Origin of the sequence: Shewanella sp. MSW, from assembly GCF_007636515.1 — a bacterium.
GTDB lineage: Bacteria > Pseudomonadota > Gammaproteobacteria > Enterobacterales > Shewanellaceae > Shewanella > Shewanella indica.
Map to the genome: position 1 here is coordinate 1 of NZ_LVDR01000023.1, position 57,671 is coordinate 57,671.

A 57,671-nucleotide genomic window follows, 5' to 3' on the forward strand; every position below is an offset into this window, starting at 1 on the left:
GCTGTATTCACGTTTACAGTGAGCAACTTGGGTGCAAAGTAGTAGAGTTAAATGTTCAGGTAGACCATGTTCATTTAGTTATAAAAGTTCCGCCAAAGTTATCGATATCAAGACTGATGGGAGCGCTCAAAGGCAAAATAGCACTAAAACTATTTAGTAAATATCCATACTTGAGGAAGAACAAAATGTGGGGTAACCATTTTTGGCAGCGAGGATACTTTGTCGATACGGTTGGAATAAATGAAGAGATAATAAGGCGTTATGTCCGGCATCAAGAGAAAGAAGAAAAGCAGGAGCAAACTCAGTTAACGCTGGAGTAAACAACGCCCCCTTTGAGGGGGCATATACAAAGCCACCTTCTTCAGAAGGTGGATTCTTTACACCTGTGTCCGGATAATGCGCTATATTAGCCAGGGTGAATTTAAAGCTGGAGCGAGAGAGAAAACTATGTTGCAACTGACAAAGTGGAGTGTTGTGTGTGCATTGACCTTGGCAAGTGCCACGACTATGGCGGCAGAAGGGAAAGTGGCCGCCGAGGTCAGAATGGGGGGCCAGAGTGTCACTCTGATGGGCAAATTGCCCGAGCTTAACCAGCTTGCTCCAGGGTTTAAGGTGGTGGATGACAAGTTTTCCCCGGTGACTTTAAGTGACTTCAAGGGTAAGACAGTACTTATCAGTGCAGTTCCCAGTCTGGATACCGGCGTCTGTGCCCTGCAGACCAAGAGGTTCAATAAAGAGTTCAGCAAGTTTGATGATTCAGTGGTCATGTTGACCGTCAGTGAAGACTTACCCTTTGCCCAAAAACGTTTCTGCAAGGTGGAGAATGTTGATAAAATCAAGGTATTGTCAGACTCAGTCTGGCGCGACTTTGGTAATAAATATGGTCTGCTGATCCCTAGCCGAGGCTTGCTGGCCAGAGCGATATTTATCATAGATGCCAATGGCCAGCTCAAGTACCGTGAGTTGGTGAAGGATGTGTCTCACCATCCAGATTACGATGCGGCGCTCAAGGCCTTGAAAGAAATCAGCCAGGGGCAAACATAAGGCTAAGCACGCCATGTGTCGCTGCCCTTTGGCGCTGGCTTGGGGTCAGCGGCTAAGGCTTTTCAGCCAGGCTATTTCTTCGGGCCAGATCTCCGGGCGTATGGTTTCCAATATTAAGGGTATCCCCTTGGTGGCGGGGTGGCCGAGAATATACTCGAAAGCGGTTTTGCCTATTTCGCCCATGCCCAAGGAGTCGTGGCGGTCGACCCGGCTGCCGAGTCCCGTCTTGCTGTCGTTGAGGTGCATGCCCTTGAGGTATTGAAAGCCCACGATACGGCCAAATGCGTCAAAGCTTTCCCGGCAGCTTTCCTGAGTACGAATGTCGTAACCTGCGGCAAACATATGGGCGGTATCCAGGCAAACGCCGACTCGGGATTTATCCTCAACCCCGTCTATGATCTGCGCCAGTTGTTCAAAGCTGTGTCCCAGGTTGGAGCCTTGTCCTGCGGTATTTTCGATGACGGCACAAACACCATCACAAGCTGCCAATGCGAGGTTGATTGAATCGCTGATGTTACGCAGACAGTGGTTCTCACTTATCTGTCGCAAGTGGCTGCCGGGATGAAAGTTCAGCAAGGTTAATCCCAATTGTTTGCAGCGAAGCATCTCATCGACAAAGGCGTCGCGGGATTTTTCCAGCAGCAAGGGATCCGGATGTCCCAGGTTAATCAGATAGCTGTCGTGGGGCAGAATCGCCTCGGGTCTGAAGCCCAACTGTTGGCAGTTTTCCTGAAAGGCGGCGATGGAATGCTCGGTTAAAGCTGCTGCCTGCCAGCGTCGTTGATTCTTGGTAAATAGTGCAAAGGCACTGGCCCCTATCTTGTGGGCATTGAGCGGAGCATTTTCCACACCACCTTGGGCGCTGACATGGGCTCCAACCCATCTTTCCTGACTCGTCACCCAGGCCTCTCTATATATTTGGCAAGCTGGATAAGTCGCTAATATTGCAAACTTGTCTATGCTTGAATGACTGAAAAACAACGGAAAGGGACTTTAACGTGTTTTCCTCTGCGGCTCAAACCGAATTCCCTGGCGATTGGTCTCGACTGTTGATTGAACTGGCTAAATTGCAATTGGGTTTGACCCGGGGACAGGATGTATTGCCAGCCCTGTGTCAGACCCTGGTACATGCCTCAGGGGCAGAGGCTTTGTTGATGGTGGAACGCTCAGAATTGGGTGCCAATGATATGTCGGAATCAGTCACCTGCTGGTGTCGGGATCCGGTTATCTATCTGACACTTTGGAGCAGTGTTAATCAATGGGCCAAAGGAGCGAGCCAACAAGAGCTTCATCAATGGCAGAAGTTTACTGTCTGGCCCATCAAAAATTCAGAACTATTGTTGTTTTTCCATTCATCGGCTCCCGGTTGGTTTGAGTCTTTGGCTGCATGTCAGGCCAATATCGGCCCCTTGGTGGGGGCCATCTATCAATGTCAGCTCAGCCGTAGTTCATCACAGTCGGCAGAGGATGAACTCTGCTTCAAGGCCGTTATAGACGGTGCCGACAGTTTATTACTGCTATTTAGTCTCGAACCTGAGCGAGAACTTATCCTTTACGCCAACCCGGCGGCCACCGCTGTGACCTTATATGCCAACCGGGAGTTGGTTGGCGCCAATTTAACCGGCCTGTTGTTTGAAGGCGAAGAAAGTGACTCCTTCAAAGAGCAGTTGCGCCGCAAGGGCTGTTATAGCGGGGAACTTTGGTGTCATAAAGGCGATGGCGGCAGGGAGTTATTGCATCTCAACTGTTATTGTATTTCCCGAAGTCGGCGTATATACGCCGTTATAGGTCGCGATTACAGCGAGCAGCATCAGTTGCAACAGGCCGTGGCCAGAACCCAGAAGATGCAGGCCATAGGGGAGTTGGTCGGCGGCATAGCCCACGACTTCAACAATATTCTAGGGGTATTGAAGGGCAACCTGGAGTTAATGCAGCTTAAAGTCTCTGATCCTAAAGCTGAAAAATACCTCAATACCGCCTTTAAGGCCTGCCAGCGAGGCACAGATTTGACCCGCAGACTGTTGTCGTTTTCGCGCCAGGAACAGTTCAATGCCGAGCCTTGCCAGGTCAATGAGGTGATTGAAGGTTTGCAGGAGTTGTTTGCCAAGTCCTTGACCAGTCAAATAACCCTGAGTATTGAGCTGGCACCGGATAACAAGCCTGTGATGCTCGAAAAAGGTGATCTGGAAGACGCCTTATTGAATCTGCTGCTCAATGGCCGCGATGCCATGGAGGGCAAGGGAGAGCTCAAGATCCGTACCGGCAGTTGCTACTTGAGTGGTTATCTGCCCGGGATCGCCATAGGCAAGACCCAGGTGGAGCCTGGGCATTATGTATGGATCAGTGTGATTGATGGTGGCAGTGGTATTCCAAAAGCCTTTCAGGACAAGGTATTCGACCCATTTTTTACCACCAAGGACAAGAGTAAGGGCACAGGTCTTGGACTGGCTATGGTGTACGGTTTTGTTAAACGTTCCAAGGGTTATATCGCCATCTTGAATACGGGGTCGAGTGGCACTGAGTTCAGATTATGGTTTCCGCAGAGTCGAAAACTGACCCTTGAACCTCAGTTTGGCTCTTACACAAGTGAAGTGCCCAGGGTGCGGCGGCCTTTGAAGGCAATCGTAGTGGATGATGAGCCGGAGATGTTGGCGGTGATGGCTGACTATTGCGATTTACTGGGGATTGAAGTGGAGTTGTTCCACGACCCCCTCACTGTGCTGCAACGTTACGAGCAGCAGCGTTGTGATGCCGAGCTTCTTATCACAGATGTGTTGATGCCTGGTGGTATCAACGGCTACGAACTGGCACAAAAACTCAATGTTAAACACTCTCTGCTGGTGTTGCTGATCTCCGGCTTTATCCAGAACATAGGTATTTCCAGCGCCGATGAGATGCCGTTTCCGGTACTGCATAAACCCTTTGATCTGACAGGACTGACTCTGGCACTCAAGCAGGTGGGAATTAGGTTTGCTGATGACAGTAAGGGAGATTTATGGACAATTTAACTGTCTGGGTGGTGGATGATGATCTTGATTATCTGGCTTTGATAGAGGAAGTCTTGCAGGATGATTACTCAGTCCAAGTTTTCGACTCGGCAGCTGCTTATTTGGCAGCGTTGGAGTCGGCGACACCGGAAATCATCCTGATGGATATCAATCTACCGGATTCCAGCGGTGTGGACCTCTGTGCTCACTTGCAATCACAGGGGCGGGAGGCGTCAGTGGTATTTGTTTCCGGTATGAATACTCTTAATGAGCGTCTTAAAGCTTATGAGGCCGGGGCGGTGGATTTCATCGCCAAACCCTTTGAGCTGAAAGAGCTGTTGGCCAAGGTTCGCAGCGTGGCGCAATATCAGCAGCGCAAACAGTCTCTGATGCAGGCTGAGTCCATGTCGAGAAACATGGCGTTTCAGTCCATGAGTGAATCGTCCCAATATGGCTGTGTGTTGCAGTTCTTCCGCCAGTGTTTTCTTTGCAGCAACTACCGTGCTCTTGCCGATGCTTTTTTTGAACTGATGACTCAGCTCAACCTCAATACCTGTCTGAAAATACGCACAGACAGCGCCGAGTATTTTGTGCCGGACAACACCCAGATAAGCCCGATAGAAGCCAATATTTTTGAGCTTTTGGACAAACAGGGACGCCTATATGACTTTGGTAATCGAACCATGTGCAACGACAAGCATGTGTCATTCTTGATCAAGAATATGCCGGTCGAGGATGAGGTGTTGTACGGCCGACTCAGGGACGTGATAGCCGTTGTGGTCGAAGGATTGGAGGCCAGGGTATTGGATATAGAGCGCCAGCAGATGCTGCGTCGGGTGATGGATAGGTTGCACCTGTTGATGAAACAACTGGGTGATTCCATGCAGCAACAGGATCAACGCTTTTGCGATACCTTATCTGGGATCACTACTGAAATTCGCAGCAGCTTTCATGTGCTGGACATGACAGAAGAGCAGGAGAGTTACTTTACCTCAATGGTCGAGCGGCACCTGCGTGAAGCCAGCTCTGCCGGTGAGGCATTTAATCGTATCCGCAGTTCTCTCAAAGGAATGTTGGCGATGATGGAGGAAAGTCTGCGGGGCTGATATGCTTGCTAAAGCTTGGATAAGAGCCAATAACAGTATGGCCGGATAGCCTCACTGGACAAACATTGGTTAGAGAATAGGTGTTGTATTTATCACTAATTTATGAATTGTTGATTTAGAAGGTTATTTTCCTTGATCTTTATCATGTCCCTGGAAAACATCTATGGTTAGTATTGAGTAATCTTTGGCCTGTTTACTACTATTACCTAGAAAGGCCCGACTTAAGATGGAGTGCCCTATGCTGCAAAGATTGATGAATGACCACAAGCATATTGCCATATTGCTGAAGTTGCTAAAGGGGAAATACCAGAAGCTGGCCGAAGGTGAGCATGTCAATTTTAATCTGGTACGGGATGTTGTTGAGTACATGCAGGGCTATGCTGAACATAGCCATCATCCGCTAGAAGATATCATTTACGACTACTTTCTTATCAAGGAAAGTCGTACCGAGCCGACCAGGCGCCTTGAACAGGAACATCAAAAGCTGATTGATGCCTCATCAACCTTGATGGCGACCCTTAACCTTATTCTCAACGATGTCGTCGTGGCCAAGGAAAAATTGGTTACTGAATTAAAAGAGTATGTGGATTTGCAAGAGAAGCACATGCTATACGAGGAGCGGGAAATTTTTCCTCTGCTTGCCAAGAGCTTGCAGGATGAGGACTGGCAGAAGATCCAAAGTATGTGTGAATTGAAGTTGATAGAGGATCCATTGTTCAGCAGCGATGATAACCAGTTGTTTGATGAGTTGAGAAACTACATTCATACTGCCGATAGATAATTTTGGTAGTGTTTAGAAATCCGTGTCACACTCGTCAGCGATTAACAAAAAAGAGCGCCAAGCGCTCTTTTTTAATGTCTCTCATATTCAGAGGAGGTTGTCGATATCATAATTAAAACTGCTGTCTATCTCCTGTAACTCCTTCAGCAGGCGATGTTTGTCTTTCAGTGCTTCAATCTCTCGCCATTTGCGCTTCTTGCTGGAGCTTCGAGAGCGGCTTGGTCTTTCAACGACTTCATCTAGCGCACTACCATAATCCAAACGATCCATGGCAACCTCCTTTGTTGTATGTTTTATCAACACTTAAATATCATACTTGGCAAACAGGGTGCAAGAATAATGTTTCTATTTTGTTAAAGTTGGATGATGCTTTGATGAAGGTGTATAGACAAGATGGCAGGCAAAAAAAATACCAGCCAGTGGAGTTGGCTGGTATTTATTGATTTTTAAGCTGAAAAGGCTATATTTTAGCTTTTCTAAAGAGGTTGATCAGAGCATTGCTGGAAGCATCCAGATCCTGACTATCTTGTTCTGCACCGATACGCGACAGCACTTCATTTCCCAGCGTTTTACCCAGCTCAACTCCCCATTGATCGAATGAGTTGATATCCCAGATAGCACCCTGAACCAAGGTTCTGTGCTCGTAGAGAGCAATCAAGGCGCCCAGGGTAAGTGGGGTCAACTTGTCCATCAACAGGGTATTGCTCGGCTTGTTACCTTCCATAACCTTATGTTTGGCAATAAGCTGTTTCTCAGCTTCTGAGAGTGGGCTGTCGGCCAGTTCGGCCAAGGCTTCATCAAAGGTTCGTCCCTGCATCAGCGCCTGGGTCTGACCAAAACAGTTGGATGCCAGCTGAGCGTGATGCTCACCGATAGGATTATGGCTTTGCAGCGGCAGAATAAAGTCAGCCGGGATCAAGGCCGTACCTTGGTGCAACAGCTGGTGGTAGGCGTGTTGGCCATTGGTGCCTTCTCCGCCCCAAATAACCGGCCCTGTGCTGTAATCCACCGAATCGCCGTCCAGAGTGACGGACTTGCCGTTACTCTCCATATCCAGCTGTTGGAAATAGGCCGGAAGCCCTCTGAGGTAGTGATCATAGGTCAACACCACGTGGGACTGGGCATTGAAGAAATTGTTGTACCATACAGAGAGCAGACCCATGATCACCGGCATATTCTGCTCAAGAGGTCTGGATGCGAAATGTACATCCATTGCTCTGGCGCCGGCCAACAGTGCCTTGAAGTTATCCATGCCTATCAAGGCGGCTATGGGCAAACCTATGGCCGACCAGAGAGAATAGCGCCCGCCAACCCAATCCCACATTGGGAAGATGTTGTCTTCATCTATGCCAAACGCCGTTGCCTTGGCAACATTGGAGGTAATGGCCGCAAAGTGCTTGCTTATATCCTGCTGTGAACCGCCTTTGGCCAGGAACCATTCTTTGGCGCTGAGGGTGTTGGTCAGGGTTTCCTGGGTGCCAAAAGACTTTGACGACATCAGGAACAGGGTGGTTTCAGGATCCAGCTCCTTCAGTTTTTCAGTGATGGCTGTGCCATCGACATTGGCGACGAAGTGGCATTGGAGTTTACCGTTCCAATAGGGACGCAGAGCCTCGGAGATAATCTTGGGGCCGAGGAAGGAACCGCCAATTCCGATGGAGATAAGATCTGTGATTTTCTTGCCGGTATAGCCGCGCCACTGACCTGAATAGAGCGATTCGACAAAAGTCTCCATTTGAGCCAGGGTTTGCTGAATTTCAGGGACCACATTGACGCCATCGACACGAATATCCGCATCGGTCGGAGCTCTCAGGGCTGTGTGCAACACAGCACGTCGCTCTGTGGTATTGATTGCTTCACCGGCAAACATAGCTGCTATTTTTTGTTCAAGTCCGGCTTCTTGGGCGAGCTTGAGTAACTCCTGCATAACGGCCTCAGTGAGGCGGTTCTTGGAGTAATCCAACAGCAGTCCACAATCTTTAATCGACAGTTGATCAAAGCGCTGCGGGTTTTCGGCAAAGAGTTCACGCATGTGAGGCAGATCTGCACTCATCGCCTTGAGAGTCTGCCAGGTAGCAGATTGAGTCAAATGTGTCATGAGTAGTCCCTGATCTTCAGTTTCAAAACAATCCTTGATTAGCTCAGTTTAGCCTTGAGCATGGTCTCTAGTTTGCCCTGATCTATAGCAAAGTTACGGATACCTTCGGCCAGTTTTTCCACTGCCATGGGGTCTTCGTTGAACTCCCAGCGGAACTCTGCCTCGGTCAATGGCTTGGGTGGCTCTTGGGTTTCAGTAGCCGGTTGCAGCTTGGTTACTATCTGGATGTCTGAGTTGGCCAGCTCTTCGAGCAAAGATGGGCCTATAGTCAGACGATCACAGCCGGCTAGCTCAATGATTTCACCTGTGTTACGGAAACTGGCGCCCATAACCACTGTCTTATAACCATGCTGTTTGTAATAGTTGTAAATCTGGGTTACTGAGATTACGCCAGGATCTTCACTGGCGCTATAATCCTTGCCGGTATTTTTCTTATACCAGTCGAGAATGCGGCCGACAAAAGGTGAGATCAGGTAAACTCCTGCTTCTGCGCAGGCTCGGGCCTGGGAGAAGCTAAACAAGAGTGTCAGGTTGCAGTTGATACCCTTTTGCTCCAGTTCCTTGGCGGCGCTGATACCTTCCCAAGTGGAAGCCAGTTTGATCAGAATGCGAGACTTGTCGATACCGGCCGCTTCATAGAGTTTTACCAGCTTGTTGGCCTTGGCGATTGAGCCGGCTTTATCGAATGACAGGCGAGCATCTACTTCGGTTGAAATCCGTCCCGGTACCAGCTTGAGAATTTCCACCCCTATGTTGACCGCCAACTTATCTGCGGCGTCTTCCAGTTGTTGCTGTGGATCCTGGCTCTGAGCTTTAGCCCAGGAAATTGCATCATCGATCAGCGGTGCATATTCCGGGATTTGCGAGGCTTTGAGGATCAGCGATGGGTTGGTGGTGGCATCCTGTGGATGATAGAGTTTGATCGCCTCAATGTCACCGGTATCAGCAACTATGGTTGTAACGGATTTGAGTTGCGTGAGTGTGTTTGCCATGAAAAACATCCTTCTCAGATTGCGGCCGTTTACGCGGAAATTGCATGACGCTATTAAAAGCGATTTTGCCTCTGTTTCCAACCAGGATTGAAAAAAAATTACAAAAATGGTGAGAAATTGTCAATGAAGGCCGTTGTCGGTTAAAGGAAGTGTACTCCCATAGCCGAGGGAATTCTAATGACAAAAAAGAGTGAAAAATAAAAAAGTCGCTGCAGGGCAGCGACTTTTTCAGAAGAAGTTCAGTTTTACTTCAGCAGAGCTTCTTTTTCTTTAAAGCTCAGGAGAGCTTCGATACGGCGGTTAACCTTGTTGGCTTCAGCAGAAGAACCCTGCATCAGCGGCTGGCTTTCACCGTAGCCCTTGGCGTTGATACGGCTGGCATCGATGCCATACTGCTCAACCAGTACTTTGGCAACGGCGTCGGCGCGCTTCTGAGACAGCCACTGGTTGTAATCGGCTTTACCAGGCAGAGAGGCGTGGCCGGCGATTTCCAGATCAGCTTTAGGATACTTGCTCATAAAGTCAGCAACTTTCTGGATTTCAGCCATAGAGTCGGCTTTCAGTACAGATGAGTTGTTATCGAACTGAGCTTTAACTTCCAATGTTTCCAGTTTTTCAACATAGATAGAGCAACCGTTGGCATCTACCTTGTGGTTGGCTGGTGTGTTTGGACACTGGTCCATATCGTCGTTGACACCGTCGTTATCGCTGTCAACTGGTTCTACGACCACTGGAGCGACTACAGGAGCTGGTTTTGAAGTGCTGCCGAAACGGTAGCTCAGTTCAAGACCCCAGTAGTTGCTTTCCATCGCCAGAGTGTTCCACTTTTCTTCGTCGAGGTTTTCATAACGACGATACTTGGCGGCCAGTTTCAGGTTCTCTGTGATGTTGTAACCGATACCAGCACCGAAGTAAGGCGCAACACCGCTATCGCTGTAGTACTCGCTACCCCATTGTCTGTTATTGGAAATGTGGTAGTTCATGGCACCAGCTTCAGCAGACAGGCTCCACTTATCAGCGAAAGGCCAGAAAGCCACTAGGCCCAGAGTGGCGCCCTTGACACCTACGTCGTTGAGTTTATTGCTGTAGTCGGTCCATTCGGCACGACCTAAATCGCGGTAACCCAGTTCTACACCGAAGTAATCGTTGAACAGGTAACCTGCAAATACGTCCCAAGCATATGGATCGTCTTCACCACAGGTTTTCATGGTTTTCTGATCACAGTTAGGTTCGTAGTTGTTTACACCGAGGCCAGCACCGACATACCATGGGCTGAGCTCGTCTGCTGCAGATGCTGCAAAAGGCATCATAGATGCAAGCAACAATACTTTAAATGTCTTATTCATCATGTTCTCCAAGTCCATTGCTATTTAATTACCCATATGTCCCGTATAGGAAACACGACTAGCACTTAATGTGGGGTTCCGTTTAGTGTTTTAGCTAGCTGGCTCAATTATCCATTGAAATACAGCAATTTTCCACTTTTCAAGCGATAATTTTATTGTTCATTATTTGTGCTGTCTGGTTTTTTAACAATTGAAACTAAAGAAAAAGCGCCTGTTAGAAGGCGCTTTTTTATTTTTGCAAAACAATTTCTTAACTAAAATTTTTGCTTTTTGTTTAGCTAAGGTTCAGCTTAGCGGGTCCAAATCCAGTTTTCGATATACTCAGGATCTACACCATTGGCTTTGATATAGTTTCTATGGTCAACCAAACGTTGCAGCATATCTGTGGTAATCGCAACGTGACGGGTTTCATCAATAACACCTTGCTGGAATAATTTGTAAGCCATATCTATTACCAGGTGATAACGAGAAGTACCGTTACGTACACCCATATCAAATGGGGTGGTGGTTGAGCCTTCTTCTTCATAACCTTTAATTCTGAATCTATGACTACCTTTGTAATCGAAGATCAGTTTTTTGATGGTGTTTGGATAACCGTGATAGTTAAATACCACACCTTTGTCTTCGGTAAATATCTCATCCATCAACCAAGGTTTTTCCTGGAATTTAAGGCTACCCAGGCCACTGCTGTGTAATTCTGTGACGCTTACAAAGCGGATACGCACTCTTGGCAGTAATTCGCGGATTAATACCAATGCCGCCATACATTCCTGAGTCACATAGTCACCACAACCTGCCAGGACGACATCCGGGTTTTCATCAGAGGCAAAATCCCACACCATTACACCTTCTTTGGCTTGTTTACGGGCCTCATCAAGGCTCAGCCATTGCGGCAGCTCTTTCTTACCGGCGACAAGAATATTCAATTTGTCACGGTCGGCGAAAGCTCGCTCTGTGTAAACCAAAGTGGTGTTGGCATCGGCTGGCAGGTAAGCCGAGATTATCTTGGGGTGTTTCTCAAGCATGGCCCCCAGGAAAGAAGGATTCTGGTGAGAATAACCGTTGTGGTCCTGACGCTCCAGCAAAGAGGAGAGAACTACGTTACAGGCCGGCAGCGGCTTGCGGAAGTGAACCCCTTGGCTGGCATAGACATACTTACAGTATTGGTCGGCCATGGAAGACACTACCTGAGAGAAGGATTCATAGGTAGGGAACATGGCGTGACGGCCGGTGACAGTGTAGCCGTGCATCATACCGAACAGCAGGTTTTCGGACAGTAGTTCCATAACCCGACCATCGCGGCTCATATCTTCATCCCAGCTTTCAATCGGCCATTGCCAGGCACGATCTGTGGCTTCAAATACCGCTTGCAACTGGTTGGAGTAAGTTTCATCCGGGCTGAAGATCCGCAGGTTGCGCTGGTCTTTATTAAGACGGAAGGCTTCGCGCATCCATTGGCCCATTTTCAGCATGGAATAGCCACGATGGCCTCTTGGGACTTCAGGGCCGTAGGCCAGTTTGGATAGGTCAGGATTGCTGAGGGCGCGTACCACTTCACCGCCATAGCTCATCTTTTGACGGCCACAGCAGAGTTCTGCAGGTGGCAACAGCGACTGGATGTCTTTGTCGAAGATTATCTGGTTCTGCTCGTTGATTGAGTAGAGTTCAGAGAATTTATAGCTGTCTAGCCAGCCATCCAATGCGGCCAGATGACCTTTGTCGGTGGCGCATTTGTTGACAATTACCTGGTGAGACTCGCAGTTGCCTTCGAGTTTTTTGCCATCGTATTCGGGAACACCTGTCCAGCCTTTGGCGGTGCGCATCAGGATCACCGGCCAGCGTGGCTTAACCACATCTTCACCATTGCGGGCACGCTTCTGGATGTCGTTGATCATCTCGTAAGCTGTATCCATCGCCTTGGTCATCTGCAGGTAGACATCTTCTTCCTGCTCGCTGTCCACTATGATGGGATGGTAACCCAGGCCTCTGAATTCAAGTTCCAGCTCTTCGTGGCTCATGCGTCCCATACGGGTAGGGCCGGAAATCTTGTAACCATTAATATGAACAATCGGCAGTATGGCACCGTTGGTGGCGGGAGAAACCAGGCGGTTGGCATACCAGGATGCAGCCAGTGGGCCGGTTTCAGATTCGCCGTCACCGACAAGCACTGCGGCAATCAAGTCTGGATTATCCAGCACGGCACCCCAGGCAACAGACAAGGAGTAGCCCAGCTCGCCCCCTTCAAGGATTTGTCCCGGAGCTTCGGGGTTGGCATGTGAAGGGTAACCGTAAGCGGCGGAGAATTTACGACAGATATCTTCAATACCGGTTTCGTTGTAGGGGATGGTTTCTGGATAGAAGTGGCTTAGAGAGCCTTCGAGGAAGAGGTTGGCCTGTACAGCGGGGAAACCGTGACCTGGGCCGACCAGATAGAGGAACGGGCGCTTGTGCTTGGTAATCAATCTGTTCACGTTAGCGTATACAAAGTTGATCCCCGGGCAGGTTCCCCAATGGCCCAAGAGCCTTGGCTTTATATCACTGTGTTGTAACGGGCGTTTGTACAATACATTGTGCTTCAGGTAAATCTGTGAGGTTGCCAGGAAGTTAGTGGCCCGGACAAATTTCTTCAGTGCACCTATCTCTTGCTTTTGGGTCATATCGTGCCTCGCTTGAGCTAGCTAAAAGTGAATCAGATTATCTTGTGGCTACTATATTTGTAGTTTTATTACAAAAACGTGCCCAACATCCAAGTTTTGAAAGTTTGTTTAGCTGGTGGTTTTTTTAGAAAATTCGTGTGACACCATTGTTGTTCAAGTTAAAACTCTAGTTTGTTCTGGTATTTTTATGGTGAATTTACTGTCGGTCGAGTGATTAAGTGTGATCTTGATCACGCGGTATTTTCAAGTTCCTATGCTATTTTCTTCGCCCTCAAGCCCGGTCGGCATACCTTGGGGTATGTAGGATAATTCGAAAAGAAACTGGCCGACGCTTATCCTTTTTCATTCAGGAAGGAATCTTAACCACAAACTTGGCGATATACCGTCAGAGATGGGCCAGGTTTGTCACGGGAAAGCTTACAATTATGATAATAGAAACCATAGTCGATTTTTTGAACTCTCTGCTTTGGGGAAAACTATTGGTCTATGCCTTGGTGGGCGCTGGCTTGTACTTCACTCTAAGGCTTTTGTTCATTCAGCTTACTCACCTGGGGCATTCTGCCAAGGTGATGGCTACCAGTAGGCAGGGCTGTGACAGCGGCTTGTCTTCATTTCAGGTATTTTGTACCAGTATGGCCGCCAGGGTCGGTGCCGGTAATATGGCCGGGGTGGCCGTTGCCATAGGTGCCGGTGGCCCTGGTGCTGTTTTTTGGATGTGGCTTATCGCTCTGTTGGGTATGGCTACGGCCATGATTGAGTCGACTTTGGCTCAGATCTATAAGGTAAAAGATAAAGATGACCAGTTTCGTGGCGGCCCCTCCTATTATATGGAAAGGGGGCTTGGCCAGCGCTGGATGGGGATTCTCTTCTCCGTATTCTTGATCATTGCCTTTGGTTTGGTTTTCAATGCCGTTCAGGCCAATACCATTACGGGAGCATTGGAAATTGTGTTTGATGTCAAAGAGGCTTACTGGTTTGACATTAAAGCAACTTATTGGATAGGTATTCTGCTGGTGATCACCAGTGGCTTGGTCATCATGGGTGGGCTGCGTAAAGTTGCGCGGGTATCCGAGGTAGTTGTACCTATTATGGCTTTTGCTTATATCCTGATCGCCTTGGTCGTTGTCGGGATGAATATTGAGCAATTGCCGACCATTCTCAAACTGATAGTCAACAGCGCCTTCGGTTGGCAAGAGGCCGCTGCCGGTGGGGTGGCTTATACTGTGGCTCAGGCGATGCAGTCAGGGATAGCCCGCGGTTTATTCTCCAACGAGGCGGGTATGGGGAGTGCTGCCAACGTCGCTGCCAGCGCCTCACCGACACCAAACCATCCTGCTTCCCAAGGGTTTGTACAGATGATAGGAGTGTTTATGGACACTATTGTTATCTGTAGTGCAACAGCCGCAATAATCTTGCTGGCTGGCGATCTCAGCAGTGTTAATATCGGCGAGGGGGACAAAGGGATCCAACTGACCATAGCGGCTTTGACCACTCATGTTGGAGATTGGGGTGGCTTTTTTGTTGCCTTTGCCATCTTACTGTTTTGCTTCACCTCAATAATCGCCAACTACTCTTATGCCGAAACCAATGTGCTGTTCCTTTCCAATAATAGCCGTAAAGTGTTGCCCCTGTTCCGCTTGTGCGTACTAGGCATGGTGATGTTTGGAGCTGTGGCGAAAATAACCTTAGTATGGAATTTGGCCGATCTTTCCATGGGCTTGATGGCGACAGTCAACATCATTGCCTTGGTACTGCTTTCCGGTATTGCCATGCGGGTGATTAATGATTACCGCGATCAGTTGAGTGAAGGCAAAGAACCTGTGTTTGATAAGAGCAAGTTTCCTGAGCTTGAAGAACATATTGAAGAGGGTATCTGGACCGGTGAACCTGTGGTTCGCAGTGGCAAAGGCTGGTAACTGAAACCGGCCCCAGATTGGGGCCATCGGAAAAACCACGCTATCAATGCGTGGTTTTTTTATTTACTGCCAGTATCATGGGCAGTTCTATACCAAATAAGACGGAGTGAATATGCTGATTTTGGTTTCACCGGCCAAGACGCTGGATTATGACAACCCGGCGGCGGTATCTGAATACAGCCTGCCACAGTTTCTCGAGCACAGCAGCGAGCTTATTCAGGTTTGCCGGGAGCTGACCCCAGCCAATATTGCTTCTTTGATGAAAGTCAGTGACAAAATTGCCGGCTTAAATGCCGCCAGATTCGCCGAGTGGCAGCCTGATTTCACCCCGGAGAATGCCAAGCAAGCACTCTATGCTTTCCGTGGTGATGTATATACAGGTCTGGATGCAGACAGCCTTGCCCCGGAAACGGTTGCTCGGGCTCAGCAGCATCTGCGTATTTTATCCGGGCTCTATGGTCTCTTGAGGCCCCTGGACTTGATGCAAGCCTATCGGCTGGAAATGGGTACCTCTTTGGTGAATCCCAGGGGCAGTAACCTGTACGCCTTTTGGGGCGATATCATCACAGATGCCATCAATCAGGCATTGGCTCAGCAAGGGGATGATATTGTGGTGAATTTGGCGTCCAACGAGTACTTCAAAGCGGTTAAACCCAAGCAGGTTGCCGGACGTATTATCACGCCTGTATTCAAAGACTGTAAAAATGGTCAGTATAAGGTAATAAGCTTTTACGCCAAGAAGGCCAGAGGCATGATGGCTCGTTACCTGTTGGAGCAAGAGGAACAGAGTCTGGAGCGATTAAAGGCATTTAACAGCGCCGGCTATTATTACAGTGAAGCCGAGTCCAGCCCTGGCTCCCCTGTGTTCCTGCGGGAAGAACAGAGCTGATACCCTTTCCCGCTATATAAAGATAAGAAAGCCGTTCATTATTGAACGGCTTTTGGCTTCTAAAGCGTGTGATTTACTGCTTGGCAGGCAGCGGTCGCAGTTCCAGTTCAGACTGTGCCATCAAATAGGCGAACTGGGCATAGGCCGCAACGTTTTGTGCCAGCGCCTTGGGATCTATCTTGTCCAGGGTATCGTTGGGGGTGTGGTGGTAGTCAAAGTAATCGGTACCATCCTGGCGCAGGGAGGCCACAGGAACGCCACTGGCCGGCAACATGGAAACATCCGGACCACCATAGGCACTGTTGTCACCGGCGGCAACGCCGTTTTGTTGCATCACCTGGGTCAGTTGCTGTAGTTTGGGCAGCACTTGCTCATTGACCTGAAAGTCGATGCGGTAGATAGGGCCAGCCCCGAAATCCGATTCGGCGGCGATATAGTGTTTATCCAGTTCTGCAGCGTGGGCCTTGGCATAAGCCTTGCCACCAACCAAGCCTATCTCTTCGGCGGCATAGAGCACGACACGTATCGTCCGAGCCGGCTTTTCCGGCAAATCTTGAATAAGCTTAGCGGCCGCGGTGACAATCGCGACCCCGGCACCGTCATCTATAGCGCCCGTGCCTTCATCCCAGGAGTCCAGATGAGCCCCTATCAGTACGATTTCATCTGGCTTGCTGCTACCGGTGACTTCGGCGATGACGTTATAGGAAATGGCGCTGCCCTTGTTCTTGGGAGACATCTTCAAAGAGAGGGTTATATCGGCAGAACGCTTGAGCATGGCATTGACCAGATCGGCATCCGGCGCTGACATGGCCGCCGCCGGGATCCGCTTTAAGCCTTCTTCATAACGCATGGTGCCGGTATGGGCCATACGGTCATGATCTGTACCTATTGAACGGATAACTATTGCCAGGGCACCTTTTCGCGCAGCCTCTATAGCGCCTCGTGAGCGGCCCCCTACGCTCTTGCCATAACCTTTACCTGTCTTGTGTCGCTCGGTTTTCTGATCGATAAAGACAATTTTGCCGGCAACATCATCAGGGTTGGCTTCTTTAAGTGTAGCGAGGCTGTCAAAACGCACTATCTTGGCCGTGATACCTTCAGTAGGAGTGGCCACACTACCTCCCAATGCCGTGATAACCAGAGGCTGTTGGAAGGGGGTCACTATGCTGGCACTGGCTTCACCGCGTTCCCACACCGGAACTTCCACAGCTTCTTTATAAACACGGTCAAAACCCAGTGACTGTAGCTTTTTCTCCGCCCAGGCAACCGCCACGGCGTCTTTTGGGCTACCAGCCAGGCGAGGGCCGACTTCCACAGTTAAAGATTCCACAATTTGAAAGCCGAGGTCAGAACTGAGGGCTTTTTGCTGCAATGACTCAGCAAGCAGTTGATTTGTATTGGAAGGTGAGGGGGATTGACAGCCAATAAGTGATGAAATCAACAGTGGAAGTAACAGGGCGGTTCGATAGCTTTTCATGTGTTTCCTTTGTTTTTATTAGGTATGTCCCATTTTTGAAAACAATCTAACAAAAAGTGTGCTTTATGTCCCGACTATCTCCGTAAGGCAAGGCTATATTAGGGACGGAGTTTGTATTAGGAGAATAGGCTCGTCATGAATATTGAGTTGATGCAGCAGCGAGCGGACCATGCCGTCGTGTTATTGAAGGCGCTGGCCAATGAGAGGCGTTTATTTATTCTGTGCTATCTCCTGAGTGAGGGAGAGATGTGCGTTGGGGAAATGAACAAGAAACTGGGATTGAGTCAGTCGGCTTTGTCTCAGCATCTGGCTTGGTTGCGTAAAGACAATCTGGTGGCCACCCGCAAAGAAGCCCAGACAGTGTACTATTCGCTCAAGAGTGAAGAAGTGCGCGAAATCATCAAGCTGTTGAATAACATCTATTGTCATTGATGTTATTGAATTTTAGATATAAAAAAACCGGCAATGCCGGTTTTTTTTATACAGGTATCGAATTAAGCAGCCAGTGCTTTGATACGAGTGTTCAGACGAGCCTTATGACGGGCAGCCTTATTCTTGTGGATCAGGCCTTTGGTTGCCATACGGTCAAGAATGGGTTGTGCAACAGCGAAAGCTTCAGTAGCCGCTTTGTGATCGCCAGCTTTGATAGCAGCGATAACTTTTTTCACGTAGGTACGCAACATAGAGCGACGGCTAGCGTTGTGTTGACGACGCTTTTCTGATTGAAGCGCGCGCTTCTTTGCAGTCTTGCTATTAGCCAAGGTGCAACTCCTAAAAACTGGATTTGATACTTTTAAAGGCCGAGGAGAATGCCCGGTTTTCGTCACTTTGTCAATGACAATGATTGAATATCCATCATAAAGATAAATTAATCCAACCTGATTTGGCTATCCTCAACCCAACTCGTGTAAGATGTGGCGCAATTCTACCAGCAATTGCTGGCATGTGACAGAGCTTAAGTGGAATTTTTGAGACTTGCCGCCGTTTATGGCGGCTTGAGTCTTCTGGGGGAATATTTGAGCAAAAAATTGGTACGGTCCGGCGCTATCGTCAGCGTCATGACCTTGATTTCCCGTGTATTGGGATTAATACGGGATGTGGTAGTCGCCAACTTGATGGGCGCGGGCAGCAGTGCCGATGTGTTCTTTTTTGCCAACAAGATCCCTAACTTTTTGCGGCGATTGTTTGCTGAAGGTGCTTTTGCTCAGGCCTTTGTACCTGTATTGACTCAGTATCAGGAGAAAGAGTCCAGCGAAGAGGTCAAACTCTTATTATCAAAGGTAGCCGGTACCTTGGGGTTATTGGTAACAGTCGTGACCTTGATTGGGGTTTTGGCTTCGCCAATATTGACCGCTTTGTTTGGTGCAGGCTGGTTTATGGCCTGGGTTAATGATGAGCCTGACGGCGCCAAGTTTGAACTGGCTTCGTTAATGTTGAAGATCACTTTTCCCTATCTTTGGTTTATCACTTTTACCGCCTTGGCCGGCTCGATTCTCAATACCCGTGGCCGTTTTGCCGTTTCGGCCTTTACTCCGGTATTTCTCAACGTCGCCATTATCGCTGCAGCTCTGTGGTTGAGTCCTACCCTGGATAAGCCTGAAATCGGTTTGGCCTGGGGGGTGTTCTTCGGTGGTGTGATTCAGTTTTTGTTTCAAATTCCTTTTCTGCTGCAGGAAAAAGCGCTGGTCAAGCCCTCTTGGGGCTGGAATCATCCCGGGGTGGTTAAAATCCGCACTTTGATGATCCCGGCGTTATTTGGGGTTTCTGTGTCACAAATTAACCTGCTGCTGGATACTTTTATCGCCAGTTTTCTGGTTACAGGCTCCATCAGTTGGCTCTATTATTCGGATCGCTTGTTGGAGTTCCCGCTGGGGTTATTTGGTATTGCCATTGCTACCGTTATTTTGCCTGCTCTTTCCAAAAAACACGTTAATGCAGAGGGGGAGGGGTTTGATCGCACTATGGATTGGGGGGTTCGCGCCATTCTGCTGCTGGGTTTACCGGCCATGATGGGGCTGATTGTATTGGCTCAGCCCATGTTGATGGTGCTTTTTATGCGTGGTGCCTTTAGCGTCAATGACGTGGAAATGGCTTCCTATTCTCTGGTGGCCTACGGCTCAGGTTTGTTGAGTTTTATGCTGATCAAGGTGCTGGCGCCCGGATATTATGCTCGTCAGGACACCAAGACACCTGTGCGTTATGGCATCATTGCTATGGTTAGCAACATGGGTTTCAATATTATTTTTGCCGTGCCATTTGGGTATGTAGGACTGGCCATTGCTACTTCTCTGTCTGCTTTACTCAACGCGTCTCTTCTATATCGCGGTTTGCATCTGGCTGGTGTATATAGAGTTAGTAAGCAAACTATTATCTTTTTTATCAAGGTCTTATTGGCAACGGCGGCAATGGTTTGCCTGTTAATTTACTTTTCACCAGAGCAGGCGCAATGGCTTGAGTGGTCGTTTGTTGAGCGATTCGCTCATCTGTTTTCCCTGATACTCGGCGGTGCTTTAGGGTACTTTATGGCATTGGTACTGTTTGGGATCCGTCCGTGGCGGCTCAAAGCCCGGAACTGAGGGCTGATTCTGCTGCCGAGCTGTTATATAATCCGCCAATTTACGTTTGAGCAGTCATTGATTTCATGGAACTGATTCGCGGAATACACAATATATTGCCGGCCCATCGCGGTTGTGTGCTGACCATAGGTAACTTTGATGGTGTACACAGGGGCCATGCCGAAGTGATAGCCAATCTGGTCAAAAAGGCGCGTCACTTTGGTTTGCCGGCCACCCTGATGACATTTGAGCCGCAACCGCAGGAACTGTTTCGCGGCCAGGATGCCCCTGCGCGCTTGAGCCTGCTTCGTGATAAGGTCAGGTTGCTTGCTGAACTGGGAATAGACAGACTTGTGTGTGTCAATTTCAATCAAAAGTTTGCCCAGATGCCGGCCAAGGAGTTTGTCGAAGAGTTGCTGGTGCGTAAACTTGGGGTCAAGTATCTGGTGGTCGGTGACGATTTCTGTTTTGGACGGGCGCGTCAGGGCAACTTTGAGCTGCTTCGCACTGCCGGTGAACAACACGGTTTTGCGGTAGTCAGTACCCAAAGCTTTTTGGTTGGCGATCACAGGGTCAGTTCCACCATGGTCAGAGAAGCACTGGCCAAGGGCAATCTTGATCAGGCCAGACGTTTATTGGGACATCCCTATACTCTCAGTGGTAAGGTGGCACATGGCAAAAAGCTGGGCCGGACGCTAGGATTCCCCACAGCCAATATTGCCATGAAGCGTAAAGTGGTTCCCGTGAGGGGCGTTTTTGCGGTCAGGCTCTGGTGGGATGGTAGCGAACAATACGATGGCGTTGCCAATGTGGGTTTTCGCCCCACGGTTCAGGGACAAAACTGCCAGTTGGAAGTGCACCTGTTTGACTTTGAAGGTGACCTCTACGGGCGTAAAGTAGAAGTGGAATTAGTGGCCAAGATCCGTGACGAGAAACCGTTCGAGTCCCTTGAGGCACTTAAGAAACAAATAATGAATGACGCTGATGAGGCTCGCGCCTTACTCAGCAATGAAGCAGGCTGAGCTCTCTTAGCTAAATTAATGGTATTAGGATCAATGAGCGACTATAAATCAACTTTGAATTTGCCGGAAACCGAGTTTCCGATGCGTGGTAATTTGGCAAATCGCGAGCCAGAGATGTTGAAACGCTGGACCGAGGAGAATCTGTACCAACAGATCCGTGATAGCCGTATTGGCCGCAAGCTTTTCATTCTGCACGATGGCCCTCCATATGCGAATGGCGATATTCATATTGGTCACTCAGTTAACAAGATCCTCAAAGATATTATTATCAAATCCAAGACCTTGTCGGGGTTTGATGCGCCTTATGTGCCAGGTTGGGACTGCCATGGTCTGCCGATTGAACTCAAGGTAGAACAGAAAGTTGGTAAGCCTGGACAGAAAATTTCTGCCGCCGAGTTTCGTGACGAGTGCCGTAAGTATGCCGCCAAACAGGTGGATGGTCAGCGCAATGACTTTATCCGTCTCGGCGTACTCGGTGACTGGTTCAAACCTTACCTGACCATGGATTTCAGCACTGAGGCCAACATCATTCGCTCATTGGCTAAAGTGATCGACAACGGCCACCTGCACAAAGGGGTTAAGCCGGTGCATTGGTGTACCGACTGTGGTTCTGCCCTGGCCGAAGCCGAAGTGGAATATGAAGACAAGACTTCACCGGCCATAGACGTGGCCTTTGCCGCCGTGGATAAGGCTAAAGTGCTAGCTGCTTTCGGGGTTACTGAGTATCAAGCGCCAGTCTCCATGGTTATCTGGACTACTACTCCCTGGACCTTGCCTGCCAACCGCGCTTTGTCACTGAGTCCTGATTTGGACTATGTGCTGGTAGAGATTGAGTCTGAAGAAGGTGCCAAGCAAGCGGTTATTCTGGCGGAAGCCCTGCTGGAAAGCTGTATCACCCGTTATGGTGTCAAGAGCCATCAGCTCCTGGGTCGCGCCAAAGGTGCCGAGCTTGAGTTGATGCAGTTCCAACATCCTTTCTATGATTTCAGTGTGCCGGCGATCCTTGGCGATCACGTGACCACAGAGTCCGGTACCGGTGTGGTACACACTGCCCCTGGACACGGTCAGGACGACTTTGTGGTTGGCCAGAAGTATGGTTTGGAAGTGGCTAACCCTGTAGGTGATAACGGCGTTTACAAGGCAGATACCCCGCTGTTTGCCGGCAAGCACGTGTTCAAGGCCAATGATGAAATTGTAGCGCTGCTGCAGGAAAAAGATGCCTTGCTGCACCGCGAAGCTTATCGTCACAGCTACCCTCACTGCTGGCGCCACAAGACTCCTATTATCTTCCGCGCCACACCGCAGTGGTTTATCTCCATGGATAACAAAGGGCTGCGTACTCAAGCTATGGGTGAAATTGAGCAAACCCAGTGGATCCCGGATTGGGGACAGAGCCGGATTGAGAAGATGGTCGAGAACCGTCCTGACTGGTGTATCTCGCGCCAACGTACCTGGGGCGTGCCTATCACTCTGTTTGTTCACAAGGAAACCGAAGAGCTGCATCCAGACAGCGTGGCTTTGATGGAGCGTGTTGCTCATCGCATTGAGCAGCAGGGCATTCAAGCCTGGTGGGATCTGGATGAGTCTGAACTCCTGGGTGAAGATGCAGCACAGTACCGCAAGGTGACCGACACTCTGGATGTTTGGTATGACTCAGGTTCTACCTTCTCATCAGTGGTTGCCGCCCGCCCTGAATTCCAGGGGCAGGGAATTGACCTCTACCTGGAAGGCTCGGATCAGCACCGTGGTTGGTTCATGTCATCACTGATGATTTCAACCGCCATGAACGGCAAGGCACCTTACAAGCAGGTACTGACCCACGGCTTTACCGTGGATGGCAAGGGCCGCAAGATGTCCAAGTCTATCGGCAACGTGATTGCACCACAGCAGGTAACCAACAAACTGGGCGCCGATATTCTGCGTCTGTGGGTGGCTTCTACCGACTACAGCGGTGAAATGACGGTATCCGATGAGATCCTTAATCGTAGCGCCGATGCTTATCGCCGTATCCGTAACACCGCCCGCTTCCTGCTGGCTAACCTGAGCGGTTTTGAACCAGAGACAGACATGATTGCCATCGAAGACATGGTGGCACTGGATCGCTGGGTGGTGCGCCGCGCCGCCAAACTGCAGGAAGAGTTGCTGGAAGCCTATGATGCCTACAACTTCCATATAGTGACCCAGAAGCTGATGCAGTTCTGCTCGGTTGAATTGGGCAGCTTCTATCTGGATATCATCAAGGACAGACAGTATACCGCCAAGCGTGATGGTCACGCCCGTCGCAGCTGTCAGTCGGCTCTGTATCTGATTGCCGAAGCCATGGTGCGTTGGGTGGCCCCGATTCTTAGCTTCACTGCCGATGAAATCTGGCAGTTGCTGCCCGGTAAGCGTGACGCCTATGTGTTTACTCAGGAATGGTACCAGGGCCTCAAGGCTGTCCAGCTGGACTCAGATTTGAGTGATGAATACTGGGCACAGTTGCTGCAGGTTCGTGATGAAGTCAACAAGGCACTGGAGCAAGGCCGCCGCGATAAGCTGATCGGCGGCGCGCTGGAAGCCGAGGTGACTCTGTTTGCCGATGCGGCGCTGACTGAAGCTTTGGCCAAACTGGGTGACGAGCTGCGCTTTGTGCTGCTGACCTCCAAAGCCGTGGTTAAGCCGCTTGCCGATGCGCCTGCCGCTGCCCGTGAAACTGAGCTGGCATCACTTAAGCTAAGCGTTGCCAAGTCAGAAGCGGCCAAGTGTGATCGCTGCTGGCACCACAGAGAAGACGTTGGCCAGATCGCCGAGCATCCGTTGCTGTGTGGCCGCTGTGTGACCAATATCGAAGGAGAAGGTGAACAGCGCCTGTTCGCCTGAGGATAATAAACATGCCCGCAGACTGGAAACAAAGTGGCCTGCGCTGGTATTGGGTGGCTGTGTTGGCCTTTTTGGCTGACCAGCTGTCCAAACAGTGGGTATTGGGGAACTTCAAGCTGTATGAGTCGGTGCAGCTGTTGCCTTTCTTTAATCTGACCTATGTGCGTAACTATGGTGCCGCCTTTAGCTTTCTCAGTGATGCCGGTGGCTGGCAGCGTTGGTTGTTCACTGCCGTCGCTGTCGGCTTCAGTGTGTTGCTGACCGTTTGGCTCAGACGGCAATCGGCTGGATTGTGGCGCCTTAACCTGGCTTACACTCTGGTGATTGGCGGCGCACTGGGAAATCTTGTTGATCGCCTGATGCATGGCTTTGTGGTGGACTTCCTCGATTTTTACTGGAAAACCAGTCATTACCCGGCATTCAATATCGCTGACTCGGCTATCTGTGTTGGCGCAGTCCTGATCATCTGGGATTCATTTTTCGGCGGTGACAAGGCCGCAGCCAAGCAGAATGAAGCCAAGGAGTAACGCAGATGTCTGATGTAAAATCCCTCTTGTGCCACCTTAATATATTGCTGGAAGACGGCTCGACTGCTGACAGTACCAAAGCCTCCGGTAAACCTGCCAGGCTCAATATTGGCGACGGCAGTCTGAGCCCGGCGTTTGAAGCTGAGCTTCTTGAGCTGAAAGCCGGCGATAATCACAGCTTTACCTTGGCCCCAGCCGATGCTTTCGGCGAGTCCAATCCCGACGCCATTCATCACTTGGATCGCACTCGCTTCCCGGCAGATATGACGCTGGAACCCGGTGTTATAGTCAGCTTTGCTGGCCCTGGCGGCAGTGAAATACCCGGAATAGTGAGGGAGATAGCCGGTGATTCTGTCACTGTGGATTTGAACCATCCGCTGGCGGGCCACCAGGTGACCTTTGAACTGGAAGTATTGCAGGAGCTTTGATATGTCAGTAGCAAAATCTACCGGTCTTAACATATTACTGGCCAATCCCAGAGGCTTCTGTGCCGGTGTTGACCGGGCTATCAGCATAGTGGAACGGGCGCTGGAACTCTTTTCCCCGCCTATCTATGTGCGCCATGAAGTAGTGCATAACCGTTATGTGGTTGAAGATCTCAAGCAGCGGGGGGCGATTTTTGTCGATGAACTGGATCAGGTGCCCGACAACAGCATAGTGATTTTCAGTGCTCATGGGGTGTCGCAGGCGGTGCGCAATGAAGCCAAGCGTCGTGGTCTTAAGGTGTTTGATGCCACTTGTCCTCTGGTGACCAAGGTGCATCTGCAGGTGACCCGCGCCAGTCGCAAGGGTATTGAGTGCATTCTTATCGGTCATGCCGGCCATCCCGAAGTGGAAGGCACCATGGGGCAGTACGATAACCCTGAAGGGGGAGTCTATCTCATTGAGTCTCCGGCCGACGTGGATGCATTGCAGGTGAAAGAGCCGGACAACCTTTGCTTTGTTACCCAAACCACGCTGTCGGTGGATGATACCCTGGATATTATTGCCGCGCTGCAGAAGCGGTTCCCTTCGATTGAAGGGCCCAGGAAAGACGATATCTGCTACGCGACCCAAAACCGTCAGGATGCGGTACGTAAAATGGCCCAGGATGTGGACTTGCTGATTGTGGTTGGCTCCAAAAACAGCTCCAATTCCAACAGACTGCGGGAATTGGCGCTCAAGTCTGGCACTCAGGCCTATCTGGTCGATAACGCCGATGATGTAGAACGTGAGTGGTTTGATGGTGTCAGCAAGGTTGCGGTTACTGCCGGGGCTTCTGCTCCTGAGGTGTTGGTGCAGCAGGTTGTTGAGGCTATAGCTAAATTGGCGCCGAGCGTGGTGACCGAAGTGGAAGGGCGCAAGGAAGATACCGTATTTGCCGTACCGGTTGAGCTAAGGTAAGAAACCGCGAGTTTATCGCGCTTATTTAAGCGAACAGCATTTTAAAAAGAGGCTATCTAAGCCTCTTTTTTTTATGGAAAAAATACTTCTTATCAGGCTTGAATTTATTAGCGATACTTGTTACTGGCGATTTACATTCGACTCAACTATCATTAACAGGTATTATTGTTGCGTTTAGCTAACTATAAGATATTAAAGAACTAATAGGCTGAATTTATTGTCAAAAACATGGCGCTGTCTGGAGATTTGACACCTATGAAAAAACGCAGGGAGGGGTTCTCTCTGATTGAGGTTATGGTAGCGCTCGTCATTTTGGTGATAGGGCTTATCGGGATATTTAACTTACATATAGTAGCCAAGCGCGCCAGCTTTGAATCATTTCAACAGACTCAGGCTGCCTACTTTGCCAACGATATCCTCAATCGAATGAAGCTCAATAACAAGGTTTTGAGTAGTTATGAGGGCTCCTATGATGGAAGCGGAAGTGCCCCTGCAAAATCCTGTGATGTGGGCCTTAGCGCCACTGTGACCTGCACTACTGCCGAGACTTTGGCTTGGGATCTTTACCAATGGCAGGAGCTCTTTACCGGCGCTGCTGAAAAGGCAGATAGCCGGAATGTCGGCGGCCTCGATAGCGCCACTGCTTGTCTGACTGTCAAAGGCAGTGATGTCACTATCGTGATGGCATGGCGAGGCATTCAGGAAACCGCCGGCACCGCCTATGAAGCGACTGACTGCGGCGATAGCCTGGGGAAGCGTCGGCGGGTTTTTATCCTCAAGACTGTGATTAACCAAGGTTAAGGCGATGAGTGTGACAAATTCAAAGCAGTCGGGTTTTTCTCTGGTTGAGCTCATGGTGGCCATGGTTATCAGCCTGTTTCTGACACTAGGCTTGTTCGCCATGTTCAGTATGTCTGCCACCAATGTTACTACCACAGGGCAGTTCAATCAGTTGCAGGAAAATGGCCGTATCGCGCTGGCTATCATGGTACCGGATCTGAGTCAGGTAGGTTTCTTCGGAGATATGACGGGTACAGACTTTGTGCTGGGTACCAATACTCGGGTCGATAATACAGTTGGGACAGATTGCACCGGCGAGGGGCTCAACAACGCCACTCTGCCTAATGATAAACCTGCCCACTTCAGACGTCTTTGGGGCTATGAGGCCGGGGTGAGTACCGGCTCACTGAGCTGTGTCAGTTCAGTGATTGATAGGACAGATGTGATTCAGATTAAACGTCTGGTGGGGCCTCCCGGTACCGGCGGTGGTTTTCGGGTAGCGACAACGGCCAGCCAGGCGGTGTTTTTTAACGATACAGATCCCGCCCTTGAAAACCAAAGGGTGTGGGAATATCAACACCATGTCTACTTTATCAAAGACAATAACGGCGTGCCGGTTCTGACCCGCAAATCACTTTCTAAAAATGGAATGGATGTGGACGAACCCTTGGTCGAAGGCATAGAGAATATGCGCATTCTCTATGGGTTTGATGAGGATGGTGATGACACAGCCGATAGCTTTATGCCGGTGCAGAGTGTGACGGATCTAATGTGGGATAACCAGCTGTTTCAGCGAATTGTGGCCTTGAGAGTCTTTTTACTGGTACGTTCAGTTGCAGAGGACAAGGCATATATAAATGAGAATACCTATCAAATAGGCGATAAAACAATTACATACCCAAGGCCTGACAAGAATGACAATGTAAAACCTGATCACTTCCGCCGTAAGGTGGTTTCGACCACTGTGGTGCTTGAAAACCCGGTGTTGATAAGGAATTAAGTAGATGAAGATAAGGCAGCAGCGGGGAGTTGTACTTTTTTTTGCACTTATCCTCCTGATTATTTTGACCTTAATTGGTGTGGCACTGGCGGTTAACTCCAGTCAGTCGCTGCGCATGGCCGGCGCCGGTGCCGAGCGGGTGGAAGCCAAAGCCTTGGCCGATGGTGGGTTGCAGGCGGTTATTACAGAGTATGCCGGGGCGCCATTTGCGAATGTTAAAGATGAAGTGGGTTTGGACAGATTTTATGGTAAGCAGGTTATTTCGCCTTTACCGGAAACAGGGGTGAAGGATGTTAGTTGTCAAAGAACCTCCAATGCTACCGGAGCCAATTTAGTGAGTTGTCGCCGATTTCAGATAACAAGTACAGTCAGTTATGGCCGCGATAGCCTAGGTTCGTTAACGGTTGCATCCGGAGTTGAACAGCAAATACTTACAGGAAACTAAAATTATGTTTAATAAACTATTACTAAGTGTTCTGATGGCCATGGTTGTAGTTTCTGGAGTTACTATTGCTGATGATACAGAACTTTACCTAATTGATTCTACAGTCAGAAGTGGTAAACGTCCGCAAGTGCTATTTATCTTCGATAATTCGGGGAGTATGTCCACCGAAGATGAAAATGCTATAAGTTCATACTGCTCTGAAGAAGATTATAATAATAAACGTTGCACGTACGCTGATGGTTTTTCTGATTACCTTACTGGATATGCAGGCTATATTAATGAAAAAGGTATATATTGGAACGCTGGAGGTATAGATAATACGAGTACTATGCCTGTGCCTGATGACCCAACAGAGTCCCGTAGATTTTATAGTGATAATAATAATTGTCAGCTTGCCGCTGATGCATTAACTTCTAGAGGGCGATATACTGGCTATTTGCGGGAGTTTAAACTGAAAGGGAATTCCGGTAAATGGTATTCTCTGGCAGATAATGAAGGGTTTAATCAAGGGCAGATTGTTGATTGTTACGAGGATGTATTAAATGAAAATCCTGGCAATCCTGGGAAAAATAAGAAGGGTGGAGATTTTCGTTTAGGGTATCCTATAGATTCAAAAGATATGTATACAGTAGATACGGACGATGTCGCTAGTCAGTACAGCTTAGACCATACTGATTTCGGAAAGGGGTCTCCTGTCACCCTGTATACTGCTCATTATCTAGTTTGGTATGAGTGGGTAACAACAACTGAAGATGGTAAAAATAGTGGTGGAACTGGAACAAGGCTTGAGGTCGCAAAGGAGGCTTTAGTTTCAGCTCTTACAGATTTGGCTATTCCAATCGATGCGGGTTTAGCCGTATTTAATCTTAACTACCCTGAAGAGGGTGATGCGAATGGTGGTAGAATCGTATTCGATATAGCGGAAATGACCGATGGTAATCTAACCAGTCTTACATCATTAATTAATGGTATGCCGGCGCAGACCAATACCCCCTTATGTGAAACATTGTATGAAGCATATCAATACTTTAGTGGTGGGCCTGTAACATATGGCAATAAAGATGCTAATGGGAAAGGTCTTTTCAATATTGATGACTACATTCCTAATAACCCGCCAAGTATTATATCTTCAGGTAATTACTCATCACCGTTTAAAAAATGCCCTGATACCGCATATGTTATCTATATTACAGATGGAGCACCAACTTTAGATAATAGCGCTAATGCGAATATTTTATCTTTGACTTCATCTTCAGATAGTGCTGCTGATTATTCTGGGTTTGAGTTTGTGAATGATGATGGTGAGGAAGAGGTTAGTTATTTTCCAGCATTAGCTGCTTACATGTATAACAATGACTTGGTTAAAGGTATTAAAGACTCAACCGGGATAGATAATAAACAGAATGTGCGAGTTTTTACAATAGGTTTCTCCGAAGGCGCGGAGACGGCCGCAGCTCTTTTAGAGGAGGCGGCTTTTAGAGGAGGTAATCCAAGAAATGACAATGGTATATCTAAAGGTTATTATGTTGCTAAAACTGGGTTAGATTTAGTTGGAGCTATGGATGATGCTCTGAAGTCAATTTTATCAATAGACTCTTCTTTTACCTCACCAAGTATTGCCAGCAATAACTTTGATAAAACTCAAACTTATAATTCTGCTTATTTCGCGATGTTTTTACCCGGTGAGGGGCCCAGGTGGAGCGGTAATCTTAAGAAGCTTAAAGTTAACTCATCTGGAGAAATTGTTGCTCCTGGCGGCACTACTAACGCAATTGATCCTAGCGGAAATATTGCACCGACCGTGTGTACTTATTGGAACGCTTGTTCTGGGAATAAGATTGATGGTAATAAGGTTAACTCAGGCGGAGTGCTTCCAACTTTACAGGATAGTTTAAAAGGTAGAGCGATAAAGACTAATGTAGGCAATGGTTTGGTAGACTTAAAAAGCTCAAGCTTTAGCTCTGCTTACTCTCAAGATGATCTAGATTGGTTATATGGCGTTGATGTGGATGATGATGATGGTGATAGCATTACATCAGAAGCTAGAGAAGATATAATGGGTGATCCTCTCCACTCCAAACCCTTGGCAATTAACTTTGGTGGAACTCCAGATGATAAAGGAGAAAATCTTGATGTTAGAATACTAATTGGTACTAATCAGGGTTTAGTACACATGTTTAAAGACTCAGATTCAGGAAGCGGTGATTATTCTATTGGTAATGTTCAAGAGTCATGGGCATTCATACCCAATGAATTATGGGGAAATGTCCCTGAGTTGCGTAGAAACTATGAAACTGGAGTACATAGTGTTTATGGAATGGATTTGTCTCCTATCGCTTATACTGAAACAGACTCAGCCGGAAAAGTGTCTAAGGCTTGGGTCTATTTAGGTATGCGAAGAGGGGGGAGTTCATATTATTCATTAGATATAACAAACCCAGATAGCCCAGTTTTTAAATGGATGATTAATTCTGACAGTGCTGGGTTTGAGGAGCTAGGTGAGTCATGGTCTGAACCTGTCATTACTCATATCCCAGGTGTTAGTGGCCCAGTGTTGATAATTGGCGGGGGGATGGCTTTTTCTGGAGGAGCTGGTAATGCTATATATATAATCAATGCTGCTACTGGTGAACTGATAAAGAAATGGTCTGAAGTTGGGATGAGTAGCATTCCCAATAGAGTCGCAGTACTTGATAGTAATAATGACGGTTTAAGTGACCGAATTTACGCTTCAGATGTGAGTGGGCAAATATGGCGAGTCGATATGCCTAGTAATGAGATGTCTAAATGGCCTATCTTTATGTTTGCCTCTATTGCTACCTCAGGTTCTCCTAATGATAGAATGTTTTTTGTTGAGCCAGTTGTGGCTCAGACTCAATTCAGCAATATACATAGTGATAATGGGGCTTTAAGTTATCAAAATATCCCTTATGATGCAGTAGCTATTGGTAGCGGGAATCGAACTCATCCTCTAGGTACAGCAACAGACGATATGTTTTATGTATTTCAAGATAGAAATGTTGTGACTCAATATTTTTCAGACGGTACTCCACAGCCACTGGGTCTTGAAGATTTGTATGATGTTACGTCGTCGGCTCCTGCATCTCAATCTGAGGATGTTGCCTTTGGAACAAAAAGAGGATGGTTTTATAATTTTGGATCTTCAGGGGAAAAATCCCTATCAGCATCATTAATTTTTGACGGCAAGGTGTATTTTACATCTTTTGTTCCGCCAGTTAATTCAGATATAGATTTAGATGCAGGGATATGTGGATTTGCCGGTCAAGGCCGTTTATATGTATTTGACTTGCATAAGGGAACACGCAGTTTTAGTGAAGTTTTTTATGATGTTGGGGAGAGAGTGCCAGATACTCCTCAAATAGTTATCCCTAAACCAGAGACTGATGAGGATCCTACTGCATATATTATCGGCGTAGGAAAGGGTGAGTGTGAAAATGGTGATTGTAAAGGAACAATTTCTCTGGGAAGTGGTTTAACGACCAATCGAATTTATTACCATGTAAATGAGTAGGATAAGAGATGAAAAGACCAGCGGGTTTTACCCTGATAGAAGTCATGATCACTGTGGTCATTATCGGCATACTGGCGTCTATCGCTTATCCATCTTATGTGCAGTACATTGCCAAGAGTACTCGCTCCGAGGCTCATGCGGCCTTGATGCGACTGGCCAATCTGCAGGAGCAATACTATTTGGATAATCGCACTTATGCCACGGATATGACCAAACTGGGGCTCAATGCCAGTCCCTTTATTACTGAGAATGGTCATTACAGTATCGCGTCAACCGGCACAGCGGATTTCACCCTGACCGCAACGGCACAAGGAGCGCAGGCCAGCCGCGACAGTAAGTGTAAAACGCTGACCTTGACCGATGCCGGGATTAAAAGTGGTGCTTCAACGGAGTGTTGGAAATGATTAGATCAATTAAATATGGTTTGTTGCTCCTACTGCCCGGTATGCTATTTACAGCCCAAGCCGCCGAGCGGCAGGATGTTAAATGTCACTTGATTACCAGCAAGGGAGAGCAGATTGCCTTTTATCGCTGGGACTTGGACAAGCAGCAGCTATTTATGGCGCGTTTGAGCGGTAAGTCGTTAAAGGATGCCCGCGGTAAGCGTTACTTTATCAGGGAAGCCAGAGAGTGTGTGTTGCTCAAGGAAGCATTCAGCTCTGAGAAGGCTCGTAAGTTGGATGAGATGACTCTAAGATAATTTTCCCTAAGTCATGACACTTGAGCCAGTTCGGGTTAACAGCAATAGGCTCGCAATAGATCCTTCCAGGTCACTATACCGACAATTTCGCCGTCTTCCAGTACCGGCAGTGAACCTATATCTTTCTCCAATAAGAGCCTGGAAGCCTGCGCCAGGCCTACGTGTGGCGCAACGGTTACAGGGTTACGGCTCATTACTTGGTGTGCCCGCTTATTGAGGGTTTCCAGATCTCTGCTGCTGGCGGTATCGCTGCCAAGGTTGGGGCTTAAGGCCCGCAGCAGATCACGTTCGGACAGGACGCCTTCCAGCTTGCCTTCATCATTCACTACCAGTAAGTGATGAAAGCCTGCATGATGAAATATCTCTTTGGCCACACTCAGGCGATCGTCCATTTCCACTGTGACAACCCGAGTGATCATGATATCGGCGATGCAGAGCTGCATAGGGATCCTCCATAACCTTTCCTTTGTTATATCAGAGCCCTGTCAATAATGCTAACTCAGAGCATTTTCATCTTGCTGATTGAGCTCCTGCAGATGGCAATCGATATAGCGGCTGCGTTTTTTGAACTTGAGTTTGTCCAAGTCCACCAGCACCAAGCCATCGATACAGTCGGCAAAGTCGGCATCCACTCCAAAGGCGAGGAAGCGCACCCCATCAGGCTGACAAAGTTCGCCGTATTGCTTGTAGAGAGTTGGCACAGCGGCTCCCATACTGGCAAGGGTCTGCTTGAGCTGTTTAAACGCGTCTTGATAATCCGAATCGATATAGAGTTTGTCCAGCTCAGTCTGGCGCTCAGGTGACAGACCAAAAGGCGCGAAAGACTGTGCCAGTTGTGTCTTACAGGGAAACTGCTGCAGGTAGAAGTGCACCAACATCTCCTTGGCTGGTGCCGGCAGTTGGTTGCTTATGGTCACCGGGCCGAATAGATAGCGGTAGCCGGGATGACGAGCCAGAAAGGCACCTATGCCGTACCAGAGGTAATCGAGACTGCGCTTCCCCCAATATTTAGGCTGTACAAAGCTGCGGCCGAGTTCCAGGCCCTTGGTGAAATAGGGCGAAAATTCAGCTTGATAGTGAAACAGTGACTCACTGTAGAGGCTTTCTCCGGCACTGTGCAAGTTCGCAACTTCGGCAAAGCGGTAGGCGCCGACTATTTCCAGCTCCTTGGGATCCCAGAGCACCAGGTGCAGATAACTGGAGTCGTACCTGTCTATGTCTCTGCGTTTTCCCGTACCTTCACCTACGGCGCGGAAAGCCAGTTCCCGCAGCCTACCTATCTCCCGCATCACAGGGCTGCTGCCCTGATGGCGGTAGAGGAAAATCTGCTTGTCATCCTGAGTTTGACCAAGCTGCTCGCACTGCAGTAAAGCCTGTTGCAACTCACGACGTTTTTCCGGATGGGCGATGGCGCTCTGGGTGTTGAAAAGTGGGCTACGATTCTTGCCGATGCGATAGAGATGGTTCTTCAGCAGACTGACCCGGGTTTTGAGCGGGAAGTTACTGCCGCTGACCGCTTCTGCCGGGATAAGCTCGCCGATACGCACCGGCAAAGTGTTACTGGCTTGTTTAAACATCTCCTTGACCAACAGCAGGGTAGCCAAAGGTTTATATAACATGGAAGCGCCGTAAAAGGTCGCCGAGTTCTTGGCATCGACATACATGGGCAGCAGCGGCGCATTGCAGCTGATAGCCATCTTCAGGAAGCCGGTTTGCCACTGGGTATCGCGAATGCCGTTTGGTCTGAGCCGGGAAACCTCACCCGATGGAAAGATGAGCACAGCGCCTTCACTACGCAGATGTTGATGGATCTTCTCCAGGTGTTGTCTGGGGGTGCCGCCTGTCATATTGCGAACCGGCAGCAGGATGTTGTGCAGTGGCGTCAGTGTCATCAGCAGCTCGTTGGCAACTACTTTAATGTCAGGCCTGACTTCGCTGATAAGTTTTATCAGCACCAGAGCATCCAGCGAACCTATTGGATGATTGGCGAAGATAACGACCCGGCCCTGATGGGGAATGTTTTCCACCTCACTGTCCGGCACAGTATAGCTGACGGCAAAGCTTTCCAGCACTTGTTCAACAAAATCCACGCCCTTGAGAAAACTGAATTGGCCGGCGATATCATTGCACTCCCGCTCATTGAGCAGATAACGCAGTAAGGCCTTGGTTGGCTTGGCGAGCCAAGGCTTGCTGTTGATATTGGGCAGATTGGATTCCACAACTTTATCGACGGTAAACATCATAATGGGGTACCTGATTTAAGCAGCTTGTTGTTCTTGTCTCTGCCAGGCGAAGCGTTTCAGTACTTCGGTCCGGCCCAGTTGTTCATTCCAGCGCTCGAGTTGCAGCTCGCCCTCGAGGGTTTCGGTCAATAGGGTGCAGTTCTCTACCCAGTCACCATCATTGGCATAGATAAAGCCGCTCATTTCCGTGAGCTCGGGCTGGTGAATATGGCCACAGATGATGCCGTCCACCTTCTGCTTGCGGCCATAGCGCACCACGGCTTCGCGAAAACTGTTGATGGCTTGCTGGGCCTTGCCGACTCTTTGCTTGATAAAACCGGCCAAAGACCAATAGGGGTACCCGAGACGGCGGCGAACCTTGTGCAGTTGGCGGTTGAGAAACATCAAGACATCGTAGAGGTGATCGCCGAGGCGGGCGGTGATGCGGCCGATACAGACTTCGGAGTCAAACTGATCGCCATGCAGCATCAGCAAGGTTTTGCCGCTCAGGGTTTGATGTCGGTACTCTTTGCTGATAATGACGTCGGCGAGTTGCAGCTGATGGTAGTCCTTAAACAGCTCGTCATGGTTGCCGGGCAGATACACCAGCTTGATGCCGCTCTGTGCCATCTGCAGCAGTTTTTGCAGCAGTTGGTTGTGACTCTCGGGCCAGAATACCCGGCGTTTGAGGGCCCAGATATCGACTATGTCCCCCACCAGATACAGCACCTTGGGCTGAACGCTGTTTAGGAAGTGCAGCAGGTATTCGGCCTTGCAGTCAATGCTGCCCAGGTGAATATCCGAGAGCCAGAGGGCGTTGAGCTTGATGACAGGCTCGGCTGCGCGGCGGGAGTATGGGCGAAATGTCGATGGTTTGTTGACCAATGACTTGCTGTCTTTCATCGCGGCTCCTGGATAAAACCAGTGAAACGGGTTTGACTGTGAAAGACTCTAAGTCAGTTATTTGACCTTGAAGTGACGTCTCGATGACCTTATTGTGACGCCCCGAACTCATCTCGATATCATTTGGCAATATGATGCGGAATTCGCTGCCATGCCCCGGTGCACTGATCAGGCGGATCTCGCCGCCAAGCACTTGAGTCACCAGTTTAAATTCCCGCAGTTGTTCATGGGACTCTCTCGACGGAGAGCTGTTTGAAGCTGCGGCTCCGCTTGGCGGCGCGCTCCAGGTTAGTCAGCATCAGTCGGCTGTAATCGGCCATTTCACTTTGGTACTGTTCGCAAATCTTGCTGATCGACATCCTTGGCGTACAAGCACTTGTTGAAGGCTTTAACATTCTCTGCCAGATGCGAAGCCGCGGTGACACAGATACTTACGGGGGGGGATTTCATAGTTGATGCTGCAAAAACGGCCGCATGTAGCGGCCGTTGTCGGGAGGTTAGGTTACATTGCCCCTAGAACAGCAGATGTGCCATTCCGGCAATTACCGGCAGGGTGACCAGAGTACGTAGCAGGAAGACGGCGAACAGCTCCCAAATTTTCACCGGTATCTTGCTGCCGATAAGCAAAGCGCCTACTTCACTCATGTAGATCAATTGGGTGACCGACAGCGCCGCAATCACAAAACGTGTTATGTCGGCTTCTATGCTGGTGGCCAGAATCGAGGGGATAAACATATCGGCAAACCCAACGACTATAGTCTTGGAGGCCTGTGTTGCTTCGGGGATTTGCATCAATTCCAGCAGCGGAATAAAAGGCATGCCAAGATAGTCAAATACCGGGGTGTATTCGGCGATGACCAAAGCTATGGTGCCTATTGCCATCACGACAGGGAGTACCCCGAAGATCATATCGATGACATTCTTTACCCCTTCGGAGAGCACCTTGAATATACCGCCGGTATTGGCTGCCTTGGTGAGCGCCAGTTCCAGCCCCCAGGACAGGGAGTTATGGCCTTGCGGCAGTGACTCATCATCTTTCTGCCTGGGACTGCCATCAATATAGAGATCTTTTTTGCGTGACAGCGGCGGCAACTTGGGCACAACTATGGCGGCAACAATACCGGCCAGACAGACCGTCAGGTAGAAGGGCACAAACATCGCCTGCAGTTTTACTTGAGTGAGCACCACAAGGGTAAAGGTGATAGAGACTGCCGAGAAGGTGGTGCCGATAACCGCCGCTTCACGTTGGGTATAGAAGCGGTTTTCATACTGCTTGCTGGTGAGCAGAATACCAACGCTACCATCCCCGAGCCAAGAGGCCATACAGTCGATGGCGCTGCGTCCCGGCAGGTTAAATACCGGTCGCATCAATTTGGTCAGTAAGGTACCGAAGAGTTCCAGCAGGCCAAAATTGAGCAATAAAGGCAGGAACATACCGGCAAAAAAGAACACACAGAAGAGTAGCGGCAGCAGGTCATTCATTACCAAGGCGCCGGTGGAATCGGCTCTGAGTATCTCAGGGCCAACCTGGAAGAAGGTCAGGCAGATAAATATTGCTCCCAATACTCTAACCAAGAGCCAGGCAGGGCTGATATTCAACAGAGAGTTAAGAAACTTGCTGTGGCGGACGAAGCCGGGACGAAGGAGCTTTACCAATACACTGGCAGTGGCCATAAATACTACTATGGCGCAAATTATGCCGGTCAGATAATCATTGAGCAAACCTTTGAGTTCACCGGCCAACACAGCTACAGGGATCGTCAGTTCGTTGTTATAACTGATAGGTGTCATAAAGAGTAAGACACCGAGCAGGGATGGCACCAGGAAGGTGAGTATGGTTGCTATGTTGCGGGGTTGTTTTTCGTTTGCCACGTTTGTTACACCCTGAATTTACACTAATGAATGAGTAAAAAGTTACTCGCCAGGGGCAATATTGGCTTTGGATGCATTTTCATTCAGCCAGCCCCAGAATTTAAGGGGGCAAGATTACCCCCTTAATGCGGCTATGTAAATTCATTCGCTGTCAGTTCTGTCTCTTTGATCACAACAGCATAGTTATTAGCAGTATTTGCGTAATTATTGTTTGAGCAGTTCCTAATAAAAAAGTCTTCAAAAATAAATAGTTAAATAATTGTTGCTCGAGTCAAGTCCAGGATTGAGCCTTAACCGAAGGTTTGTCTCAGATTCAATGACCTGTCGGCACTGGCCTTTAATTGCAATACGGCGTGCTCTACTTGACCTAGGGCAGAAACGTTGTCACGGGTGGCGCCATGAATCATCTGGATGCCACTTGCTATTTCCTGTACCACTTGCCCCTGCTGAGTGGCTGCCACGGCATTTTGTCTGGCGAGATCGTGTATTTCACTCATTCCCTGGTTAACTGTGTTGATGGACTCTACTGCCGATAATGCTTCGGTTGCACATTTCTGTGCTTGGTGTCTACTGGCTTCCATCTCAGTGGCCCACTTGGTCAGCATGCTGAACATAGTCTCTATGCTGGCTGAAATGCTTTTGGTGGACTCTTGGGTTCGAGCCGACAAGGCTCTGACCTCGTCGGCGACTACGGCAAAGCCGCGTCCCTGTTCACCGGCTCTGGCTGCTTCTATGGCTGCATTGAGGGCCAGCAAGTTGGTTTGATCGGCAATGGCATCGATTTCCGACATGGCATTGGCAACTTGCTGAGCTTCATCGTTCAGATGCTTGGCATTGGAAGCCGCCCTGGCAACATCATCGGCTAGGTGGAGAATATGTTTGCTGTTCTGATGCATCACATCCCGGCTTTGACGACAGAGGCCATAAGCCTCATCTATACGGCCAGAAGTAGCCTGAGTATTGTCGGCTACCTCACTGATTGTGGCGTGCAACTCTTCGATAGCGCTGGCAATTTGATGCATCTGTTGCTGCTCCAGATCCATGCCGACTCTGGCCTGCTCGGTGGCCACCACCAACTGAGCGGCAATATCATTGGTTTTCAGAGCTTGATCCTGAGTCCTGCCCAATACGCCTTGAAGCATGGCAGCTTTACGTTGTAACTGGAATTCGAGCACAGATGAGGTGTCTTGCCCGGCATAGATGAAGCGACTGATAGAGTCGTACTCTTGCTTGAGTGTCATCAGTCGGGCGGGAATACGAAAGGCTTCGTCATAGAAGATTGCCAGATTGAGCGCCATCAATATGGCCCCGGCCAACATCACTCCCCATCCCCAAATATAACCACAGAGCAGCAGACCAGCCCCAGCCATCAGTGCTGAAAGCAAGCGTTTTTGTGTCAGCGTCAGTGGATCTTTGACTTCTTTCCCTTGGTTCAGACGGTGGTAAACTTTGATGGCCCGCTTAACAGTCTCTTGGCTGGGCTTAACCCTGACGGATTGATAACCAATGATTTTTCCCTGTTCAAAGATGGGGGAAACGAAAGCATCGACCCAGTAAAAACCACCATCCTTACAACGGTTTTTGACCAATCCCCGCCAGGATTGGCCCGCCTTGAGGCATTGCCACATTTCGGCAAAGGCTGCCTTGGGCATGTCGGGATGGCGAACCATGTTGTGGCTGTGGCCCAATAGCTCGACTTCAGAGAAACCCGAGATCTTGGCAAAGGCAGGGTTGACGTAAGTGATAACGCCGCGAAGATCTGTGGTGGAAATGAGTTCGTCGGTGGATTGCAGACAGACTTCCCTGTCCGTAGTGGTGGAATTCCTTGTGGACATCTTTATTCCGGCTCAGAGTTAGTGGCCCTATGTTGATTCAGGCCTTATTATCGTTTTAAGTGTGATAAGCATAACATTTTTGTGGTTATTGGGGGGAGGGCTTTTTTGACAAATCTTTTAGGAACCAGTATTTGCATATCATTGATATGAATACTAATTGTAAAATTCTGTGGTCAGTGTTTTGGCCGGGATAAAACGCTATAAATAAACTGGCTATCGGCTGACTACAGTGGAATCTGCTGGTGCATTTTTGCCCTTGGACAAGCCATGTCAATTTCCGTGGCTGTCATCATCTTGACGATTAGAATCAATATCATCAATTAGTTGCTGAATAAGCCAGGGGCCAACGAACCGGAATCTATACTCTGGTGCCAAAATGCAATAATTCGACCGGGAGCGACTTTTGTTGTTTAAACTCGGGTAAATAAGCGATCAGTAACGCAAAAAGACCTTGCCCGGACTTTAAAAAAAATCTGGAGCATGTAAGTTAGACTGCAGAAACCTAATCCGGGGCAAACACTGGCATGTTAAGAAGACAGAGACTGGCAAGAATGGCGTTGAGCTTTGGTTTGCTGGGACTCTTTGGACTGCTGCTGGGCCTGGGGTTGGTTATCTTGGGCTATCAGAGTGGCGATGGCCGGGGCTTCAGTTTACTCAATCACAGTTTGAGTGAATTGGGCAGTTATGGTCATTCATCTTTGGCAGTGGTTCTTAATGGTGGTCTGTTCTTTGGCAGCCTGAGTTTGGTACTCTGCTGGTTGTTTATCCTGCAGCTATCTCGCCAATTGAGTGGTCATCTTCTTTATCTCAGTTTGACTCTGACCTGTATGGCGCTCGCCGGGGTGGGCTTATTTCCGGTCAATGTCTATCATCTCCACACTATGATGTTGAAGTGGTTTTTCATCTTTGGCTGTATCAGCGTAGGCTGCTATCTAATTTATCTAGTACAACGCCCCTTTGTCGCGGCCACCTTATGGACCTTAATCCCGGCGCTTATCAGCGGCATCAGTTTGGGCGCTTTTCTGTTTTTGCCATATCTGGAACTTGGTATTACCGAGGGGGACAATCCTTTTTACTATGAGTTGGTGCTGCAATTACCGCGCCCCGACTTTTGGTTGCCGGCGGTGCTGGTATGGCTGGGACTCGGCAGTTTTATGCTCTGGGTCCTGTGTTTGCTACTGTGTACAAAAGAGGCTCCCGATGAACAGGAGCCTGTTGAACATCCATATTAAAAGCCCAAACACGAGCTTGCTTAAGATTTTGATTTAACGTCTATAGACCATGCCTGGCGCGCCGTGCCAGTATCCATTACAGGCTTCATTGCTCGTTTCGGCGTCGACTTCACTCCCTGCATCTTGCCGTAAAGATTCCGCCAGAGCGATAGAATCATGGCCATCGGGTGATACCCTGAACCAGTCAACGCCCAAACGTTTCATTTCTGGAATATCCCGTCTGAGATCGCAGCGGCCTGCCGATTGAGTCTGGATACCGTTGAGTCGCAATAGCGGCTGTTGCTCCTGGGTTTGTGCGACCAGGCCTTTGGGGTGCTGGATGCATATTGTCTGACAGTCATCTTTCGCCAGTCCCCGATGGCGGGCAGTGAAACAGCGGGCCGAGTGGGCCAAGGGCAAATAACCATAGCCCAATAACTCGACTTCAAAGCTTGGTGCGGGAGTAGTGACTTTCTGTAGCCAAGTCTTTGACAGCTCAATGGGCATCACAAAGCGCTGCATGCCCCATTGGTGCAGTTTGTCCAGGCTGGCTCTGTTGTAGTTATTGATACTGGCGCCACAGACAAAGGGCAGTCCCTGTTCTCGCGCCATACCTACGGCGGCCATATCGTTGGCTTCAACCATAAATTCGCCATTATCAAGTTGTTTCTTAAGCTCTTTAAGCTCGGATTGTGCTTCTATCAAGGCCAAGGTTGACAGTACGATCTGTTTACCGGCGTCTTTGAGTTCATGGGCCAGGGCCAGATAATCGGCAAACTTCATCTGCCTGCGGCGGCTACAAACGGCTTCTCCCAGATAAATTAGTGGAATAGTGCTGTCTGCTACTTCACGGTAAAAGGCTTGTACCTGTGCTTTAGGCCAGCAATAAAGCAGCGGGCCAAGAGAAATATTCATAGAAAACTTCCTATTGCCAGCTGCGCTCGTAGGCACCCAGCGTAGTGGTTTGTCCCTCGGATACTTTGGCCAGTGCGGCATGCCATTCTGGTTTGGATTGGAACCGCTCAGGCGCATTCTGATAGGTGTCCAGTGCCTGGCGCCAAACCCGGGTAACTTGTTCCACATAGGCGGGGCTGCGTTGGCGACCTTCAATTTTGAGCGACACTATGCCAGCCTGAGCCAGTTCCGGCAGTAAGTCCAAAGTATTGAGGCTGGTGGGGGATTCCAGCAAAAAGCCTGGCTGGCTGTCTTCTTCGGTCAGATATCGTCCCTTACATACCACAGGGTAGCCCATCTGTTCATTCAACCCCGAGCTGTCAATCAAGACTTCGTTGAGACGGGTCTGGCGACAGCCTTGATTTTCCTGCCAGCGCACATGTTTTGCCGGTGAGCAGGAACCTCCTGAGTTGGGAGATTCCCCGGTCACATAAGAAGATAATTGACAGCGTCCTTCGGCCATAATGCATAGACTGCCGAAGGCGAACACTTCCAGGTCAACCGGGCTGGCTTTGGCGAGATCCTTGACCTGCTTGATGGAAAGCACTCTGGGAAGTACGGCGCGCTCAATGTTGAATTCTCGCTTATAGAGCGACAAGGCGCCGATATTGGTGGCGCTGGCTTGTACCGACAAATGCAACGGCAGGTGAGGGTAGTGATTATGGGCATAATCCAGCAGCGACAGATCGGCCATGATCAGCCCATCAATATCTGTGTTGGCGGCCAGATCGACGGCTTGATACCAGCGTTTCTCTTCACCCGGTTGCGGAAAGGTATTAATAGTCAGATACAGTTTGCGCCCTTGTGACTTTACCTCTTTGGCTGCCTGTTGCAGCTTGGTCGGTGTGAAGTTCAACCCGGCAAATGAGCGGGCGTTGGTATCGTCTTTCAACCCCAGATAGAGGGCATCGGCGCCGGCGTTGAGAGCGGCCTTGAGTGAAGCCAAGTTCCCGGCCGGACACAGGAGTTCCATGTTAACTTTCTCCCTAATTGCAAACAAAGCAGCAGTTTATCGACCTTTGGATCTCATAGAGTTGATATAAAACAGGTTTATAACCATAAAACTTAGTTAGACTGCCAGAGTTTGGGCTTTTTTATCAGGAGTAACTCAAGATGCGCACGGCTTTAGCCGCCAAGGCGGCGCGCGATATTCTCACCCTGGCTCCCAAGTTGGCCGGGAAACCGCTGAATTTGGTTCCTTTCACTATCAAGGCGGGTGTACTGCAACAGTTGTTGGCGGTATTGCTTAGCGAGCAGGTTCAGGATGGCGAGTTGGATTTTCTTGAAGACCAATGGGTTGGCGTCCGGGTCGAGGATATGGAATTGGCATTTGAAGTCAGCTTCAAACAGGGCTTCAAGGTGCGACCTTTTACGGCTCCGGAAGTCACTTTCAGTGCCAATAGCGCCGAACTCTTGCTGGTGGCAGCCGCCAAAGAGGATCCGGACACTCTATTCTTCCAGCGCCGACTGAGTATAGAAGGCGATACCGAATTGGGACTCGAGGTTAAAAACTTGCTGCTTGGCATAGATGTTCAAAGTATGCCAAAGGGGTTAAAACTAGCGCTGGATAAATTGGCTAATATGCTGACCACGCTTCTGCAAAGTTCACAAGCATCGCCTCAATGGGCCTGACAAGCAGTAAAATAGAGACATAAAAAAAGCGACCCATTTGGGTCGCTGTCAGAGTTCAATCTAAACTCTGGATGGTGCGCTAGAAACCATCTTGAAGGGAGGATAATGATGAAACACTCGGTTCACTAATTCTGACTACCGATTTTTCCGCGAGTTCCCGCACCAAGCAAAATAATTCATTTTATTTGTTTCACTCCGAACAGTAGATTCCAGAAAAGTCTGCCATATTATGATGTTGCAGTGAGTTTGACTCAGTCTTTTCATTTTCTTGAATGGCAATATTGGCATCAACTATTTATTTACCTGGGTGAGTTGAGCAGCAGGATAAAAAAATGGCAACCCAAGGGGCTGCCATATAAGGTCGTACAAAACTAATTCGTACAAAAAGTCGTGCAAAGAATGAAAACCCGCTGCGCTAGCGCCGGGCTCCCATCCAAGGGAGGTGATGATGAAACACTTGAAAAAGGTTCTGTTATTCAGAGTCGGCTTTGCCGAAAAAGTTTCCTGGAAAGAGAAATTTTTTTGCTGACCTTGGTTTGCGGCTGAAAAGCGGGGATAAAAAAATGGCAACCCAAGGGGTTGCCATATAAGGTCGTACAAAACTGATTCGTACAAAAAGTCGTGCAAAGAATGAAAACCCGCTGCGCTAGCGCCGGGCTCCCATCCAAGGGAGGTGATGATGAAACACTTGAAAAAGGTTCTGTTATTCAGAGTCGGCTTTGCCGAAAAAGTTTCCTGGAAAGAGAAATTTTTTTGCTGACCTTGGTTTGCGGCTGAAAAGCGGGGATAAAAAAATGGCAACCCAAGGGGTTGCCATATAAGGTCGTACAAAACTGATTCGTACAAAAAGTCGTGCAAAGAATGAAAACCCGCTGCGCTAGCGCCGGGCTCCCATCCAAGGGAGGTGATGATGAAACACTTGAAAAAGGTTCAGCAATTCAGAGTCGGCTTTGCCGAAAAAGTTTCCCTGGTGGATAAATTTTTATCTGCGACATGCCAAGCATGATTAAAGGCAAGTCTCCAAACAGCATGAAAATAGAGAATAAAAATGGCAGTCCAAAGGACTGCCTAAAAAATGCAGGGGACGAAGATCTTGGGCGCTAGCTCCAGTAGCTCAGTCCAAAAGGGAGATGATGATGAAACCGTTAAAATCGCTTCACTTATTCAGAGCTATTCGGAGAGAAAAAGTTCAGCCATAAAGAGATTTTTCATGTGGAGCTGGCAGGCATAAAAAAAGGCAGCCATTAAGGACTGCCTTATGATCTATCGAAGATCAATGGGGCCGCGCTAGAAGCCCCTTAGGGAGAATGATGAACATGAAAAAGTAAATTCACTGCTCACTATGTTGGAGTCTGCAGTGATGTTTTGGTTCCCCCTGAATGGCGAAAAATAATCATGTTTTTTTAATTAGTTTATTTTTCAATTGATTATTTATCCTGTAATAGCTGGATAATCTGATTACGCAGAGCCTCGGGTTTGGTTGTGGGAGCATAGCGCTTGCTGACTTTGCCATGGCGATCGACCAGAAACTTGGTGAAATTCCATTTAATGCTTTCCGAGCCCAACACGCCAGGGGCCTGCTGCTTGAGCAGTTTAAACAAGGGATGAGCATGGGGGCCATTGACTTCCAGCTTGGCAAACAGTGGGAAGCTAACACCAAAATTCAATTCGCAGAAGGACTGGATCTCCTGCTCATTGCCCTTTTCCTGAGCACCAAACTGGTTACAGGGAAAGCCGAGTACCACCAGGCCTTGGTCTTTGAATTCCTGATACAGGCTTTCCAATCCGGCATACTGAGGAGTAAAGCCACAGGCACTGGCGGTATTGACCAGCAACATGACCCGTCCTTGAAATTCGCTGAGATCCGTTTGTTGTCCTTGGATATTCTCAAGTGGGATAGCGTATATTGAGTTAGACATAGTGGCTCCTTGGTTGAAGCTTTACTATATAACACAAACTATATTGTTAGTAATTTATTTGTGCGCAATTTAAATTTTGACCCAAGCGCATACTAAAAAGAAAGAGAGAGGAGAGTTGAGTGACACAAACAGCAGCCGAGCCGGAGCTTCAACCTCAAGCAGAAGTGGGGCAGGTGGTACAGCAGTTAACGCTATTGGAGGGCGAAGCTCAGGCCGAGGTCTTTGGTGAGATCCTAGAAGAGGCCGATCCTGGCACGATAGCCTTATTGCTGGAATCCTTGCCGCTGGATGAACGCTATGAGCGCTGGAATCAAATAGCCTTCGCCGAGCGGTCAGCTGTGCTCAGCTTGATGCGCGCCGAACCCAGGATGAGCCTTCTTAGGCAGATGTCGGTGGAAGAGGTGGATCTGTTACTGGCGCAACTGTCAGCTGAAGAGATGATCGAATGGAGCGATTATTTGCCCGACAGCTTTATCGATCGTGCTTTGGCGCAAATGGGGGAGCGGCAACGCAAGCGCTATGAGCTTTATGATCAATACTCGGAAAATGAAATAGGTCGTTACACAGAACATCAGGCCTTGGTGCTCAGTAACAAAAGCCGGGTGGAACAGGCGCAGCGTTTTTTCCGCCGTATTGACTTGGATTGCTGCGAAAACCTCTATCTGGTGGATGAGGATAATCATTACCAGGGAACCGTCAGTCGCTATGAGATTTTTCGTCAGGATCCGCAAACCCCGCTTATTTCGCTTATCGAGCCGGACAGCCGGGTATTGTCGGCCGATTCATCCTTGATAGAGGCCGCCGAAGCGATAGAGCACAGCTCAGACATTGAGCTGCCGGTGGTCGATGAAGAAGGCACCTTAATCGGCCGCTTGACGCTGCGAACGGCAACCGCCTTGGTGCGAGAACACTATGAAGCGCGTTTGATGGCCTCGGCCGGTATGGATGAGTCCGATGACCTGTTTGCGCCTATCGTCAAGGGCGCTCGTCGCCGCGCCATTTGGCTCGGGATCAATCTACTGACGGCATTTTTGGCCTCTGCCACCATAGGTTTGTTCGAGGATGTATTGGCAAAAGTGGTGGCGCTGGCGGTATTGATGCCGATAGTGGCCTCTATGGGCGGAATTGCCGGCTCGCAATCATTGACCCTGATGATCCGCGGCATGGCGATGGGACAGATTTCCATAGGAAACCTGTTTTCCTTGATGAAGAACGAGCTTGGGATAGGGGCTCTCAACGGTATTCTCTGGGCCGTACTCATAGGTTTGGTGGCTGGGCTCTGGTTTGACGATAACCTGATTGGTATGACGATTGCTGTGGCTATTTTGGTCAATATGCTGGTTGCGGCATTGGCCGGGGTGGCAGTACCCATGATATTGCAGAAATTTAATCAGGATGCTGCGCTTTCCGGCTCGGTGATCCTGACTACGGTCACGGATGTTGTTGGCTTCTTTACCTTCCTTGGATTGGCAACCTTGCTGTATCTATAGTCGTTAGCTATTTATGTGACAGCATTGACCACTTCTGCAAAGTGGGCTCAATAAAAGACAGTCAAAAGAAAAGGGAGCACAGGCTCCCTTTCACAAAAGGCTTTGAAAGCTACTGGGCGACAATGGCGTTGAAGTCTTGCACTGTATCGGTTTGGTTGCTCAGGGTGACCTGATGCAACTGAGGGGCAGGGTTGGGAATAATAAGACCATCATATTGCTCTGGGTCGTCATTTTCCGCGCTGCAGCTGAAGGCCACTGTATAATCCCCGGCGGGAATAAAGCCAAAGGCGTATTTGCCGAAGTTACCTGCTTCATACTCCACTTCGACCGAGTTATATGGCACTACGGCGCCTTCTGGTACCGCATTCTGGTTGACATCCGGATCCAGGTTATCGGTCAGTAATGCTGGTTCCAGATCGTGGCCGGGATAGAGGTAGACAAAGTTGCCGCTATCGGCAGCACATTCACCTGCGTTGAACAGGTTGATATCTACCTCACCGGACAAGGAAGCCACAGTCGCATTGTTGACTATGGATACGCCGTGGGGCTTGAGGTTATAGCGCTGACCATTTTTGTTTTCCACCAGGCTGCGGCGCAGGTCAAATTCTATAGTGAAGCGCTGGACGCCGGTGCTGTCGACTTCGAAGCTGCCTAAACGCAGCCTGGTACTGGGCTGCTTGAGTGGCACTTGACCGGTTTCGTCGATCACATAGCTGAGATCTGAGCCGGTGGACTCATCCAGTATATGCAATATCAACTGTGAATAAGTGCCGACTTCCAACTCGGCATCGCTGAGGATGAGAGCGCTGTCGCTGCCTTGATACTCCAGCAGATCCAGTTGGCGGTAGTCTTCGCCGTTAGGTCCGGAGACCTCGAGGAAGATGTTATCTTGTCCTTCCCGTACCAGCTCAATTTTGTCAAACGCCACGACCACTTTTTCGGCACTGTCGACCGGGGCATCAGATACGGCGAAGCTAACTTTGGCGGTATTGGGTGTTGGTGTCGGCGGGGTATCATTGTCGCTGCCACCACAGGCAGTCAGCAACAGGCCTGAGCCGCAAAGCAGTGCGATACTTGAAATACGATTTTTCATCTTGGTTCCTCTTGTTGTTCCCGGAGCGTGACAGTGCCCGGTTACCCGGGGTTACTCAGAGAATTGTGTTTGTTGTCTGCCACAAACTCCCTCAATGGGGCTAACATAAGGAAGGTGCAAACAGGTCCTCGTGGCACTCTGGCTTACACAGCAATTGGCGTTCAAGGCATCTGACTGAAGGCATGCCGGGGCCTGTCAAAGTCGGATAACGCAGAGAGCCGGTTGCAGTGTAAGCCCCGAAGGGCGTGGCTTACAGGCCAGTTTGCTGTGTTGTGCTTCTTGCAAAGGACTAAGGCCATTTGCAGCGAATCACGCCTTGCATCCTGGCCTGTAAGCCTACGCAGAGCACACATGGAACCTGTTCGCACCTTCCCGAACTAATTGCGGCTTTTACCTGTAGCCATACGTTAATCTGGTTAAGCCGAGGTTAGGTTTTATGGGGAATGTCCCCTTCGATAGCTCACATATCCGCCAAGTATAGTCACCAAAGGAGTATTTATGCCTAATCCTGCCCAGGAAATCACGGTTTCCCTGGCCCAAAGTCCTGACTTGATTGCTGCCGCTTGCGCTTTGGTTGATAGCCGCGATGATAATGCTCACCCCTTGGATCATCAGGCCTTCATGGCCTCCCGTGCCGTGATAGTGGCGCAAAACGGAGTCGGGGAGCTGGTGGGCTGCGCTGTGATCAAGGCCGGTTGCGGAGATATCGCCGAGCTCGGATATTTAATGGTGCGCCCCGACTATAGACGGCGGGGGATTGCGGCGGCCCTGACCCAAAAACGGATCCAAATCGCCCGGGAAATGGGGATCCGGCTATTGTTTGCTACAGTTAGAGAAGAGAATCGTGCCAGTCGTGATAATTTGCTCAAGTCGGGGATGCAGTTTTGGGGGAACTATCTGAGTATCAGAGGCACAGGCAATACTGTGGGATGGTACTTTTTAGTATTGGATGACCAAGTGGATGTCGCTACAGAAATGCTCAAGTTGGTGGGGGATAGGGTCAGAATCGACTGAAATTACACTTTTTCGTCACCGGAGCGTGGCAAACTGGCATTTCCTGACAGAATTTTATCACGAATGCTGTGAGCTGGATTGCAAAATGTGGTTCGCCGAAATAGAGTTAAATCATTAACAATAAAAAATAGATTCAGTGCCTTGGGCGTTTGTGTTCTCAAGGATAAGGATAGCGCCATGGTCTTGGACGGAAATCGATTTGCCGACAGACAAACGTTCGCCCTTCAATATGGATAAACACCCAGGTTCCCTGCTCAGGCTATTGCTGGCGTTTGTTCTGCTCCAGTTTAGTGTGAGTGCCTGGGCCACTCAGGTGCTCGACAACAGCTACATTCTCAAGGCTGAGCCACAACAGTTGGCACCGACTTCGTTCGAGGCGGTACCAGCCTGGATCCGGGCGCAACAGGAAACCAGCCTGAGTTTGACCGGCGGCAGTTACTGGATGGTGCATCCCTTACGAGTGGCAAGTCGTGAACAGACTTGGGTCATAGACGTACGCAACTCCATTATAGAATCCATAGATCTTTTGCTGCTGGGGCAAGATGGTAGCAAACAGCAAGCCCACTCGGGCTATGATGCCGACTATCAGTATTTGTTTGATTATGGCAGGCGGTTCACCATCAAGCCGGGGATAGATTATTGGCTGGTGGTCAAGGTTGAGAGCCGTTACTACTCATCGGCACCCGAGATCCGCCTGGCTCCTGAAATAGAACACAGGCTCAGCGCCGACAGACATGCCACAGCCGTGGTGCTATGTCTCGGGGGCTTGATTTTTATCGCCTGCTATAACCTGTTCATCTTCTTTACCACCCGTGACAAGGCGTTCTTTTGGTACGGTCTTTATGTGCTGGCTTACTTCGGCGGCTGGGCCTTGACCTTCCACTTGCCCGCGCACTTGTTTCAGTTCCGGCAACTCGAGTTGCATCACCTATTCTTTATCAGCCTGCCCATATTGAACATTTTGTTCTATAACAATTTTCTGCAGCTTTCTCTCTATTCGCCCAAGCTTTGGCGCCTCAGTCGCATCTTGTTGTGGGCCTGTGTGTTGGCTCTGCCCACCAGTATTTGGTTCTTGTCCTATACGGCGATTATTGCTTCAGTGCTTATTATGCTCTGGATTGGACTGGCGATAGTTTGCGGTAATGTCTGTCTGATGAAAGGCTTCTCGCCGGCGCGTTATTTCATAATGGCCTTCAGCTGTTTGCTGCTGCCGGCAATCATCATATTGCCTGGTAACATGGGTATCACCCCGGACTTTTTTGAATATGCCGAGCTGGCAACTTTGCTGGGTGGCACTGCCGATGCTCTGTTGCTGTCCTTGGCGTTGGCAAGTAAGCTCAAACTCTTGTCGGAGGAGCGCCAGGAGTATATCCGCAAGTTGGGTATCGCTTGGGAACGAGCTCGCAGTGATAGCCTTACAGGTCTTGCCAACCGCTTGGCCTATGATGAGAGTCTGGCGGATTCCTGCCTGAGTAGTGGCATGCCCAAGCCGGGATACCTGTTGGTATTGTTGGATATTGAGGGGCTGAAACGGGTCAATGACACCCTGGGACATGGGGAAGGGGACAGATTGCTGTTGGCGGTAGCCGAAGAGCTACAAAGCTGGTCTGAAGCCAAGCTCAAGCCTTTTCGCATTAGTGGCAATGACTTTGCTTTGCTACTGCCGGAAGTCGAGGGGCAGCGACTGCAGAACTTGCTGCCGAGGCTGGAGCAGCGTATTGCCAGTGAAGGTTTTGCCGAGCTCTGTGTCAATCATGGCTCTGCGGCCAGTACAGACAAAGAAACGGTCCAGGATTGGGTCCGCGCCGCTGACAAAGACTTGTATCAGTGCAAGAGTCTGCGTCGTCGTGAGCTGCACGCCAGACAACTGGCCGCAGCCGAAGGCCTGCCCCGCTGAACTCTCGGGGCTAATTTCGGGACTAATTCCTGCGCTAAGTCCGGAGCTAAGTCAGCAGCTCAGTCCAGAGCAAGCTCATAGCTGAGTCGAACCGGCTAAATCTCGCCTGGATGCTTATCAAAAGTCTTCCTCACCCTTGATATGGCGCGGATAGCCACAGATAGCCTTGGAGGTGTGCATACCCGCCATGGTTGCGGCTTCGACGCAGCCCACATTCAGCCCTGTTTTTATCCAATCACCGGTGACATAGAGGTTATCCAGCCCAGTACCGTCTGTGGTGATGCGAAAACGCGAGCTATCTTTCACCGACAACACATACCGCTCGGACGGGTCGACATTGGCACGCCAGTATTGGCTGTCAAAGCGCTGTTGTCCTTGACGTTCCTCCGGATCGTGCAGCCAATCCCAGACAAAGCCATTTTTGGCTTCCGGCCAGAGATTGCCTATTTGATGCTCGAGTTGCCCCAGAGCCCCGGACTTGGCCACGGCATTCATTTGCTGGTTAAAGTCGCTCTGCTCTCTGGGGGGATATTCGGCAACCGGCAGCGCCGAGCAGAAGTAACTGGCATTCTTGACGCGGCCTATCGGCCAGCTTTCTTTGTCAATCAATTGATCCATACTGGCCCAGGTGTCATAGGGTTCGCTGAAGGCCGACAGCACAGGCTCTTCGCCGGAAGCCGGAAAAAGCTGCCAGCCAAGACCGTTGAGATCTGTGTTGAGCCACAACTGATAGGCCTGGGTCGCCACAGTTTGCACCTTGGCCACAGCCTGTGATAGCGCCGGACTTTGGGTCATCACTTCTTTAGCCACATGAGGAACGGCGCCTATGGATAGACCGAAGATCACCTTGTCAAAATCTACCCCCTTACGCAGCTGCTTCACCGGCAGAGCGTGGCCGGTTTCTTGCTGGTACAGCTGCGGCCAATCACTCCAGAAGTGTTCCAGGTTGACCCGGTTTTCGGCAATTAATCTGGCTTGAGTTTCATCCAGTTGTGATAGCAGAGGCTCGCTTGGCCAGCAGCCGAGTCCTTTGACATCCACCAACGGCTGATACTCGCTGAGTCCAGGCTTGAGGCTGGCCTGCTCCACTATCTCTATGCCGCTGACGGATTGCCCCTGACATTGCAGCTGTTGTACCTGGTGGAAGAAGTGAAAATTCACTCCGCGGCGTTTCAACACTTCATAGTAGGGGGTGAATACTGTGTCGCCCATGCCGGCCTGCATTTTCCACATCACGCCCCCTTGGTAGCAGAGGGCAATTCGCAGCATGGAGCGGATTATGGTGCCGGCTTCCACATTGGGGCGGGAGAAATCGCCCTGTTCATAGGCGAACACCAGATCGTAGAAGCCCCTTACCGGTGTCGAATCGACAGTGTAACGCTCGCTGGCGCCATGGCGACGCAGCCATTCGCGGTAGTCATAGCCGTTGATAACATCGAATCCGCCCTTGAATACCCCATCGACAAACATCCCCTTGAGTATGGTCAGACCGAGGTCGGCACCTATGTAGAGGCGCCTGAGCTCGTCATTGCCACTCAAGTGATCGCCAAAGCGGCGCTTGAGACGCCGATGCAGTATATCGACGGCACTCTCGATTAGGCCATCGTCCTCGACAGTGTCGTGGTGGTGATCGTCACACTCCTGGCCTATCAGCTGGTTGAAGCGGCACTCCAGCTTGTCCCCCAGGGTTTCCAGGCTATCTTTGGCGTCATCCAGCGCCTCTTCGATGCGATCGTTCAGGCGTTCAAACCAGTCGCGGGTGAACCAGTCTCTGGGGCTATCCTTGGCCACGGCCTCATCGACTTCATCCATCTGTTTTAGCCATTGACGGATCCAGTAAAAGGCCGCCTTGACCAATTTCCACAGCGTCAGGGTTTCTGTACTGTCGCCGGGGATACCCGGCATGGGCGGGAACTCTATGGGCCAGCTCAGGCTGCGCCCCTCTATCTGTTCCTGCAGCACAATAAAGTTATGGGGCTTGAATGCTTCGACAAAGCTGGCCAGCGGCGCGTCATCCGCTCGCCCCAGTTCCTCATAGGCTTTGCGCATCAGGGCCGCGGCATTTTGGTAGAACCCAAACCAAATATGCAGCCCATGCTCTTCGATACGATCCCCCATGGCGGCATTGCGCCCGGAGGCTCCCTTGCCACCAATGCGCCAGCCCTGTTGATAGATATCTATCTGGTACCGGTTTTGCCAGCCAGGTTGTTCTGTAAGGCACATGGCCGCGGTAATGGCGGCAACGCCTCCACCGAGAATGGCAATTTTCTCTTTTTTGACTATAGAGTTGTCCACCAACACTTCGCCCGGCGGCACCTCAAAGTCAAAGTTCACATGGTAGGGCAGCAACACCTGCTGCTCGCCGAGCTGTACCCCCAGGGTTTCGGCCAGCGGGAAGCTGTCGTTGGCAAAGACTGTGGCCACCAGGGAGTTATCCAGCAGCGACAGATGATGCACCTTGGTGACTCTGGCGGGCGCCTGCAGCAGCGCCTGATATACCGCCTTGGTGCCGGAAGCGTCGGGGAACTGCTTCAGGAAAACTTGCTCCACCGCCGGTTTGAACAGCAGTTCGAATACCTGCTCGGCCCCAAGAGCATCCAGATCGGGAATAAAGTCGGTTTGGGCCTGAATAAAGTCCCAGGTTTGGCCTATGGCTTCCAGTGGCGAGAGGGCATTCTCCTGCTGCGGCCTGCACTTAATCTGGAGCAGTGGTGCCATTGCCAGCTCGGCATCCGGGGAGAATTTTTGAAAACTCTTGGCCGCCAACGACAGTTCTGTCAGCGGCTCATCTACGCCTGGCATCCGGTATTCGCAGGCGTATTTGGGATAACCAAACAGCTCGCGGCCATTGATCAATGCCATCGCATCATTGACCCAGATATGCAGCGGCTGAAACAGAATTTCGCTGATTTCGCCGGAATCTGGATTGGCCTGTTTGCCCACCATCACCCAGGTGATGATATCGGTTTCCTGGATCCAACCCTTGTTGCGATCCACCTCGACACTGGAATAAGCCTTGGCGATTTGAGTGAAAGTTGTCAGTACATAAGGGGACAACACCTTGAAATACATCTTGTTGTTGGCGACCTGGTTCAGGGTTTGGTCGACACTCTGTTGCAAATTGGCAAGCTTGCCCTTGAGGAAAAAACCGTACATATCGGCTTGGGTTAACACCAGAGGAGAGTGCATAAGCACTGAGCCGGGAGGGTAGATAAAGTCGGGGCGTTGTTCGTTCATGGCGACCATCCTTGTGTACTGACGTTTGCCAGATTTATCTGACTGAATTAGCTGAATAAACCTAGCGTATATTCAGGCTTCTTACAATTACACGTTCGTTGCCGGATATGTGTTCCTTAGTGTAAGCAAGTGTAATAGGTTGCTGCTTGGCAGTGTTACCTTCTCCACTTTCTATGGCTTGGCTGGAGTAAACTTCTCTTGGGATAACAATATATTGATGACTGGACATAACCGCCGGATTGGCGTTAATTTGAGCATGGTGAACAGTTTTTATTACTATCATTGTATGAACCCAAGCATACGCACCGCCAGGTTAAGCGATATTCCTGCCATAATGGCGTTGAGATTGAATGTGCGCGAAAACCGCCTGCAGGATCCCGGGCGGATCACTCAAGCTTGCTATCTCAGCTATTTGACAGGTCGGCGGCGCACTTGGGTTGCAGAGGATGAAACACAACTATTGGGTTTTGTCTGTAGCGATCGTGATGATGCCAGAATTTGGGCGCTTTTTATCGCGCCGGAGTCGGAAGGAAAGGGCATAGGTAAGGCCTTGTTACAGCAAGCGGTTGACTGGCTCCATGCCGGAGGCTGTAGCAAGCTGCAACTCAGTACCGAGCCGGGTACCCGCGCCGAAGGCTTTTATCGCCATCTTGGTTGGCAGTCTCTGGGGCTGACTGAAGAAGGTGAGGTGGGTTTCCTGTTGACTTCACCATCAGATTAAAGTGACTTGTGATCATGGCTCTGACATAGATTCACTCTACTGAAACCGGCATGACCTCTGTCATTTAAATTGGGCAGGCCAGGCCATCAGCGCCGTATTTGATCATCCCTGAGCTGGAAACCGTCACACTTCTTGAGCCATTGGCTTGCTTGGAAGGGCAATAGATAAAGGTCACTTCGCCTGTGTTGCTTAGGCCATCGGCACGAAAGCCAACATTGCTGCCCACGATGGCATCCTTGCTGTCGATGCCTTCCACTACCCGCAATATTTTTTCGCTGCCTCCGGCCTCGGTATAGACCTTGAGGCCATCATTAAAATTGGCGGCACAACCTGTATCACTCTGATAGCCACAAACTTTCACCTCCATACCATAGCTGATGGCCTGGTTGCGGGCGAAGGACAGGGCTTGTTCAATTCGGCTTATTTCCGACTTACTGCGATAGCTTTCATATAAAGAAGTGAGTGAGGGAACTCCCACAGACAGCAGTATGGCGGCAACAGCAATGGTGACCATGAGTTCGACCAGCGTAAAGCCACGGATTCTGGAACTGGAAAAATGTGCAACAGCCATAGTCAACTCTTCACACGAATAGATTACGCTTAAGTATAAGTGAATGAGTTGTTAATTACAGTAGTCTTTGCAAACCCTGTGCAGTGGTCGTTAATTCCACCAGCATCAACCATCCTGACAACTGATGTTTTTATCCTGAGAGCGTCGAATTCGTCCGGCTTGATTGATTATCAAGGCTTTTGAGTGGGGACTATTAGCCTTACCAGGACAATACTTGAAGGTGCCATTGGTTCCTGACGCCAGTCCATCCGGCAGAAAGCGTATCGCTTTCCGGTTGTACTTGAGTATGTCTTGGCTATCAAAAGCGCCGCTTTGAAACAGCAGCTTGTCGTCATCATCCAGGGTCAGATTACCGTTGCGGTCGCTGAAAACCGTTATCCCTTGCTGCCAGGCATTGGCTTCACAGCGGCCATCCTTGAGAGCGCAGACACTGACTCTGACGCCATAACTAATGGCCTGATTACGGGCAAATTGCAGCAGTTGTTGTACTTGTTTTATACCGGTTTGAGCGCGATAACCTTCGTAGAGCGACTTGAGTGATGGCGCCCCGACTGAGGCCAGTATTGCCAGCAGCACCATGGCGACCATGACCTCCAGCAGCGAAAAACCAAGTGGTAAATGACGCATAATCTCATCCTTGAGCATTGGGCGGCCCGCATCCGGCGAACCTGAGTGTTAGTTTAGTCCAGGCAGAGGCTCGGCTCTGGTGTCCTTTTAGATGAGTTTGCACTAAATATTGCACTTGCTTACCTAAGGGATGAATAAGTACACCGAGTTGATCATGGCTACTGCGAAGGAATAGGCCTGGTTTTTTCATCTGAGCGGACAATCACTTCTTGCCCGCAGTATGTCGTGATAAGCTATTGCGATTGTATCCGAACAAGCAAAATCGCGAGCTATTTCTCCGGTCAAATTGACCTGGGAATGGTCATGAGTTGCGGAAGAATTCCAAGCCCTAAAGGAGTGCCTGATGAAGAAAGTGGAAGCCATAATCAAGCCGTTTAAACTGGACGATGTCCGTGAGGCGTTGGCTGAGATAGGAATAACCGGTATGACGGTTCTGGAAGTCAAAGGTTTTGGCCGCCAGAAGGGACATACAGAGTTGTACCGTGGTGCCGAGTATATGGTCGACTTTCTGCCCAAGGTGAAGATAGAACTGGTGATTCAGGATGATCTGCTGGAACAGGCACTGGATGTGATTGTTGAAACCGCCCGTACCGGTAAAATCGGCGACGGTAAGATCTTTGTGACCGATATCGAACGCATTATTCGTATCCGTACCGGTGAAGAAAACGAAGAAGCGGTATAAAAACGAATGTAAAAATTAGGTTCATCGCAGATTAGCGTGGACTACAAATGAAAACGGTTGGAGAGTTATTGTTTAGTCGCCAAATAAAAACAATGACCCACTCCAATCGTTGTCGATGTCGAATATTACCTGCACTAGCTCAGACTTGTACTGACAGTGTAGTGGTCAAGTTAATTGGCCACTACAAGCCAATCACACTCAGAACCAAAACCACCGAATGTTCCTGCGTCCGTTTTAGCAGTTTTTTATGTGTAAAACCACGATTATCGTAGTAAAGAAAAATATTTATCCAAGGTGATCTCTGCTACCCAACACTCCAGCGTACCTTCACAGGATAAACCTAATGGATTCAAAGGAGTACAGGCACTTTTGATAGGTACTAGAGAGTTTTCAATTTGATATTCAAAAGTGTAATATTCCGTTTTGTATATGAATTTATCCCCCAATAAACGACCATTCTCATCGTCGTGCCTCATAAAATAACGCGTAATTACGTGGACTTCCTCATCGTTCTCTTCAACTAATTGAGAAACAACATTGGCCATTCCTTCGTAACATTCAAATATTAATTCAGAGAACTTATATTCATTAAAAGTATCAGTCATATTGATAGGGCGAAAATATATATGAGGTCTAAGAATAAAACCTTCATTAGAACTAAAAGCCACATTTAATCCACTATGAGGCACTTGTTCATATAAGCTTTTTTTAAGAATCAAATGTTGGTCGAAATATATAACCTCATATAAATCATCACTCATTTACACTACATCTCCTTAACTTGTTGGCAGATTCAAATCCACATATAAAAATCAAGCCACCCACTGTAAAACAATAACTTAATCTTCTTTCTGTCTGCGTTCAAGCACCAGTAGTGGATTTGAGCACCCGGAGGTAGCAAAATGGAGACACCCATAATTCTTGACAAAATCAAAATGAAGACACCCATAATTCTTGGTCAACTTCATCCACGAGCTGCAGCGGTACGATTCAAAAGTATCGGAATGGTATCAACATGGGCACTATTACCCTGGTAGGTACAAGTGGCACACAAACAGAATTAAAGAATGGCACAGTGTATAACATCAGTGTCACTTGCACAGGAAACGGCGGCAGCAAAAGCGCTATTGCGACAGCTCGCGGCGGCAGTAGCGGCGGCGGTGATTACATGTAAGGGGAATACTCATGGAACGAATAATTCAACTCCTAACGCTGCTGTTACTGTTAATATGCAGCCAAGTATCAGCAACCACAGTTAGATATCAGCATACAGACATGCTGGGGTCAGTCGTTGCAGAATCGGACAGTGCCGGTAACATCACCAGTCGCAGTCATTACGAGCCATTTGGCAAACGATTGGGGGGAGACAAGGCCGGCATAGGTTACACTGGCCACCTGCAGGATGAGGACTTGAACCTGACCTATATGCAGGCAAGATACTATGATCCACTGATTGGACGCTTCTATGCCAATGATCCCAATGGATTCAGGGATATACATAGCTTTAATCGATATGCCTATGCGAATAATAATCCGTACAAATATTTTGATCCTGATGGCAGGGAGACATTATTAATAACAGTTAAAGATTATGGAGTTAGTACTCATTCGGCAACTATGACTAATAGAGATGGGAATACAATGCTCTATGATCCAGCAGGAAGCTACTCACCATCTAGTGGGGAGGTTAGAGGA

General features: G+C 49.3%; 50 protein-coding genes (1 of these 50 running past the window's edge). 28 read left to right on the plus strand and 22 right to left on the minus strand.

The window, feature by feature from the left end; genetic code table 11:
- Both tnpA and tpx read left to right on the plus strand, forming a co-directional pair.
- A partial coding sequence (tnpA, locus tag AYI96_RS18550; protein ID WP_144362127.1) for an IS200/IS605 family transposase occupies nucleotides 1-320 on the plus strand: 320 nt, incomplete at its 5' end.
- A 187-nt stretch (nucleotides 321-507) separates the two neighbouring features.
- Nucleotides 508-1,044, plus strand: a complete 537-nt coding sequence (gene tpx, locus AYI96_RS18555) for a thiol peroxidase (protein WP_233962797.1) — start codon at nucleotides 508-510, stop codon at nucleotides 1,042-1,044.
- 45 nt (nucleotides 1,045-1,089) lie between these two features.
- On the opposite strand, the gene nfo is transcribed toward tpx, so the two are convergent.
- Nucleotides 1,090-1,944, minus strand: coding sequence for a deoxyribonuclease IV (nfo, locus tag AYI96_RS18560; RefSeq protein ID WP_144362128.1), 855 nt, complete (start codon nucleotides 1,942-1,944; stop codon nucleotides 1,090-1,092).
- Nucleotides 1,945-2,042: 98 nt separating this feature from the next.
- On the opposite strand from nfo, the gene AYI96_RS18565 reads away from it, so the two are divergent.
- The 3 genes from AYI96_RS18565 (at nucleotide 2,043) to AYI96_RS18575 (ending at nucleotide 5,918) form a co-directional block, all read left to right on the plus strand.
- Nucleotides 2,043-4,052, plus strand: a complete 2,010-nt coding sequence (locus tag AYI96_RS18565; RefSeq protein WP_260853030.1) for an ATP-binding protein — start codon at nucleotides 2,043-2,045, stop codon at nucleotides 4,050-4,052.
- Nucleotides 4,040-5,137, plus strand: a complete 1,098-nt coding sequence (locus AYI96_RS18570) for a response regulator transcription factor (RefSeq protein WP_039034894.1) — start codon at nucleotides 4,040-4,042, stop codon at nucleotides 5,135-5,137. The genes AYI96_RS18565 and AYI96_RS18570 overlap by 13 nt, the downstream gene beginning before the upstream one ends.
- A 238-nt stretch (nucleotides 5,138-5,375) precedes the next feature.
- Complete coding sequence (locus AYI96_RS18575; RefSeq protein ID WP_039034893.1) at nucleotides 5,376-5,918, plus strand: hemerythrin domain-containing protein; 543 nt, start codon at nucleotides 5,376-5,378, stop codon at nucleotides 5,916-5,918.
- Between the two features lie 87 nt (nucleotides 5,919-6,005).
- Here AYI96_RS18575 and AYI96_RS18580 read toward each other — a convergent pair whose 3' ends face one another.
- From AYI96_RS18580 to AYI96_RS18600, 5 genes are all read right to left on the minus strand, one after another.
- Complete coding sequence (locus tag AYI96_RS18580) at nucleotides 6,006-6,188, minus strand: DUF3545 family protein (RefSeq protein ID WP_039034892.1); 183 nt, start codon at nucleotides 6,186-6,188, stop codon at nucleotides 6,006-6,008.
- 190 nt (nucleotides 6,189-6,378) lie between these two features.
- Nucleotides 6,379-8,016, minus strand: a complete 1,638-nt coding sequence (gene pgi, locus AYI96_RS18585) for a glucose-6-phosphate isomerase (RefSeq protein WP_144362129.1) — start codon at nucleotides 8,014-8,016, stop codon at nucleotides 6,379-6,381.
- Nucleotides 8,017-8,054: 38 nt separating this feature from the next.
- Nucleotides 8,055-9,008, minus strand: a complete 954-nt coding sequence (gene tal, locus AYI96_RS18590) for a transaldolase (RefSeq protein ID WP_039034890.1) — start codon at nucleotides 9,006-9,008, stop codon at nucleotides 8,055-8,057.
- Nucleotides 9,009-9,253: 245 nt separating this feature from the next.
- Nucleotides 9,254-10,357, minus strand: a complete 1,104-nt coding sequence (locus AYI96_RS18595) for an OmpA family protein (RefSeq protein WP_039034935.1) — start codon at nucleotides 10,355-10,357, stop codon at nucleotides 9,254-9,256.
- Between the two features lie 287 nt (nucleotides 10,358-10,644).
- The gene (locus tag AYI96_RS18600; RefSeq protein WP_039034889.1) at nucleotides 10,645-13,011 is read right to left on the minus strand and encodes a phosphoketolase family protein; all 2,367 of its coding nucleotides are present in this window, start codon (nucleotides 13,009-13,011) and stop codon (nucleotides 10,645-10,647) included.
- Between the two features lie 428 nt (nucleotides 13,012-13,439).
- On the opposite strand from AYI96_RS18600, the gene AYI96_RS18605 reads away from it, so the two are divergent.
- Complete coding sequence (locus tag AYI96_RS18605) at nucleotides 13,440-14,927, plus strand: alanine/glycine:cation symporter family protein (RefSeq protein ID WP_039034934.1); 1,488 nt, start codon at nucleotides 13,440-13,442, stop codon at nucleotides 14,925-14,927.
- Nucleotides 14,928-15,039: 112 nt separating this feature from the next.
- A complete protein-coding gene (gene yaaA / locus AYI96_RS18610) occupies nucleotides 15,040-15,816 on the plus strand; it encodes a peroxide stress protein YaaA (protein WP_039034888.1) in 777 nt (258 codons plus the stop codon).
- A gap of 73 nt (nucleotides 15,817-15,889) precedes the next feature.
- Here yaaA and AYI96_RS18615 read toward each other — a convergent pair whose 3' ends face one another.
- Nucleotides 15,890-17,293, minus strand: coding sequence for a M28 family metallopeptidase (locus AYI96_RS18615; protein ID WP_144362130.1), 1,404 nt, complete (start codon nucleotides 17,291-17,293; stop codon nucleotides 15,890-15,892).
- Between the two features lie 135 nt (nucleotides 17,294-17,428).
- On the opposite strand from AYI96_RS18615, the gene AYI96_RS18620 reads away from it, so the two are divergent.
- On the plus strand, nucleotides 17,429-17,725 hold the full coding sequence (locus tag AYI96_RS18620) for an ArsR/SmtB family transcription factor (protein ID WP_025011907.1): 297 nt from the start codon (nucleotides 17,429-17,431) through the stop codon (nucleotides 17,723-17,725).
- Between the two features lie 62 nt (nucleotides 17,726-17,787).
- On the opposite strand, the gene rpsT is transcribed toward AYI96_RS18620, so the two are convergent.
- Nucleotides 17,788-18,054 (minus strand): 30S ribosomal protein S20, encoded by a 267-nt coding sequence (gene rpsT, locus AYI96_RS18625; RefSeq protein ID WP_039034886.1) that lies wholly within the window; start codon nucleotides 18,052-18,054, stop codon nucleotides 17,788-17,790.
- A gap of 255 nt (nucleotides 18,055-18,309) precedes the next feature.
- On the opposite strand from rpsT, the gene murJ reads away from it, so the two are divergent.
- The 12 genes from murJ to AYI96_RS18685 all read left to right on the plus strand — a co-directional run bounded on the left by murJ (nucleotide 18,310) and on the right by AYI96_RS18685 (nucleotide 32,096).
- The gene (gene murJ, locus AYI96_RS18630) at nucleotides 18,310-19,869 is read left to right on the plus strand and encodes a murein biosynthesis integral membrane protein MurJ (RefSeq protein ID WP_144362143.1); all 1,560 of its coding nucleotides are present in this window, start codon (nucleotides 18,310-18,312) and stop codon (nucleotides 19,867-19,869) included.
- Nucleotides 19,870-19,934: 65 nt separating this feature from the next.
- Entirely contained in the window at nucleotides 19,935-20,870 is a 936-nt protein-coding gene (gene ribF, locus AYI96_RS18635; protein WP_071238256.1) for a bifunctional riboflavin kinase/FAD synthetase, read from the plus strand.
- Nucleotides 20,871-20,903: 33 nt separating this feature from the next.
- Nucleotides 20,904-23,729, plus strand: coding sequence for an isoleucine--tRNA ligase (gene ileS / locus AYI96_RS18640; protein ID WP_071477007.1), 2,826 nt, complete (start codon nucleotides 20,904-20,906; stop codon nucleotides 23,727-23,729).
- Nucleotides 23,730-23,740: 11 nt separating this feature from the next.
- Nucleotides 23,741-24,256 carry a signal peptidase II gene (lspA, locus tag AYI96_RS18645; protein ID WP_025011911.1) on the plus strand — a complete coding sequence of 172 codons (516 nt, stop codon included), beginning with the start codon at nucleotides 23,741-23,743 and terminating at the stop codon, nucleotides 24,254-24,256.
- A 5-nt stretch (nucleotides 24,257-24,261) separates the two neighbouring features.
- A complete protein-coding gene (fkpB, locus tag AYI96_RS18650) occupies nucleotides 24,262-24,684 on the plus strand; it encodes an FKBP-type peptidyl-prolyl cis-trans isomerase (RefSeq protein ID WP_039034883.1) in 423 nt (140 codons plus the stop codon).
- A gap of 1 nt (nucleotide 24,685) precedes the next feature.
- Nucleotides 24,686-25,639, plus strand: a complete 954-nt coding sequence (gene ispH / locus AYI96_RS18655) for a 4-hydroxy-3-methylbut-2-enyl diphosphate reductase (RefSeq protein WP_039034882.1) — start codon at nucleotides 24,686-24,688, stop codon at nucleotides 25,637-25,639.
- Nucleotides 25,640-25,894: 255 nt separating this feature from the next.
- Entirely contained in the window at nucleotides 25,895-26,440 is a 546-nt protein-coding gene (gene pilV, locus AYI96_RS18660; RefSeq protein ID WP_144362131.1) for a type IV pilus modification protein PilV, read from the plus strand.
- 4 nt (nucleotides 26,441-26,444) lie between these two features.
- Nucleotides 26,445-27,419: a PilW family protein gene (locus AYI96_RS18665; RefSeq protein WP_144362132.1), complete on the plus strand. Its 975-nt coding sequence runs from the start codon at nucleotides 26,445-26,447 to the stop codon at nucleotides 27,417-27,419.
- A 10-nt stretch (nucleotides 27,420-27,429) separates the two neighbouring features.
- Nucleotides 27,430-27,864 carry a PilX N-terminal domain-containing pilus assembly protein gene (locus AYI96_RS18670; RefSeq protein ID WP_071477019.1) on the plus strand — a complete coding sequence of 145 codons (435 nt, stop codon included), beginning with the start codon at nucleotides 27,430-27,432 and terminating at the stop codon, nucleotides 27,862-27,864.
- Between the two features lie 4 nt (nucleotides 27,865-27,868).
- The gene (locus AYI96_RS18675) at nucleotides 27,869-31,396 is read left to right on the plus strand and encodes a pilus assembly protein (protein ID WP_144362133.1); all 3,528 of its coding nucleotides are present in this window, start codon (nucleotides 27,869-27,871) and stop codon (nucleotides 31,394-31,396) included.
- Nucleotides 31,397-31,404: 8 nt separating this feature from the next.
- Nucleotides 31,405-31,800 carry a type IV pilin protein gene (locus AYI96_RS18680; protein ID WP_039034878.1) on the plus strand — a complete coding sequence of 132 codons (396 nt, stop codon included), beginning with the start codon at nucleotides 31,405-31,407 and terminating at the stop codon, nucleotides 31,798-31,800.
- Nucleotides 31,797-32,096 carry a TapY2 family type IVa secretion system protein gene (locus AYI96_RS18685; RefSeq protein WP_101094699.1) on the plus strand — a complete coding sequence of 100 codons (300 nt, stop codon included), beginning with the start codon at nucleotides 31,797-31,799 and terminating at the stop codon, nucleotides 32,094-32,096. Before AYI96_RS18680 ends, AYI96_RS18685 begins: the two co-directional genes overlap by 4 nt.
- 35 nt (nucleotides 32,097-32,131) lie before the next feature.
- On the opposite strand, the gene AYI96_RS18690 is transcribed toward AYI96_RS18685, so the two are convergent.
- From AYI96_RS18690 to AYI96_RS18710, 6 genes are all read right to left on the minus strand, one after another.
- Nucleotides 32,132-32,539 carry a CBS domain-containing protein gene (locus AYI96_RS18690; RefSeq protein WP_071477011.1) on the minus strand — a complete coding sequence of 136 codons (408 nt, stop codon included), beginning with the start codon at nucleotides 32,537-32,539 and terminating at the stop codon, nucleotides 32,132-32,134.
- A 51-nt stretch (nucleotides 32,540-32,590) separates the two neighbouring features.
- On the minus strand, nucleotides 32,591-34,339 hold the full coding sequence (locus AYI96_RS18695) for a lysophospholipid acyltransferase family protein (protein ID WP_313955000.1): 1,749 nt from the start codon (nucleotides 34,337-34,339) through the stop codon (nucleotides 32,591-32,593).
- Between the two features lie 15 nt (nucleotides 34,340-34,354).
- Nucleotides 34,355-35,221: a UDP-2,3-diacylglucosamine diphosphatase gene (locus tag AYI96_RS18700; protein WP_144362134.1), complete on the minus strand. Its 867-nt coding sequence runs from the start codon at nucleotides 35,219-35,221 to the stop codon at nucleotides 34,355-34,357.
- 224 nt (nucleotides 35,222-35,445) lie between these two features.
- Nucleotides 35,446-35,580, minus strand: a complete 135-nt coding sequence (locus tag AYI96_RS20635) for a hypothetical protein (protein ID WP_260853031.1) — start codon at nucleotides 35,578-35,580, stop codon at nucleotides 35,446-35,448.
- A 154-nt stretch (nucleotides 35,581-35,734) separates the two neighbouring features.
- Complete coding sequence (locus AYI96_RS18705; protein ID WP_144362135.1) at nucleotides 35,735-37,093, minus strand: YjiH family protein; 1,359 nt, start codon at nucleotides 37,091-37,093, stop codon at nucleotides 35,735-35,737.
- A gap of 290 nt (nucleotides 37,094-37,383) precedes the next feature.
- The gene (locus AYI96_RS18710) at nucleotides 37,384-38,928 is read right to left on the minus strand and encodes a methyl-accepting chemotaxis protein (protein WP_039034874.1); all 1,545 of its coding nucleotides are present in this window, start codon (nucleotides 38,926-38,928) and stop codon (nucleotides 37,384-37,386) included.
- 524 nt (nucleotides 38,929-39,452) lie between these two features.
- On the opposite strand from AYI96_RS18710, the gene AYI96_RS18715 reads away from it, so the two are divergent.
- Complete coding sequence (locus tag AYI96_RS18715) at nucleotides 39,453-40,160, plus strand: hypothetical protein (protein ID WP_071477015.1); 708 nt, start codon at nucleotides 39,453-39,455, stop codon at nucleotides 40,158-40,160.
- 33 nt (nucleotides 40,161-40,193) lie between these two features.
- Here the strand turns inward: AYI96_RS18715 and AYI96_RS18720 are convergent, their stop codons facing one another.
- Both AYI96_RS18720 and AYI96_RS18725 read right to left on the minus strand, forming a co-directional pair.
- Nucleotides 40,194-41,054: a U32 family peptidase gene (locus AYI96_RS18720; RefSeq protein WP_071477016.1), complete on the minus strand. Its 861-nt coding sequence runs from the start codon at nucleotides 41,052-41,054 to the stop codon at nucleotides 40,194-40,196.
- A gap of 10 nt (nucleotides 41,055-41,064) precedes the next feature.
- Nucleotides 41,065-42,066, minus strand: coding sequence for a peptidase U32 family protein (locus AYI96_RS18725; RefSeq protein ID WP_039034872.1), 1,002 nt, complete (start codon nucleotides 42,064-42,066; stop codon nucleotides 41,065-41,067).
- 140 nt (nucleotides 42,067-42,206) lie between these two features.
- On the opposite strand from AYI96_RS18725, the gene AYI96_RS18730 reads away from it, so the two are divergent.
- On the plus strand, nucleotides 42,207-42,725 hold the full coding sequence (locus tag AYI96_RS18730; RefSeq protein ID WP_039034871.1) for an SCP2 domain-containing protein: 519 nt from the start codon (nucleotides 42,207-42,209) through the stop codon (nucleotides 42,723-42,725).
- A 1,427-nt stretch (nucleotides 42,726-44,152) separates the two neighbouring features.
- Here AYI96_RS18730 and AYI96_RS18735 read toward each other — a convergent pair.
- On the minus strand, nucleotides 44,153-44,644 hold the full coding sequence (locus AYI96_RS18735; protein WP_039036082.1) for a glutathione peroxidase: 492 nt from the start codon (nucleotides 44,642-44,644) through the stop codon (nucleotides 44,153-44,155).
- Between the two features lie 119 nt (nucleotides 44,645-44,763).
- On the opposite strand from AYI96_RS18735, the gene AYI96_RS18740 reads away from it, so the two are divergent.
- Nucleotides 44,764-46,134: a magnesium transporter gene (locus AYI96_RS18740; RefSeq protein WP_144362136.1), complete on the plus strand. Its 1,371-nt coding sequence runs from the start codon at nucleotides 44,764-44,766 to the stop codon at nucleotides 46,132-46,134.
- A gap of 109 nt (nucleotides 46,135-46,243) precedes the next feature.
- Here AYI96_RS18740 and AYI96_RS18745 read toward each other — a convergent pair whose 3' ends face one another.
- Nucleotides 46,244-47,227, minus strand: coding sequence for a DUF4382 domain-containing protein (locus AYI96_RS18745; RefSeq protein WP_039036084.1), 984 nt, complete (start codon nucleotides 47,225-47,227; stop codon nucleotides 46,244-46,246).
- A gap of 498 nt (nucleotides 47,228-47,725) precedes the next feature.
- On the opposite strand from AYI96_RS18745, the gene AYI96_RS18750 reads away from it, so the two are divergent.
- Together AYI96_RS18750 and AYI96_RS18755 are read left to right on the plus strand one after the other, a co-directional pair.
- Nucleotides 47,726-48,241 (plus strand): GNAT family N-acetyltransferase, encoded by a 516-nt coding sequence (locus AYI96_RS18750; RefSeq protein ID WP_039036085.1) that lies wholly within the window; start codon nucleotides 47,726-47,728, stop codon nucleotides 48,239-48,241.
- Nucleotides 48,242-48,470: 229 nt separating this feature from the next.
- Nucleotides 48,471-50,138 (plus strand): GGDEF domain-containing protein, encoded by a 1,668-nt coding sequence (locus AYI96_RS18755; RefSeq protein ID WP_039036090.1) that lies wholly within the window; start codon nucleotides 48,471-48,473, stop codon nucleotides 50,136-50,138.
- 117 nt (nucleotides 50,139-50,255) lie between these two features.
- Here AYI96_RS18755 and AYI96_RS18760 read toward each other — a convergent pair whose 3' ends face one another.
- Nucleotides 50,256-53,375, minus strand: a complete 3,120-nt coding sequence (locus AYI96_RS18760; protein ID WP_144362137.1) for an NAD(P)-binding protein — start codon at nucleotides 53,373-53,375, stop codon at nucleotides 50,256-50,258.
- A gap of 217 nt (nucleotides 53,376-53,592) precedes the next feature.
- On the opposite strand from AYI96_RS18760, the gene AYI96_RS18765 reads away from it, so the two are divergent.
- Nucleotides 53,593-54,096 (plus strand): GNAT family N-acetyltransferase, encoded by a 504-nt coding sequence (locus tag AYI96_RS18765; protein ID WP_143078467.1) that lies wholly within the window; start codon nucleotides 53,593-53,595, stop codon nucleotides 54,094-54,096.
- A 64-nt stretch (nucleotides 54,097-54,160) separates the two neighbouring features.
- Here the strand turns inward: AYI96_RS18765 and AYI96_RS18770 are convergent, their stop codons facing one another.
- Both AYI96_RS18770 and AYI96_RS18775 read right to left on the minus strand, forming a co-directional pair.
- Nucleotides 54,161-54,667, minus strand: coding sequence for a GspH/FimT family pseudopilin (locus tag AYI96_RS18770; RefSeq protein WP_039036087.1), 507 nt, complete (start codon nucleotides 54,665-54,667; stop codon nucleotides 54,161-54,163).
- 105 nt (nucleotides 54,668-54,772) lie between these two features.
- Entirely contained in the window at nucleotides 54,773-55,294 is a 522-nt protein-coding gene (locus AYI96_RS18775; protein WP_144362138.1) for a GspH/FimT family pseudopilin, read from the minus strand.
- Between the two features lie 343 nt (nucleotides 55,295-55,637).
- Between AYI96_RS18775 and glnB the strand changes: the two genes are divergently transcribed.
- Nucleotides 55,638-55,976, plus strand: coding sequence for a nitrogen regulatory protein P-II (gene glnB / locus AYI96_RS18780; protein WP_025009956.1), 339 nt, complete (start codon nucleotides 55,638-55,640; stop codon nucleotides 55,974-55,976).
- A gap of 263 nt (nucleotides 55,977-56,239) precedes the next feature.
- Here the strand turns inward: glnB and AYI96_RS18785 are convergent, their stop codons facing one another.
- A complete protein-coding gene (locus tag AYI96_RS18785; RefSeq protein WP_144362139.1) occupies nucleotides 56,240-56,737 on the minus strand; it encodes a hypothetical protein in 498 nt (165 codons plus the stop codon).
- Between the two features lie 424 nt (nucleotides 56,738-57,161).
- Here AYI96_RS18785 and AYI96_RS18790 point away from each other — a divergent pair, with 424 nt between their 5' ends.
- Nucleotides 57,162-57,671 carry the 5' portion of an RHS repeat-associated core domain-containing protein gene (locus AYI96_RS18790; protein ID WP_144362140.1) on the plus strand. It continues 279 nt past the right edge of the window, so the window shows 510 of its 789 coding nt (coding positions 1-510); its start codon is at nucleotides 57,162-57,164; the stop codon falls past the right edge of the window.

Excerpts from the sequence above, each read along its gene's own strand:
- tpx (WP_233962797.1), top strand. The coding sequence starts at position 508 with ATGGCGGCAGAAGGGAAAGTGGCCGCCGAGGTCAGAATGGGGGGCCAG.
- AYI96_RS18570 (WP_039034894.1), top strand. The coding sequence starts at position 4,040 with ATGGACAATTTAACTGTCTGGGTGGTGGATGATGATCTTGATTATCTG.
- AYI96_RS18575 (WP_039034893.1), top strand. The coding sequence starts at position 5,376 with ATGCTGCAAAGATTGATGAATGACCACAAGCATATTGCCATATTGCTG.
- AYI96_RS18580 (WP_039034892.1), bottom strand. The coding sequence starts at position 6,188 with ATGGATCGTTTGGATTATGGTAGTGCGCTAGATGAAGTCGTTGAAAGA.
- pgi (WP_144362129.1), bottom strand. The coding sequence starts at position 8,016 with ATGACACATTTGACTCAATCTGCTACCTGGCAGACTCTCAAGGCGATG.
- tal (WP_039034890.1), bottom strand. The coding sequence starts at position 9,008 with ATGGCAAACACACTCACGCAACTCAAATCCGTTACAACCATAGTTGCT.
- AYI96_RS18595 (WP_039034935.1), bottom strand. The coding sequence starts at position 10,357 with ATGATGAATAAGACATTTAAAGTATTGTTGCTTGCATCTATGATGCCT.
- AYI96_RS18600 (WP_039034889.1), bottom strand. The coding sequence starts at position 13,011 with ATGACCCAAAAGCAAGAGATAGGTGCACTGAAGAAATTTGTCCGGGCC.
- yaaA (WP_039034888.1), top strand. The coding sequence starts at position 15,040 with ATGCTGATTTTGGTTTCACCGGCCAAGACGCTGGATTATGACAACCCG.
- AYI96_RS18615 (WP_144362130.1), bottom strand. The coding sequence starts at position 17,293 with ATGAAAAGCTATCGAACCGCCCTGTTACTTCCACTGTTGATTTCATCA.
- AYI96_RS18620 (WP_025011907.1), top strand. The coding sequence starts at position 17,429 with ATGAATATTGAGTTGATGCAGCAGCGAGCGGACCATGCCGTCGTGTTA.
- ribF (WP_071238256.1), top strand. The coding sequence starts at position 19,935 with ATGGAACTGATTCGCGGAATACACAATATATTGCCGGCCCATCGCGGT.
- ileS (WP_071477007.1), top strand. The coding sequence starts at position 20,904 with ATGAGCGACTATAAATCAACTTTGAATTTGCCGGAAACCGAGTTTCCG.
- lspA (WP_025011911.1), top strand. The coding sequence starts at position 23,741 with ATGCCCGCAGACTGGAAACAAAGTGGCCTGCGCTGGTATTGGGTGGCT.
- fkpB (WP_039034883.1), top strand. The coding sequence starts at position 24,262 with ATGTCTGATGTAAAATCCCTCTTGTGCCACCTTAATATATTGCTGGAA.
- ispH (WP_039034882.1), top strand. The coding sequence starts at position 24,686 with ATGTCAGTAGCAAAATCTACCGGTCTTAACATATTACTGGCCAATCCC.
- pilV (WP_144362131.1), top strand. The coding sequence starts at position 25,895 with ATGAAAAAACGCAGGGAGGGGTTCTCTCTGATTGAGGTTATGGTAGCG.
- AYI96_RS18665 (WP_144362132.1), top strand. The coding sequence starts at position 26,445 with ATGAGTGTGACAAATTCAAAGCAGTCGGGTTTTTCTCTGGTTGAGCTC.
- AYI96_RS18675 (WP_144362133.1), top strand. The coding sequence starts at position 27,869 with ATGTTTAATAAACTATTACTAAGTGTTCTGATGGCCATGGTTGTAGTT.
- AYI96_RS18680 (WP_039034878.1), top strand. The coding sequence starts at position 31,405 with ATGAAAAGACCAGCGGGTTTTACCCTGATAGAAGTCATGATCACTGTG.
- AYI96_RS18685 (WP_101094699.1), top strand. The coding sequence starts at position 31,797 with ATGATTAGATCAATTAAATATGGTTTGTTGCTCCTACTGCCCGGTATG.
- AYI96_RS18690 (WP_071477011.1), bottom strand. The coding sequence starts at position 32,539 with ATGCAGCTCTGCATCGCCGATATCATGATCACTCGGGTTGTCACAGTG.
- AYI96_RS18695 (WP_313955000.1), bottom strand. The coding sequence starts at position 34,339 with ATGATGTTTACCGTCGATAAAGTTGTGGAATCCAATCTGCCCAATATC.
- AYI96_RS18700 (WP_144362134.1), bottom strand. The coding sequence starts at position 35,221 with ATGAAAGACAGCAAGTCATTGGTCAACAAACCATCGACATTTCGCCCA.
- AYI96_RS20635 (WP_260853031.1), bottom strand. The coding sequence starts at position 35,580 with ATGTCGATCAGCAAGATTTGCGAACAGTACCAAAGTGAAATGGCCGAT.
- AYI96_RS18710 (WP_039034874.1), bottom strand. The coding sequence starts at position 38,928 with ATGTCCACAAGGAATTCCACCACTACGGACAGGGAAGTCTGTCTGCAA.
- AYI96_RS18715 (WP_071477015.1), top strand. The coding sequence starts at position 39,453 with ATGTTAAGAAGACAGAGACTGGCAAGAATGGCGTTGAGCTTTGGTTTG.
- AYI96_RS18720 (WP_071477016.1), bottom strand. The coding sequence starts at position 41,054 with ATGAATATTTCTCTTGGCCCGCTGCTTTATTGCTGGCCTAAAGCACAG.
- AYI96_RS18725 (WP_039034872.1), bottom strand. The coding sequence starts at position 42,066 with ATGGAACTCCTGTGTCCGGCCGGGAACTTGGCTTCACTCAAGGCCGCT.
- AYI96_RS18730 (WP_039034871.1), top strand. The coding sequence starts at position 42,207 with ATGCGCACGGCTTTAGCCGCCAAGGCGGCGCGCGATATTCTCACCCTG.
- AYI96_RS18735 (WP_039036082.1), bottom strand. The coding sequence starts at position 44,644 with ATGTCTAACTCAATATACGCTATCCCACTTGAGAATATCCAAGGACAA.
- AYI96_RS18745 (WP_039036084.1), bottom strand. The coding sequence starts at position 47,227 with ATGAAAAATCGTATTTCAAGTATCGCACTGCTTTGCGGCTCAGGCCTG.
- AYI96_RS18750 (WP_039036085.1), top strand. The coding sequence starts at position 47,726 with ATGCCTAATCCTGCCCAGGAAATCACGGTTTCCCTGGCCCAAAGTCCT.
- AYI96_RS18755 (WP_039036090.1), top strand. The coding sequence starts at position 48,471 with ATGGATAAACACCCAGGTTCCCTGCTCAGGCTATTGCTGGCGTTTGTT.
- AYI96_RS18760 (WP_144362137.1), bottom strand. The coding sequence starts at position 53,375 with ATGAACGAACAACGCCCCGACTTTATCTACCCTCCCGGCTCAGTGCTT.
- AYI96_RS18765 (WP_143078467.1), top strand. The coding sequence starts at position 53,593 with ATGACTGGACATAACCGCCGGATTGGCGTTAATTTGAGCATGGTGAAC.
- AYI96_RS18770 (WP_039036087.1), bottom strand. The coding sequence starts at position 54,667 with ATGGCTGTTGCACATTTTTCCAGTTCCAGAATCCGTGGCTTTACGCTG.
- AYI96_RS18775 (WP_144362138.1), bottom strand. The coding sequence starts at position 55,294 with ATGCGTCATTTACCACTTGGTTTTTCGCTGCTGGAGGTCATGGTCGCC.
- glnB (WP_025009956.1), top strand. The coding sequence starts at position 55,638 with ATGAAGAAAGTGGAAGCCATAATCAAGCCGTTTAAACTGGACGATGTC.
- AYI96_RS18785 (WP_144362139.1), bottom strand. The coding sequence starts at position 56,737 with ATGAGTGATGATTTATATGAGGTTATATATTTCGACCAACATTTGATT.